The 55,214-nt window shown below is 42.7% G+C and carries 63 protein-coding genes and 7 pseudogenes (1 of these 70 cut by a window edge); 44 read left to right on the top strand and 26 right to left on the bottom strand.

What is annotated here, in order from left to right; all coding sequences use genetic code 11:
- The 10 genes and pseudogenes from HDEF_RS06500 to pilN form a co-directional block, all read left to right on the top strand.
- On the top strand, positions 1-330 hold the 3' portion of the coding sequence (locus HDEF_RS06500; protein WP_015873843.1) for an HK97 family phage prohead protease. 270 nt of this gene lie to the left of the window's left edge; the window shows 330 of its 600 coding nt (coding positions 271-600); its start codon lies off the left edge, out of view; the stop codon is at positions 328-330.
- A gap of 10 nt (positions 331-340) precedes the next feature.
- Positions 341-1,198: pseudogene (locus HDEF_RS06495) on the top strand (phage major capsid protein); the annotation flags it as partial.
- A 56-nt stretch (positions 1,199-1,254) separates the two neighbouring features.
- A complete protein-coding gene (locus tag HDEF_RS06490) occupies positions 1,255-1,632 on the top strand; it encodes an IS630 transposase-related protein (RefSeq protein WP_012737971.1) in 378 nt (125 codons plus the stop codon).
- Positions 1,544-2,077 (top strand): IS630 family transposase, encoded by a 534-nt coding sequence (locus HDEF_RS06485; RefSeq protein ID WP_086934965.1) that lies wholly within the window; start codon positions 1,544-1,546, stop codon positions 2,075-2,077. Before HDEF_RS06490 ends, HDEF_RS06485 begins: the two co-directional genes overlap by 89 nt.
- Before the next feature lie 203 nt (positions 2,078-2,280).
- The gene (locus tag HDEF_RS06480; protein ID WP_015873841.1) at positions 2,281-2,505 is read left to right on the top strand and encodes a hypothetical protein; all 225 of its coding nucleotides are present in this window, start codon (positions 2,281-2,283) and stop codon (positions 2,503-2,505) included.
- Positions 2,506-2,657: 152 nt separating this feature from the next.
- Entirely contained in the window at positions 2,658-3,122 is a 465-nt protein-coding gene (locus HDEF_RS06475; RefSeq protein ID WP_015873840.1) for a transcription termination/antitermination NusG family protein, read from the top strand.
- Between the two features lie 290 nt (positions 3,123-3,412).
- Positions 3,413-3,712 carry a hypothetical protein gene (locus HDEF_RS13260; protein WP_234809366.1) on the top strand — a complete coding sequence of 100 codons (300 nt, stop codon included), beginning with the start codon at positions 3,413-3,415 and terminating at the stop codon, positions 3,710-3,712.
- 37 nt (positions 3,713-3,749) lie between these two features.
- On the top strand, positions 3,750-4,055 hold the full coding sequence (locus tag HDEF_RS13255) for a toxin co-regulated pilus biosynthesis Q family protein (RefSeq protein ID WP_015873838.1): 306 nt from the start codon (positions 3,750-3,752) through the stop codon (positions 4,053-4,055).
- On the top strand, positions 4,052-4,252 hold the full coding sequence (locus HDEF_RS13250) for a hypothetical protein (RefSeq protein WP_234809365.1): 201 nt from the start codon (positions 4,052-4,054) through the stop codon (positions 4,250-4,252). Before HDEF_RS13255 ends, HDEF_RS13250 begins: the two co-directional genes overlap by 4 nt.
- Positions 4,249-5,613, top strand: coding sequence for a PilN family type IVB pilus formation outer membrane protein (gene pilN / locus HDEF_RS06465; RefSeq protein WP_238526165.1), 1,365 nt, complete (start codon positions 4,249-4,251; stop codon positions 5,611-5,613). The genes HDEF_RS13250 and pilN overlap by 4 nt, the downstream gene beginning before the upstream one ends.
- Positions 5,614-5,624: 11 nt before the next feature.
- On the opposite strand, the gene HDEF_RS06460 is transcribed toward pilN, so the two are convergent.
- Positions 5,625-5,963 (bottom strand): helix-turn-helix domain-containing protein, encoded by a 339-nt coding sequence (locus HDEF_RS06460; protein WP_015873837.1) that lies wholly within the window; start codon positions 5,961-5,963, stop codon positions 5,625-5,627.
- Positions 5,944-6,270, bottom strand: a pseudogene (locus tag HDEF_RS06455) (type II toxin-antitoxin system RelE/ParE family toxin). The gene HDEF_RS06460 and the pseudogene HDEF_RS06455 overlap by 20 nt, the downstream one beginning before the upstream one ends.
- A gap of 117 nt (positions 6,271-6,387) precedes the next feature.
- On the opposite strand from HDEF_RS06455, the gene pilO2 reads away from it, so the two are divergent.
- From pilO2 to icmT, 14 genes are all read left to right on the top strand, one after another.
- On the top strand, positions 6,388-7,698 hold the full coding sequence (gene pilO2, locus HDEF_RS06450) for a type 4b pilus protein PilO2 (protein ID WP_015873836.1): 1,311 nt from the start codon (positions 6,388-6,390) through the stop codon (positions 7,696-7,698).
- Complete coding sequence (gene pilP, locus HDEF_RS06445) at positions 7,685-8,095, top strand: type IV pilus biogenesis protein PilP (RefSeq protein WP_015873835.1); 411 nt, start codon at positions 7,685-7,687, stop codon at positions 8,093-8,095. The genes pilO2 and pilP overlap by 14 nt, the downstream gene beginning before the upstream one ends.
- Complete coding sequence (locus HDEF_RS06440) at positions 8,092-9,639, top strand: GspE/PulE family protein (protein WP_015873834.1); 1,548 nt, start codon at positions 8,092-8,094, stop codon at positions 9,637-9,639. The genes pilP and HDEF_RS06440 overlap by 4 nt, the downstream gene beginning before the upstream one ends.
- Positions 9,626-10,378 carry a type II secretion system F family protein gene (locus HDEF_RS06435; protein WP_234809363.1) on the top strand — a complete coding sequence of 251 codons (753 nt, stop codon included), beginning with the start codon at positions 9,626-9,628 and terminating at the stop codon, positions 10,376-10,378. Before HDEF_RS06440 ends, HDEF_RS06435 begins: the two co-directional genes overlap by 14 nt.
- A 114-nt stretch (positions 10,379-10,492) precedes the next feature.
- Positions 10,493-10,690: a hypothetical protein gene (locus tag HDEF_RS13245; RefSeq protein ID WP_234809362.1), complete on the top strand. Its 198-nt coding sequence runs from the start codon at positions 10,493-10,495 to the stop codon at positions 10,688-10,690.
- A 10-nt stretch (positions 10,691-10,700) separates the two neighbouring features.
- A complete protein-coding gene (locus HDEF_RS06430; protein WP_015873833.1) occupies positions 10,701-11,210 on the top strand; it encodes a type 4 pilus major pilin in 510 nt (169 codons plus the stop codon).
- Between the two features lie 252 nt (positions 11,211-11,462).
- Complete coding sequence (gene pilV / locus HDEF_RS06425; RefSeq protein WP_015873832.1) at positions 11,463-12,827, top strand: shufflon system plasmid conjugative transfer pilus tip adhesin PilV; 1,365 nt, start codon at positions 11,463-11,465, stop codon at positions 12,825-12,827.
- A gap of 49 nt (positions 12,828-12,876) precedes the next feature.
- A complete protein-coding gene (gene pilM, locus HDEF_RS06420; RefSeq protein ID WP_015873831.1) occupies positions 12,877-13,308 on the top strand; it encodes a type IV pilus biogenesis protein PilM in 432 nt (143 codons plus the stop codon).
- A gap of 5 nt (positions 13,309-13,313) precedes the next feature.
- Positions 13,314-13,934: a prepilin peptidase gene (locus tag HDEF_RS06415; protein ID WP_015873830.1), complete on the top strand. Its 621-nt coding sequence runs from the start codon at positions 13,314-13,316 to the stop codon at positions 13,932-13,934.
- Between the two features lie 42 nt (positions 13,935-13,976).
- A complete protein-coding gene (locus HDEF_RS06410) occupies positions 13,977-14,447 on the top strand; it encodes a lytic transglycosylase domain-containing protein (protein WP_015873829.1) in 471 nt (156 codons plus the stop codon).
- A 53-nt stretch (positions 14,448-14,500) separates the two neighbouring features.
- Entirely contained in the window at positions 14,501-14,944 is a 444-nt protein-coding gene (locus HDEF_RS06405; protein WP_015873828.1) for a DotD/TraH family lipoprotein, read from the top strand.
- The gene (locus HDEF_RS06400; RefSeq protein WP_015873827.1) at positions 14,941-15,750 is read left to right on the top strand and encodes a type IV secretion system DotC family protein; all 810 of its coding nucleotides are present in this window, start codon (positions 14,941-14,943) and stop codon (positions 15,748-15,750) included. The genes HDEF_RS06405 and HDEF_RS06400 overlap by 4 nt, the downstream gene beginning before the upstream one ends.
- A complete protein-coding gene (traJ, locus tag HDEF_RS06395; RefSeq protein WP_015873826.1) occupies positions 15,737-16,888 on the top strand; it encodes a plasmid transfer ATPase TraJ in 1,152 nt (383 codons plus the stop codon). The genes HDEF_RS06400 and traJ overlap by 14 nt, the downstream gene beginning before the upstream one ends.
- A 61-nt stretch (positions 16,889-16,949) precedes the next feature.
- Positions 16,950-17,210, top strand: a complete 261-nt coding sequence (gene icmT / locus HDEF_RS06390; protein ID WP_015873087.1) for an IcmT/TraK family protein — start codon at positions 16,950-16,952, stop codon at positions 17,208-17,210.
- Between the two features lie 194 nt (positions 17,211-17,404).
- On the opposite strand, the gene ltrA (HDEF_RS06385) is transcribed toward icmT, so the two are convergent.
- Entirely contained in the window at positions 17,405-19,087 is a 1,683-nt protein-coding gene (gene ltrA, locus HDEF_RS06385; RefSeq protein ID WP_012738021.1) for a group II intron reverse transcriptase/maturase, read from the bottom strand.
- A 497-nt stretch (positions 19,088-19,584) separates the two neighbouring features.
- On the opposite strand from ltrA (HDEF_RS06385), the gene HDEF_RS06380 reads away from it, so the two are divergent.
- Positions 19,585-20,577 (top strand): type IV secretory system conjugative DNA transfer family protein, encoded by a 993-nt coding sequence (locus HDEF_RS06380; protein WP_193432917.1) that lies wholly within the window; start codon positions 19,585-19,587, stop codon positions 20,575-20,577.
- Between the two features lie 6 nt (positions 20,578-20,583).
- Here HDEF_RS06380 and HDEF_RS10975 read toward each other — a convergent pair whose 3' ends face one another.
- From HDEF_RS10975 to mobA, 9 genes and pseudogenes are all read right to left on the bottom strand, one after another.
- On the bottom strand, positions 20,584-21,135 hold the full coding sequence (locus HDEF_RS10975) for a ProQ/FINO family protein (RefSeq protein ID WP_015873281.1): 552 nt from the start codon (positions 21,133-21,135) through the stop codon (positions 20,584-20,586).
- A gap of 21 nt (positions 21,136-21,156) precedes the next feature.
- Positions 21,157-21,690 (bottom strand): Rpn family recombination-promoting nuclease/putative transposase, encoded by a 534-nt coding sequence (locus HDEF_RS06370; RefSeq protein ID WP_234809491.1) that lies wholly within the window; start codon positions 21,688-21,690, stop codon positions 21,157-21,159.
- On the bottom strand, positions 21,668-21,817 hold the full coding sequence (locus tag HDEF_RS13240; protein ID WP_234809490.1) for an Rpn family recombination-promoting nuclease/putative transposase: 150 nt from the start codon (positions 21,815-21,817) through the stop codon (positions 21,668-21,670). The genes HDEF_RS06370 and HDEF_RS13240 overlap by 23 nt, the downstream gene beginning before the upstream one ends.
- A gap of 183 nt (positions 21,818-22,000) precedes the next feature.
- A pseudogene (locus tag HDEF_RS11625) lies at positions 22,001-23,215 on the bottom strand (reverse transcriptase domain-containing protein); the annotation flags it as partial.
- Positions 23,188-23,598 carry a reverse transcriptase N-terminal domain-containing protein gene (locus tag HDEF_RS13235; protein WP_234809361.1) on the bottom strand — a complete coding sequence of 137 codons (411 nt, stop codon included), beginning with the start codon at positions 23,596-23,598 and terminating at the stop codon, positions 23,188-23,190. The gene HDEF_RS13235 and the pseudogene HDEF_RS11625, both read right to left, overlap by 28 nt.
- A 546-nt stretch (positions 23,599-24,144) precedes the next feature.
- Positions 24,145-24,423 (bottom strand): Rpn family recombination-promoting nuclease/putative transposase, encoded by a 279-nt coding sequence (locus tag HDEF_RS06360; RefSeq protein ID WP_044612263.1) that lies wholly within the window; start codon positions 24,421-24,423, stop codon positions 24,145-24,147.
- Positions 24,424-24,428: 5 nt separating this feature from the next.
- On the bottom strand, positions 24,429-24,788 hold the full coding sequence (locus tag HDEF_RS06355) for an HU family DNA-binding protein (RefSeq protein ID WP_015873283.1): 360 nt from the start codon (positions 24,786-24,788) through the stop codon (positions 24,429-24,431).
- Positions 24,789-24,918: 130 nt separating this feature from the next.
- The gene (gene traI / locus HDEF_RS06350) at positions 24,919-26,811 is read right to left on the bottom strand and encodes a TraI/MobA(P) family conjugative relaxase (protein ID WP_015873824.1); all 1,893 of its coding nucleotides are present in this window, start codon (positions 26,809-26,811) and stop codon (positions 24,919-24,921) included.
- Complete coding sequence (mobA, locus tag HDEF_RS06345) at positions 26,812-27,120, bottom strand: plasmid mobilization protein MobA (protein ID WP_015873823.1); 309 nt, start codon at positions 27,118-27,120, stop codon at positions 26,812-26,814.
- 891 nt (positions 27,121-28,011) lie between these two features.
- Between mobA and HDEF_RS06340 the strand changes: the two genes are divergently transcribed.
- From HDEF_RS06340 to HDEF_RS13225, 3 genes are read left to right on the top strand one after another with little or no spacing between them, the layout of a single operon-like run.
- Positions 28,012-31,875: a C80 family cysteine peptidase gene (locus HDEF_RS06340; protein WP_015873821.1), complete on the top strand. Its 3,864-nt coding sequence runs from the start codon at positions 28,012-28,014 to the stop codon at positions 31,873-31,875.
- Entirely contained in the window at positions 31,851-32,825 is a 975-nt protein-coding gene (locus HDEF_RS13230) for a calcium-binding protein (protein ID WP_015873820.1), read from the top strand. The genes HDEF_RS06340 and HDEF_RS13230 overlap by 25 nt, the downstream gene beginning before the upstream one ends.
- A complete protein-coding gene (locus HDEF_RS13225; RefSeq protein ID WP_015873819.1) occupies positions 32,782-33,378 on the top strand; it encodes a hypothetical protein in 597 nt (198 codons plus the stop codon). Before HDEF_RS13230 ends, HDEF_RS13225 begins: the two co-directional genes overlap by 44 nt.
- An 881-nt stretch (positions 33,379-34,259) precedes the next feature.
- On the opposite strand, the gene msrB is transcribed toward HDEF_RS13225, so the two are convergent.
- From msrB to HDEF_RS13795, 4 genes are all read right to left on the bottom strand, one after another.
- Complete coding sequence (gene msrB / locus HDEF_RS06330) at positions 34,260-34,649, bottom strand: peptide-methionine (R)-S-oxide reductase MsrB (RefSeq protein ID WP_044612343.1); 390 nt, start codon at positions 34,647-34,649, stop codon at positions 34,260-34,262.
- Between the two features lie 323 nt (positions 34,650-34,972).
- Positions 34,973-35,203 (bottom strand): plasmid partition protein ParG, encoded by a 231-nt coding sequence (locus tag HDEF_RS06325; protein ID WP_015873815.1) that lies wholly within the window; start codon positions 35,201-35,203, stop codon positions 34,973-34,975.
- 39 nt (positions 35,204-35,242) lie between these two features.
- Complete coding sequence (locus HDEF_RS06320; protein ID WP_015873814.1) at positions 35,243-35,872, bottom strand: ParA family protein; 630 nt, start codon at positions 35,870-35,872, stop codon at positions 35,243-35,245.
- Between the two features lie 253 nt (positions 35,873-36,125).
- Complete coding sequence (locus HDEF_RS13795; RefSeq protein ID WP_407078901.1) at positions 36,126-36,212, bottom strand: helix-turn-helix domain-containing protein; 87 nt, start codon at positions 36,210-36,212, stop codon at positions 36,126-36,128.
- A gap of 37 nt (positions 36,213-36,249) precedes the next feature.
- On the opposite strand from HDEF_RS13795, the gene HDEF_RS13900 reads away from it, so the two are divergent.
- From HDEF_RS13900 to HDEF_RS06305, 4 genes are all read left to right on the top strand, one after another.
- Positions 36,250-36,384 carry a hypothetical protein gene (locus HDEF_RS13900; protein ID WP_015873812.1) on the top strand — a complete coding sequence of 45 codons (135 nt, stop codon included), beginning with the start codon at positions 36,250-36,252 and terminating at the stop codon, positions 36,382-36,384.
- 123 nt (positions 36,385-36,507) lie between these two features.
- The gene (locus HDEF_RS06315) at positions 36,508-37,149 is read left to right on the top strand and encodes a recombinase family protein (protein WP_015873811.1); all 642 of its coding nucleotides are present in this window, start codon (positions 36,508-36,510) and stop codon (positions 37,147-37,149) included.
- A gap of 384 nt (positions 37,150-37,533) precedes the next feature.
- On the top strand, positions 37,534-37,785 hold the full coding sequence (locus HDEF_RS06310) for an AbrB/MazE/SpoVT family DNA-binding domain-containing protein (protein WP_015873810.1): 252 nt from the start codon (positions 37,534-37,536) through the stop codon (positions 37,783-37,785).
- Complete coding sequence (locus HDEF_RS06305) at positions 37,785-38,126, top strand: type II toxin-antitoxin system ChpB family toxin (protein WP_015873809.1); 342 nt, start codon at positions 37,785-37,787, stop codon at positions 38,124-38,126. The genes HDEF_RS06310 and HDEF_RS06305 overlap by 1 nt, the downstream gene beginning before the upstream one ends.
- Before the next feature lie 40 nt (positions 38,127-38,166).
- Here the strand turns inward: HDEF_RS06305 and HDEF_RS06300 are convergent.
- Positions 38,167-38,525: pseudogene (locus HDEF_RS06300) on the bottom strand (IS6 family transposase); the annotation flags it as partial.
- Between HDEF_RS06300 and HDEF_RS06295 the strand changes: the two are divergent.
- Positions 38,498-38,833 (top strand): HU family DNA-binding protein, encoded by a 336-nt coding sequence (locus HDEF_RS06295; protein WP_320408680.1) that lies wholly within the window; start codon positions 38,498-38,500, stop codon positions 38,831-38,833. The pseudogene HDEF_RS06300 and the gene HDEF_RS06295 sit on opposite strands and share 28 nt — an antisense overlap.
- An 86-nt stretch (positions 38,834-38,919) precedes the next feature.
- Here the strand turns inward: HDEF_RS06295 and HDEF_RS12830 are convergent, their stop codons facing one another.
- Positions 38,920-39,405: a hypothetical protein gene (locus HDEF_RS12830; RefSeq protein WP_015873808.1), complete on the bottom strand. Its 486-nt coding sequence runs from the start codon at positions 39,403-39,405 to the stop codon at positions 38,920-38,922.
- A gap of 826 nt (positions 39,406-40,231) precedes the next feature.
- Here HDEF_RS12830 and HDEF_RS06280 point away from each other — a divergent pair.
- Positions 40,232-40,411 carry a cupin domain-containing protein gene (locus HDEF_RS06280; RefSeq protein ID WP_044612341.1) on the top strand — a complete coding sequence of 60 codons (180 nt, stop codon included), beginning with the start codon at positions 40,232-40,234 and terminating at the stop codon, positions 40,409-40,411.
- 170 nt (positions 40,412-40,581) lie between these two features.
- On the opposite strand, the gene mutL is transcribed toward HDEF_RS06280, so the two are convergent.
- The gene (gene mutL, locus HDEF_RS06275) at positions 40,582-42,354 is read right to left on the bottom strand and encodes a DNA mismatch repair endonuclease MutL (RefSeq protein ID WP_015873804.1); all 1,773 of its coding nucleotides are present in this window, start codon (positions 42,352-42,354) and stop codon (positions 40,582-40,584) included.
- 44 nt (positions 42,355-42,398) lie between these two features.
- Here mutL and HDEF_RS12560 point away from each other — a divergent pair, with 44 nt between their 5' ends.
- Positions 42,399-42,536, top strand: coding sequence for a hypothetical protein (locus HDEF_RS12560; protein ID WP_158533955.1), 138 nt, complete (start codon positions 42,399-42,401; stop codon positions 42,534-42,536).
- A 59-nt stretch (positions 42,537-42,595) separates the two neighbouring features.
- On the opposite strand, the gene HDEF_RS13220 is transcribed toward HDEF_RS12560, so the two are convergent.
- The gene (locus HDEF_RS13220; RefSeq protein WP_238526163.1) at positions 42,596-42,955 is read right to left on the bottom strand and encodes a winged helix domain-containing protein; all 360 of its coding nucleotides are present in this window, start codon (positions 42,953-42,955) and stop codon (positions 42,596-42,598) included.
- 6 nt (positions 42,956-42,961) lie between these two features.
- Complete coding sequence (locus HDEF_RS06270) at positions 42,962-43,696, bottom strand: cupin domain-containing protein (protein WP_234809355.1); 735 nt, start codon at positions 43,694-43,696, stop codon at positions 42,962-42,964.
- A 527-nt stretch (positions 43,697-44,223) separates the two neighbouring features.
- On the opposite strand from HDEF_RS06270, the gene HDEF_RS06265 reads away from it, so the two are divergent.
- The 3 genes and pseudogenes from HDEF_RS06265 to HDEF_RS06255 form a co-directional block, all read left to right on the top strand.
- Positions 44,224-44,496, top strand: coding sequence for a type II toxin-antitoxin system TacA family antitoxin (locus tag HDEF_RS06265; protein ID WP_015873802.1), 273 nt, complete (start codon positions 44,224-44,226; stop codon positions 44,494-44,496).
- Positions 44,493-44,996, top strand: coding sequence for a GNAT family N-acetyltransferase (locus HDEF_RS06260; RefSeq protein ID WP_015873801.1), 504 nt, complete (start codon positions 44,493-44,495; stop codon positions 44,994-44,996). The genes HDEF_RS06265 and HDEF_RS06260 overlap by 4 nt, the downstream gene beginning before the upstream one ends.
- A 449-nt stretch (positions 44,997-45,445) precedes the next feature.
- Positions 45,446-45,730, top strand: a pseudogene (locus HDEF_RS06255) (Rpn family recombination-promoting nuclease/putative transposase); the annotation flags it as partial.
- Here HDEF_RS06255 and HDEF_RS12160 read toward each other — a convergent pair.
- Positions 45,700-45,882 carry a recombinase family protein gene (locus tag HDEF_RS12160; RefSeq protein WP_100103912.1) on the bottom strand — a complete coding sequence of 61 codons (183 nt, stop codon included), beginning with the start codon at positions 45,880-45,882 and terminating at the stop codon, positions 45,700-45,702. The pseudogene HDEF_RS06255 and the gene HDEF_RS12160 sit on opposite strands and share 31 nt — an antisense overlap.
- A 241-nt stretch (positions 45,883-46,123) precedes the next feature.
- On the opposite strand from HDEF_RS12160, the pseudogene HDEF_RS06250 reads away from it, so the two are divergent.
- Both HDEF_RS06250 and HDEF_RS06245 read left to right on the top strand, forming a co-directional pair.
- Positions 46,124-46,469 (top strand): annotated as a pseudogene (locus tag HDEF_RS06250) (type II toxin-antitoxin system RelE/ParE family toxin).
- Positions 46,470-46,474: 5 nt separating this feature from the next.
- A complete protein-coding gene (locus HDEF_RS06245; protein ID WP_015873798.1) occupies positions 46,475-46,777 on the top strand; it encodes a helix-turn-helix domain-containing protein in 303 nt (100 codons plus the stop codon).
- Positions 46,778-47,259: 482 nt separating this feature from the next.
- On the opposite strand, the gene traM is transcribed toward HDEF_RS06245, so the two are convergent.
- Both traM and ltrA (HDEF_RS06235) read right to left on the bottom strand, forming a co-directional pair.
- Positions 47,260-47,538, bottom strand: coding sequence for a conjugal transfer relaxosome DNA-binding protein TraM (gene traM / locus HDEF_RS06240; RefSeq protein WP_048901568.1), 279 nt, complete (start codon positions 47,536-47,538; stop codon positions 47,260-47,262).
- A gap of 731 nt (positions 47,539-48,269) precedes the next feature.
- Positions 48,270-49,952, bottom strand: a complete 1,683-nt coding sequence (ltrA, locus tag HDEF_RS06235) for a group II intron reverse transcriptase/maturase (protein ID WP_012738021.1) — start codon at positions 49,950-49,952, stop codon at positions 48,270-48,272.
- A 422-nt stretch (positions 49,953-50,374) separates the two neighbouring features.
- Between ltrA (HDEF_RS06235) and HDEF_RS13215 the strand changes: the two are divergent.
- Positions 50,375-50,734 (top strand): annotated as a pseudogene (locus HDEF_RS13215) (iron-containing alcohol dehydrogenase); the annotation flags it as partial.
- Between the two features lie 116 nt (positions 50,735-50,850).
- On the opposite strand, the gene HDEF_RS13980 reads toward HDEF_RS13215, so the two are convergent.
- Both HDEF_RS13980 and HDEF_RS13560 read right to left on the bottom strand, forming a co-directional pair.
- The gene (locus HDEF_RS13980; RefSeq protein ID WP_487249502.1) at positions 50,851-50,910 is read right to left on the bottom strand and encodes a hypothetical protein; all 60 of its coding nucleotides are present in this window, start codon (positions 50,908-50,910) and stop codon (positions 50,851-50,853) included.
- Between the two features lie 14 nt (positions 50,911-50,924).
- Positions 50,925-51,110 (bottom strand): hypothetical protein, encoded by a 186-nt coding sequence (locus tag HDEF_RS13560; protein WP_015873795.1) that lies wholly within the window; start codon positions 51,108-51,110, stop codon positions 50,925-50,927.
- Positions 51,111-51,241: 131 nt separating this feature from the next.
- Between HDEF_RS13560 and HDEF_RS06220 the strand changes: the two genes are divergently transcribed.
- The 3 genes from HDEF_RS06220 to HDEF_RS06210 all read left to right on the top strand — a co-directional run bounded on the left by HDEF_RS06220 (position 51,242) and on the right by HDEF_RS06210 (position 54,050).
- Positions 51,242-51,619, top strand: a complete 378-nt coding sequence (locus HDEF_RS06220) for an IS630 transposase-related protein (RefSeq protein ID WP_012737971.1) — start codon at positions 51,242-51,244, stop codon at positions 51,617-51,619.
- Positions 51,531-52,064 (top strand): IS630 family transposase, encoded by a 534-nt coding sequence (locus tag HDEF_RS06215; protein ID WP_086934965.1) that lies wholly within the window; start codon positions 51,531-51,533, stop codon positions 52,062-52,064. Before HDEF_RS06220 ends, HDEF_RS06215 begins: the two co-directional genes overlap by 89 nt.
- Positions 52,065-52,547: 483 nt before the next feature.
- The gene (locus HDEF_RS06210; protein ID WP_015873794.1) at positions 52,548-54,050 is read left to right on the top strand and encodes a hypothetical protein; all 1,503 of its coding nucleotides are present in this window, start codon (positions 52,548-52,550) and stop codon (positions 54,048-54,050) included.
- Positions 54,051-55,214 lie beyond the last annotated feature (1,164 nt).

Here is a 55,214-nt window from a genome sequence, read left to right as displayed (position 1 = left end):
GACATCTGTACACCCAATACCCAGACAATCCGCGATTTGGTGCTGGAGCCAATGCGACGAGGCGATATTGACCAATCATCCTTTGGATTTCGCGTTGCTCACGATGGTGAGCATTGGTATGAAGACGACGAAGGCATTGTAATACGTGAAATCCATCGTTTTTCTCGGCTTTTCGATGTCAGTCCCGTCACCTATCCCGCGTATCAGGATACGGAGTCTGCTGTCCGATCACTAAAAGCCTGGCAGGAAGCAAAAGAAACCGGTGTGCTGCAACACGCCATCAACCAACGAATGGCGCGCGAGCGGCTATTGACTTTATTAAATGTTTAAAGGATACAAGATGAAACTCCACGAGCTGCAACAAAAACGCCAGACTATTGCGACGGATATGCGGGCGCTCAATGAAAAAATTGGCGATAACGCCTGGACGGATGAACAACGTACAGAGTGGAATAAGGCCAAAACGTCATTACAAAGCCTCGATGAACAGATTGCCCGTGAAGAGGAATTGCGCCAACTGGATCAGGCTATTGTCGATGAACGGGCCGACGAACAGCGCAAAAGTTTGGACAAAAGCAACCCAGAACATGAAGGTGAACGGCGCACAGCGGCATTCGAAAAATTCTTGCGTTGCGGGCTGGGTGAGATGAGTTCAGAAGAACGTCAAGCATTGCGAGAGCTTCGCGCACAGGGTACAACACCCGACGACAAGGGCGGCTATACCGTTCCTAAAGTGATGTTAAACAAAATCGTCGATTCAATGAAAGCGTATGGTGGGATCGCCAGTGTCGCACAAATTCTCATGACCTCTGACGGCCAGCCGATTACGTGGAGTACATCAGATGGCACGGCCGAAGAGGGGGAACTACTAGCAGAAAATACAGCGGTCAGTGAAGGGGATGTTACCTTTGGCACGGCAAGCCTGGGCGCAAAAAAGTTATCATCAAAAATGATTAAAGTTTCCAATGAATTATTGCAAGACAGTGGCGTTGATATTGAAGGCTACTTGGCTGCGCGTATTGCCCAACGGCTGGGACGCGGCGAAGCAAAATATCTGGTGCAAGGCAGTGGTGCGGGTACTCCCCTGGAACCCAAAGGACTCGAAGCTTCGGTGACTGGGACAACGAATACGGCAGCAGTAGACAAGTTCACGTGGCAAGAAATATTGGCATTAAAACACAGCATTGATCCGGCTTATAGCTAAGCGATTTAATTTTAGTTACAATATAAAGAACTAATTAGCATGAGGTCACTATGAGTTATTCAGTGGATTTTCGTCAAAAAGTCCTGAGTATTCGAGAGAAAGAAGGACTGAGCATCAGAGCAACGGCGAAGCGTTTTCACGTAGGTACAGATACTCTCAGGCGTTGGCTCAAGCGAATAGAACCGAAACCCTCGGGTCCGCGTCGAGGCAAGATGGATAAAGAGGCGTTTATCAAAGATGTGGCAGAGTATCCAGATAGCTATCAACGGGAACGGGCGGCCCGTTTCGGGGTGTGCCCCAAAGCCATCTGGCAAGCATTGAAAAGATGGGGTCTGACCTATAAAAAAAACTCTGCGTCATCCCAAGGCAAACGAAGAGGCACGACAGGGGTTCCAGGAAAAAATCGCGGGGTATCAAAAGCAGGGTAAATCTCTGGTTTATCTCGATGAGAGCGGCTTTGCTCACGATATGCCCCGCCTCTACGGATACGCTACACGAGGTCAACGCTGTTTTGGGACTCACGATTGGCAGGCTAAGGGCCGCACTAACGTCATTGGTGCCTTATTAGGGGTCACTCTCATCGCGGTGGGCCTCTTTAACTGCTCCATTAACAGCGATGTTTTTTATGCCTGGGTCACTCAGCTGCTCCTACCCGCTCTTCCTCATCCGTGCGTGATGATGATGGATAACGCTTCTTTCCACAAGCGAAAAGATATTCAACACGCCATTCTCAACGCCGGTCATTCTATTGAATATTTGCCTCCTTATTCGCCCGAGTTCAACCCTATTGAGCACACATGGGCTCAAGCTAAAAGAAAAAGAAGAGAACTTCAATGCGACATCAATACCTTGTTTTCAGAACATATTATGTAACTATTCTTATGTCGTTTAGCTATAAACAACCTAACTGTTAGTTATATTCATATCAAGGGCTGATTTTTCAGCCCTTATTCTATTTTAAAAAAATTTAGATTTTTAAGCTAAAAATCATCATTTACACGATATTAATTTAAAAAAATATCAGTCATCATCATGTCTGACAAAAAATGATTTCATTTCCCTAAGGAAATTAATGCATGTTTAACCAAATTTCCCGTCGTGGAAAATCAGTCTATATCGGCGCAGAATTACGTGACCGTTTGGATAAAATGGTGCTTGATGTCGGGCATTATGCTGGAAGACCGGTCACGGTTTCTGAATTTGTTCGTTATCTGATTGAAAAATCAGGGAATGATGCACAAAAAAGACTGAAAAAAATTTTAGGTACAGAGAAAGAGAGAAAGCAGTTTTCAACAGAGTAGACGACGCAAAAATTAAATAATAAATAAAATTCAATTTTTTTTATTTTTCTAAAATAACTGTTTTTAATTTCATCACATTTAACCAGAAATCACTGGGTTTAAATTGGGCGGAGCCTGCGCCTTATAAAAAAGGGGTGATAAGATAAATAGATATGGAAAAAAAATGGTATCTCACCTGTCACAAATCAGGTTGCAGTAATCTTTATAAAGCGCAGCAAGCCTTGATACAAATTGAGGTTCATTCATTAAGTCCTTCTATTCAAACCTGGCGTCAACGTCTTGATAGAAAAAATAAGAGAGCTGTGATTGAACCCCTCTTTAAAGGGTATTTATTTACTTGTTTCGATCCTGAGAAGATCCCTACCAGAAAGATAGAGCATTGCGCTGGCATCAGTCATCTGGTGAGATTTGCCAATACCATTGTCCCGATTCGAGAAGCTGTGATGCAGGAAATCATGCGCTTCCCCCTTTGCATGAATGACGAAACCAGGACAAATCATAAAATCACGACTTCCCTTAAAGAAAGTCAAAAAGAACAAATTAAAAACATTGTTCAAAAAAAAGAGGCGCACGCGAGAACCGCCCTATTCCTGGCTTTTTTAGAGGCCATTCAATAAGGGGTTTTTAAGCCCATCAAACAAGACCCCATTTCTTTTTCACCAGCAAAATCCTTTTCACTTTATTAAAAATATTTTTTAGGCGTTAAGCGTCAGCCGGCTTTTTGCCTGAATTTCCCCAAAGCGGACCTGACCAGAAAAAAAGGACGATTTCCAGGGGCTTCCATAGTTAACGTAAGAAGAGGCGAAAAAAAGATGAAAAAACAAGACAGAGCGCAAGAACAAAAAAGACGGCGACGTTTGATTAGAAAAGCGCTTTCCAAGAAAACCCCCTCTTTTTTTCAAACCTTATGGGCTTTTCTCAAGAAAAAAGGCTGTCTCAACAAAGGAGACTCAAGGCCTCTCTCTCCATGAAACTCATCCTGATTCTGTTTTTTTTACTCTGTTTGGCGGGTTGTAGCGGCTCTCGCTCTCACCATGAGAACACAGCGCCTGTGACATTGATTGAGTCGCAAATACACCTCCACAGCAAAAAGATAGCCTTGGCACAACAGAGACTCCAGCAAGCCAGCGGAATCAGGGATTTCGCTCCTGGAAATCAGGTCAAACCGGACAGGAATCCCCACGGCAGCGCAAGGCGGCTTCTTTAATAAGACAGTAAAACTGACAGTTCAAAAAAGGGACTCCATGCCTAAAACGCCCATTCAAACAGAGAAAAACTGGCGAGCGCAAAAGGGCTCGACGCTCAAAGAGACTTTATATTTATGGGTTGAGCAGGAAAAGTGCCTCCCTGACAAAAAGAGAACATGGAGCCTCATTTGGGACACAGACACCAATTACAGAATAGATGCGCCTTTATCCTTTTCTGGCACTTTCCGTGACGCCTTGAATGGAATATTTCGTTTATATGCCAAGGCCACGGTGCCTCTATTTGCAGGGATCAATACGACACAATGTCTGCTCAAAGTCGATGACCAGGAGAGACACTCATGAACAGGCCATTTTGGGGGGGTTGCCTGAGCATTGCGCTCTTTCTTTCTGGCTGTGCAGTGCATCGTCGCATTGATAACGTGATGAAGGCCGCTCAAACAGATTCGGATAAGGTCAGTGCTCTACTGAAAGACGCCTCAACGGCGCGTCCCGTGGTGAAATTTTATCAAGAGCAATGGATTAATCCGGTTCCCGGGTGAAAATTTCCCCAGATGCCGCGGCATTGCTCAGCAGAGGGACTTCCAGTAGAGGTGGACAGGATCACATTCAGAATAGGGATAGGGGGCCTTCGCCCGTTCCTCCGCTGGATAACAACGGCATGATGCCTTTGCCGTCGGTGGACATTCAGACGAGTCGCTTGAATTCAGAAACAGCCTCGATGAACAGTACGATCACTGATGTCGCTTACTCTGGCAAGGTGGCGGGTTTGCTGGATATGGTGACCGCCCGTTTAGGCATTTCATGGCGGGTCAAAAATGAAGAAATCACGCTTTTTTATCTGGAAACCCGTCGTTTTAACATCGATCCGACCAATGCGAAATATTCGCTCAAGAATCATCAAAAGAGTGGTTTATCCACTCAAAGTAGCACAGGCGGCGGCGGATCGAGTAGCGGCTCAAGTACCTCCCAACAAACCGAAATGGCCAATGACCTCTACGGCGATATCCAAAAAACCGCGGAAAGCATGTTAACCCCGGGCGTGGGGCGGCTCAGTCTCAATCAAACCTCAGGGGTGGTGGTGGTGACAGATGTTCCCGAAGTGGTCAACCGCATTGGGGAGTACCTGCGAGATGAAAATATCAAGCTGTCGAAACAGGTCTTGCTTAAAGTGGTGGTGTACACCGTGCACACGGAGACGGCTGACCAGTTAAGCATTGACTGGAATGTGATTTTTAAATCCCTGTCAGGAAAATACGGGATTCATGTGGCGAATGACTTTAATGCGGGATCGAATTTGGCCAATGGGGGGTTTGAAATTTTGCAAACGGCCACGGGGAGAGCGTCGCAATGGGCGGGGTCACAATTTTTATTGCAGGCCTTATCTGAGCAGGTCAAGGTATCGGATGTGAAAACGCTGTCTATCATGACCACGAACTTAGCCACTGCTGGGATGCAAATTGGAAAGCAAACCACTTATTTGCGCAAAACGTCGGTCACTACGGGCAACACAACGACGGGCGCTGAACCCGTTCAATCACTGGAGCCGGGTGAAATTACGACCGGTACCAACATCAATATCATGCCAAAAATATTGGCGGATAATGAAAAAATGATGCTGACGATGATGATGGACATCTCATCGCTCAATCGGCTGAGAAGAATAGAGAACAGGAACAAAACTGAAAGCATCGAAGCCCCCGATACCGCCTCCCGCTCTATTCCACAACGGGTATGGCTCAAGCCAGGCGAGACGGTTCTCATGAGTGGTTTTGAACAAAATATTCAAGATGGGAGTCAACGAGGGGTCGGTTCCTCCCGCCATTTTTTATTCGGGGGAGGGATGTCAGGGAAAAGCAAAAAAGAATCTTTTGTGATCACCATTACCCCTTTATTGCGTTAGTAAAAAATTCTTTAAGAAGCAACGCAAAAGAGTAAATGCCCGAGAGATTCAGAAGTAGGTTTTACCTTAATTTCGATATCGTAACAGAGACGATTTAAACAATCCATCAGCTTGCGTTCAGATAGATTGGAAAAATCTCCTTTTAACATACCGGAGACTTTAGCTTGTGTAATGCACATACGGTGAGCAGCCTGACTCTGCGTCAGACCCAGCTTACGTAGAGCCTTCGTGATTTCAATCACTAAACCCGATTTTATTTTTAGTTTATCGGGATTGGGTAAACCAAGATCGGAAAAGATATTGTTGGAACAAATTTCGACTTCGATGCCGTCAATGATTTCTTTTGTCATGATTTTTTAACCTCTTCGCAAAAGCCTCAGCTACTTTTAGCCTGGCGTGAATGATCTTCATCTCCTCTTTTGGAGTAGCAATGCCACTTTTACTCTTTTTTTGAAAACAATGTAAAACGAACATCGCTTCTTCAAATTTGACTGTCTAAAACGCTCTATAAGTACCAGCCATATCGTTTTTAACGATTTCCAGAACACGGGTTCCCCCGAAACCTTTCATTACTTTTGCTGAGTCATGCTGCTCCCCTCGTTGAGAGAAATCCAAGGCATGCCCGAAGAATTTGCGCACATCTTTAGGAAGAGCCATCAAATCTTTTTTGCTGCTTCCAATCCAGAAAAGGCGTTTTTCTTTTGTGATCATAAGTTAAATATACCTGAAATGGTATAAATCACCCTATTTTTTTAGCATAATAAAGAGTCATTTATGTCCCACGAAAAAAAACCAATCCATATTGTGACTTACAACAAAAAGTCCTTCGTCGTCGGCCTTGAATGGCGGGCGATTAAAGGGGACTTACATTTTATGAAAGAAGTGAAAGCCATTGGGAAAAGAGAACACCTGGATGTGGTCGCCATCCGGCAAAACGGATCTATTCAAGCAGGCTTCGCGCCCAAATTTTCTGTCCCACTCAAAGGAAAATATTCACTGGCGGTGTCATTGGTGTCCTTGATTTCAGGTAAATGGCTGGCCGTGATCCCAGTAGAGTCAATGGAGGATCATTATATTGTGATTGCTTCTACAGGTGGGTTGGTCATGCCCTGGACCGATAAAATCGTGCATGCAGAGGCCTTGGAGCAAGAGGTGGTGGATATGACGGCCCGTTTATCCCAAGGCGAGGGGGAAGTGAAGGTGTTTGGAGACAAACGGTTTTTATGGGTGACCGATGAGATGGCTTTGTCGGACGTACTGGCCGTTAAAAATCTGAAAAAAGAATTCAGGCTTAAACCCTTGACCTGGGGACTGACCCAAAAGGAAAAGATTTTTTGGGCGTCTTTTTTTATTTTTATCCTGAGTGTGCTCTATTTTTTGAATGAATATTGGGATCATCAAGAAAATAAAGCCCGTTTAATGGCAGTAGAAAAACAAAAATTAGCCGACGACATCAATAGAGCCGCTCGCTATCAATCGGCCCTTCTCAGCTTAAAGCCCCCTTGGGTAGATAAACCGTCTGTTCAACATTTTATTGAAGGATGCGACAAAAAAATACAGGACATCCCTTTGTCATTAGGCGGGTGGATCCCCGCTCAGATCACGTGTTTTCATGATAAGGCGGAACTGCTTTTTGCTCGGCTTGAGGGCTCTGCTGTGGGCGCGATGGATTTTAAATGGAGTGTGGAAAAACGTTATTCGGTGACCCCCCGCTTTAACGGAAAACAAACCGGGGCCGCCGTTTTCTTTCTTCCCATCCATGCCATACCCGAAGGCGATGACCCGTTACTGCCACTGTCACATCAGTTAGACAAGCTCATGACATTATTGCAACGCAATAATCTCAGGTTCACGTTAACGGAGGTGCCTTTTGCGGAAAAGACAACAGACGAACAGGGCATCGACTTTCCCTTGCCGAACTGGCGGGAAATGAATTTCAGCTATGAGAGCGCGATTCCTCCGAGAATGATCTTTAAAGAGAGTGAACTGCCAGGGATGAGAATAAAAAAAATCGCCTTGCTGATCAATCAGGATAACGCCGCCATCCAATATCAGGTACAAGGGGTGATGTATGGAAAGCCATAAAGTATTTCTCTTTTTGTTGACCCTTTTTCCCTCATTACTGAGCGCCACCCCTGACATCAACACCGTTGGTGAACTGGATGCCTTGCAAAGTCAAATCACCTGGTACAAGGCCTTGTCCGCACGCAATAAAGCGAAAGACGAGGTGGGATTGACGGGCTCGTTAGACAGGAGCCCCACGATGTCCATCAAACCGGATCCCATTCCGCGTATCACGAAAATGATTGGCCATGGAAAAAGCCTGTCTGTGCGTTTGCGTTTTCCTGATGGCACTGAAATGACCCGAAAAAAAGGGGACGCGATCCCAGGCGGTTTTACCCTCACCCAGGTTTCTCTCGATGAAGTCGTGATCACAGATTCTGAGGGCAAGAAAACCCTGCTAACAGAGGTTACCCCATGAAAGTCCTCCCTTTGTCAGGGCCCCATGCCGTACCCGATGACCGTTTACCGGAAAAATTAAAGGAAGCGATGTGTTTAGTGAAACTCAATGATGGTTCACTGACATTAAAAGTCGCTTCCCCTTTTATCAATTCCCTTGAAGTGATGGATTATGAGCGCCGATTGAAGGCTAGTCATGTTCCATTTAGCCTGGAGGCCTGTGCTTTATCTGACATTGTTGAATTCAATAAATCGGCAGAGTTGGACGTAAAGAATGAAGAGGACAAATCGACAAAAACCATACAAAAAAGAATCATTAAAATCCTCAGTGACGCGGTCACTCAAAGAGCCTCGGATGTGCATATCCGTTTGGAAAAAATTGTCTGCTCAGTCTATTTTCGTATCGACGGAAAGTTGGCTTATTACGAGGAATATTCCGCGAGTGAAGGCAGCCGTTGCATCAATACGCTGTACAACACCTTGTGTACGAACCAAAGTCATGCTTCTGTTTCTTACACAGATCCATCAGATGCAAAAATTCTGGAAAAATATGTGCAAGTCTTAGGTCTCACGGGAGGACGTTTTGCCAGCCGCCCTACTTCGGAGGGTCTATTGGTGGTGATCCGATTGATAGTTCGGCGTCATGGCGCCTTGTCACTCAATCAGCTGGGATTGACAGAGCAACAGGAAGCGGTTCTTGAACGCGCTATCTCCAGGCCCACGGGCATTATCTTTTTCACGGGGCCGATGGGATCGGGGAAAAGTACCCTGGTGCAGGTGATCAGTGAGCTCATTACCGCCAGAGACACAGGGATCCATTTAGCCACCGTCGAAAATCCGGTCGAGTCTCCGATTAAAGGAGCAGTGCAAACCGCGTTAGGCCCCAACGAGGAATGGTGGCAAGCCGTCAAAAGCCTGATGCGGCTCGATATTAATTGGATAGTGATGGGTGAAGTCCGCGATCACCTTTCAGCCACCGCCGCAATGGAAGTCGCTCAGACAGGCCATTACGTATTAACCACGCTGCATACCACGCATCCGATTGACACCATTGCACGCCTGAAAAGCTTAAAGGTCGAAAATGACTTCATCACGGATGCCTCATTGATCACTTGTTTGGTGGGACAACGCCTCGCCCCCAAACTCTGCCCTCATTGTAAAAAAAGATACCTCGAACACAAAAATGACATCTTACCGGTGTTTCAAGGGTTAATTGAGACATTTTGCCAAACTTCCAGGGTCTGCTTAAAAAATACGGGCGACTGCAAACACTGTGAAGGAAAAGGGGTGAAAGGACGGGTGGGGATTTTTGAAGTCATCGAAGTCGATGCCGAATGGATGCGCCGATATCACGAGCGGGGAAAAACCCATGCCTATGACTACTGGTATCAAAAAGGCGGACAGACCTTGTGCGAAAATACCCTTCGACTGATTAATGAAGGAAGGATCGATCCCGTCATGGCACATAAGGAGGTCTGTAACCTGGACCGGGATTTCATGGTGTTCACCGAAGACATCAGAGAAAAATCACAGCATCACAGGAGAGCATCAAATGAATCCATTTAACCGGATCCTGTGTCAGTGGACTTTTAACGCCGATGATCGCTCAGATATTTACGATAATTTCAGGCACTATTTGCTGGACGGCCAAAGCATTAAAAAAACTTTTGACAGGCTCATCATCAATTACACGCGCCGGGGAAAGAAGCCGAATAACGAAATCGCGCAGATCTTAAAAGAATGCGCGGCGCATTTTGAGGAAGGGACCCCTTTAGCAGAGGCATTAAAGGCGTGGTTTCCAGAGCAGGAAATCAGTGTCATAGAGGCGTGCCATATTGCCGGTCGTCCTGCGGATGGCTTCCATAAAGCCATCCACATCGCGCATTCCACTGAACAATTAAAAAAGGCGATTCGGGGCGCGCTGTTGACCAGTGCTTATCTCTTTTCGTTGTCTTTGACGATTTTAACCCTCGCCTGCGTGATGCTCGTTCCGTTGCTCCTGGAATCCGTGCCCCTGGTTCAATGGAGCCTGGCTCAAAAAGGCGTGTATTATTTTTATCTTTTTGTCATTACCTGGGGGGGTTGGCTCTTCATCGGATTTGTGCTGACCTGCATTCTCATTGTGTATTCTTTTCCGCGCTGGGTCGGGAAAAGGCGGTTTTATGCGGACAAATTTCCCCCGTATTCCTTTTATAAAGGAATACAGGGCTCGACTTTTGTCACCAGTGTCAGCGCCTTAATGTCCTCCAACATCCCGGTTAAAAATGCCCTGATAAAAATGCGAGACCTCTCCCAATCCCCCTGATTAATAGAAAAAATCAACGCGGCATTAGCGCGTCTCGCCGATGGGGAAGAAAATTTAGGCGCGGCGTTAGATACAGCGGGATATGAGTTCCCCAGCGAGGACGCGATCATCAAAATGCACAGTGTGTTTGAGACCTCGAATCAGGAAGGGGCGTTAGAGCGATTTGGAGAGCGATTGTTAGCAACCACCTTAATGCAGGTCGAACGGCAAGGGAATGTCATTAAATTAGTCAGTATGTTTGGGGGCACGGCTGCGACGGTCGGCATTGTGGGCATTATGTACAGCTTGATTGAAATCGCCTTCCACTTTTAAAGGAAAAAAAATGAACTCGTTAAAAAAAGGTATTTTTAATATCAGTGATGCCAGTATCGGTTGGGGTATGGCCTTTGTGGGGCTGGCGATGGTCGCGGCGGCGGGGATGGGGTTGTATGTCAAAGTCTATTCGACTTCAGCCGTCAGTAGTATCAACACCCTGCTCAACGAAACCAAATCCCTGCGCAGCTCTACGGATTATGGCACGGCCAGTTTGGTGCCCGCGCTTATTCGCTCAGGGGCGATCCCTAAAGGCATTTCGATTGTGGGAGACCGGCTTTTTAATGCCAGCGGCGGGGCCATCACCGTCACCGGCAGCGGAATCGGTTTTATTGTCTCAACAGCCGGCATGAATGAAAAAGATTGCATGAAACTCGCCACGACCTTAAGCAATGGAGATATCGCTTCGGTCCGAATCAACAGTGCGCCTGCGATGACGGGCGAGATATCACCGGCACAGGCCTCTGCCGCCTGTGTTGCTGGAAGAAACAATACGGTGACTTTTACTACGAATATGTAAGGCCCTTCATGTCTTGTCAATCACGGCTCAAAGAGACGGATTTTTTTCATTGATATCTCGACCATGATGACAGCAATATCAAAGGTCTCTGGGGATAAGGGTCTTTTTTTTCCTGCACCAGAACGGCTCTATGAAGATATGTCCAAATGAAAATCGGCTTGTTTTCAGTGTGATCACACTGAAAGATGATTTTAACAGTATTGATTAGCAGAGATTAAGACAACCTTCCGGCTCCCCATAGGAGAGAGAACAATGACATTTTTAAAAAAGGGCATCAGGCAGATCTCCGATGCCTCCATCGGCTTGGAGGTCGGGCTGTTTTGCTTTGCTCTGATCGTGGTGCCTTTGGTCTATGAGTTTAACAAAGACCAGCAGTACAGCACGGCGGCCAGCCATGCCCTGAGAGTAGAAAAAGCCACGCAAAAATACATGATGGATAACGCGTTGAGGATTGGAAGCCGTGCCACGGCGACGGCTCCTTATATCCTGGACGTGCCTCAACTGATTAATGCGGGGTATTTACCGGCCGGCTTTTCAGAGACCAATCTTTTTTCACAGCGTTATCACACCCGCATTGTTCAACCGGCCCCGTTAAAATTTCATCATATGATTTTTTTGACAGGCGGGGCTCCGCTGAGTTTGAGTGCCGCCCGGAAAATGGCGATGAGAATCGGAGGCAGCGGCGGTTACATCGAGGGCGGGTTAGCCAAAGGCGTGATGGGGAGCTGGACTGAACCCCTCTCGGCGTTTGGGGGCTATAACCCCGGAGAGGGTCATGTGGTCATCGCCGGATTTTTTTCTCAAGCGTCAGGCAAAAATGATTATTTGTATCGCCATTCGGTCCCCGGTCAGACGGAACTCAATACGATGAAAACGGCCCTCGATATGGATAAGAACGACATTAACGCGGTCAATACAGTCAATGCGAATAAAGTCAAAACCAATACCTTTCACGCCACAGGCTCAGCGCAAATTGAAGGTGCCCTTCGTTCTGGCGGCGACATGACCACAGACGGCTGGTTCATCACCCAGGGAGCCAAAGGGTGGTATTCCTCTGAGGGAGAAGGCGGATGGCATATGACCGATAAAACGTGGATTAAGGCCTATAACGGGAAATCGATTTATACCTCAGGCACCGTGCGGGGCGGCACGGTTCAGCTCGATCACATATCGATTTCGGGTCATAGATGTACTCCGAATGGGTTATTGAGCCGTGATGCGAGCGGGGCCATACTGTCCTGTCAATCAGGGGTATGGAAGGGAGCAGGGGGAAGCCACCTGTCACGCGCCGGAATGAATGCATTATCGGTAAAGTCCACAGGCGATTTTCATTTTGTTCTGGTCTCCATTTCATCCAGATTTTTTGCGGTCGACGGCTCACACACCGCCATGGCGAACTTTACCCTGTCGCTCAATGGCAGAGTGAGGGAACAGATCACGAACCGATTAAATGTCAGAAAAACCAGAGGGGGTGGCCACTACTGGGGCTACGAAACCGTGGGCGTCGTACAAAAACAATATCGCTTAAAAATAGCCCAGGGCGATCACCTCCGCGTGGCACTGAGCTCAGCCCATTACCACCTGAGCAGTGATATCAGAATCGATCTGTCGAATTAACGTCCCCCTCTACACTCTTGTTTCATTGAAATCACCCTGGAAGGACATCATGCTGAATCTCAATCGCGTGTTAGTGGTTTTTTTCATTTTTCTGGGTACGCATTTATTCAATACCCTGAAGGAAAAAGACGCCGAGGTCACATCACAGGTGACAGACAGTCTGTTCACCACGACCTTTCTACTGTATGCAGACAGGTTGTCGACCTTTAAAAAAAATCATCCTGCGTATACCGGTACGGTCAATGCTGATGGCTTACTTCCCCCTTGGTTAGGCAAAAAACCGGAGATAAGAATGCATATTGAAAATGGCATCGGTTATGTTGATATGCCCAATCAAGCGGGCCTGTATGCCGGGTTAATGAGCGCCACGGACCATTCCTCCCTGATGGGGGTCACCGATGAGCATCATCTCATCACGCTGTCCGGCCAAATCCCAAAGCCGCCGTTTATCCCTGAAAACCACCTTGTCTACATGAGATAACGACGATGATGCTGTTATTTTTATTGTCCTCGCTCAGCGCCCTGGTGATGGCCGTTTCCCTCCCTAAAATCATTGTCAGAGTGGAACAAAGCGTGATGGCTCAATGTGACGACCTCAAACCATCCCGTGAAACGACCCCGCCGATGTATCCGCTGGCCGCCGTCGCCCTATTGAATATTGCCCCGGTCTTTTATTGGTTTAATCCTGAACAGGGGTATTTATCGAGTTTTCTTTTTTTATTATCGGTTTCAAGCTACATCGATATCGTCCGGCGTTGGGTGCCGGACAGTGTGATTTTTTTGTTGAGTGGCTACAGCGTCTATTGTGTCTCCTCAGGCAGAATAGGCCCTTCACCCGAAGAAGCGTTCATGGCCACGGGCCTGTTTGTTTTTCCTTTTATCGTCATCAATGGATTCAGCTGGCTCAAAAAAAAAGTCTGGGTGTTTGCCTCAGGAGATATCTATATCGCCCTGTCCATCGGCTTATGGTTAGATAAAACAACGGCGGTCATGGTCGCCGGTCTGTCTATTTTACTGGCGTTGTTATACGGGTCAGTTTTTCGACAACCTCATTTCCCCTTTATTCCCTTTCTGCTTTTTTCTTTCTTGATGAATGGTTTTATCTGATTTTTTGAAAGGTGAAAGTGGGCTCTCTTTCAAGTCATCGTCATGAAAAAAACAGGATTGTTCTTTTTTCTGCTCACACTCTCTGGCCCTGCTGCCGCGCTTTGTTTTCAAGCCGCGGGGCTCCGTTACCAGTTAGATCCTGTGTTGCTGGAGGCGATGGCAATACAGGAAAGTGGTCTCAATCCCAGAGCGAGCGATCACAATAAAAATAAAGCGGGAAAGGTATTGAGTACCGATTTTGGATTGATGCAAATCAACTCCCTTCACATTCCCGCCTTAAAGACACTGGGCGTCATCAGGTCAAAAGAAGACCTGCTGAGCAACGCCTGTCTGAATGTTCAGATAGGTGCCTGGATTTTGGCCAGACATCTCAACATTTGCGGGCATCACTGGTCGTGCTTAGGCTCCTACAACGCGGGTTTTGCAAACAATAACCAACACCGCCGGATAAAATATGCCAGACAGGTGTATCGGCGTTATCAGCAATTGCGGAGTCAGCGCCAACACCCATAAAGCCCGCGCAAAAACAGACTTTTTCTCTTATTTTTTGATCGGAACCTCACCCCATGAAAAAAACCGGCGCTTTTTTGACAGGTTTGCTGCTGTCTGGCTGTCAAACGCCCAAAATAGAAAAACCGGCAAATCCCGCTTTTGAGAAGGCCGCGCGTTCTATTTCAATGAAGCAGGTAAAGCTCCATCAATCGGGGGCTTTACACCAAAAACGATCGCAGTTTGCTCAGCCCATTATGAGTGAAAACAACAGAGTGAACGTGGACTGGCAGGGAGATGCGCTGGCGTTATTGGCTCAATTAGCGCGTCAAAGAGGGCTCACCTTTGCCTGCAGTGGCCACCGGCTCCCTCTTCCGGTCAATGTCAGCGTGCAGGAGATGAGATTTGACGCGCTCCTTCGCCAGATTGAAACCCAAATCAGCTGTCGGGCGACACTCAAAAGACACCCACATAGTCTGCATCTGTTTTTTTCTCTCCCAGAAAAGGCAGGACACAGATGAAAAAATCAGGGCTGATGCTGTGGCTACTCATCCTCACTGGGTCGGCCTGGGCTCAAGAGCCAGAAAAAAAGCCCCCGCCGGATATCACCGCTTACCTTAATCCCTCAAACCCACACAAAGGCATGAGTGAGACGGTGCATCAAATGCTGACAGAAGCAGGGCACACCTTAGGATTTAGAGGCGGAAAAGCGCAGCGGGCATGGGAACTGCAAGGGGCTTTGAGACACAAAGAAAACATCCTCAGTACCCTCTATGATTTTCGAACCTTAATCAGCCCCCAAGGGTGGTTGCCCCCGGTCATCGTCTCGGCTCAAGACATCGCTCATATCACAGACGATCACATCCGCTCTGCCAGCCGAATCTACCACATCCTGTCTCCAGAACGATTTGTGAGCCATCCGCCCAGCTGGCGTCCGTATCTGATGGCAGGGTTAAGCACAACCACCACGGCGCTGCCTGACAACGCGGTACGACCGAAAAATGGCGAACAACGCACCGTTTGGCGAAAAGCGATAGAAAAAGGCTGGTCAGAAGGACGGGAAAGCGCAGACCGGATTTTAGAAGCCAATTTTCATCGTTTAACCCGGGATTATACGGGCATGCTGCAATATTCGACCCTGTTGCAACAAGGCATGATCACGCCCCCGAGGGTCACAGAGCAGCAACAAACGGTCGTGGGTACCCCAGATCAACTGATTTTAGGCGATAAAATAAAGCGCTTAAAACAACGCGCTCAATTCAACATCGATCACCTCGATTGGCAGCCCATCATCACGACGGAGAAAAAATCCAATGACGGCCAATAGCCTGCCGCCCTTTGATTTCAGCGCGGGATTAACGGCAGACACCCTGCGGCGATTTTTCGCCTGGTGTGCGAGTCACCAGGTCACCGACATTCATCTCCAGGGCGGCGCGCCCATGATTGTCGGCCGTTACGGGCGATTGATCAAAGCCAGTGCCTTTCGCCTGGAAGAGGCCAGATTAACCCAGTTAGTCGATGAGATATTTACGCCAGAAATCAAGGCGATGGTGAAATCAGGGCAGGGCGTTGATCGGGCACTCCAGCTCGAGGGCGATGCGAATGGACGCTACGGATTACCACGAGGAGAACGCCTGAGGTTTCGGGCCAATTTCATTCAAGCCACGGCGGGACGTCAGGAATTAACCATGGCCGTCACCTTAAGGCTCATTCCTTCCCACATCCCGACACTGGAGAGTTTGGTCATCGAGCCTGAGTTATTCAAAAATCTGTTGCCCCATAAGGGATTAATCTGGGTGTGTGGCGAAACCGGCTCGGGGAAATCAACGTTACTGGCGGCCATTTATCAATATTGTGGGCGTGTGTATCCCGATAGAAAAATCGTCACCTTCGAAGATCCCATTGAATATATTCTCGGCACGCCAGAAAATCGTTTGCCTCCGACCCAATCCCAAATTGGGCGTGACGTGAGCAGCTTTTCGGAAGGGCTGAGACTGGCGCTACGCCAGGCGCCTGATGTCATTGGGGTGGGAGAAATTCGAGATGGGGAGACCTTGATGGGGGCCATTGCCTGCGGCCAGTCAGGGCATCTGTGTTTGTCTACCTTGCACACCCATTCCCCCGCTGAAACCATTCCCCGAGCGGTCTTGATGTTTCCCCCAGACATGCGGGAAGCCGTCGCGCACGATTTGCTGGGAATATTACAGGTCATTGTCGTGCAGCAGTTATTACGCACCACAGACGGCCAACGCCAGGCCATTCGTGAATATCTGATTTTTGATGAAGCAGTGCGACAAGCGCTCTCTGAGTTGAATTACACCCAATGGAGCGCATGGATTAACCGACGTTTAAAAACGCAAAAAGCCCGTTTGGCTGACAAGGCATGGCAACTGTATCAAGAAGACCGGATTGCTGACGAAGAGCTCCTCAACGAAATGGAAGAGAGAAAGAAAAATACCCGCTGAACACTCAAAGATGTCTGATTTTTAATCCTCCTTATTTTTTACTCTCACAAAAGGAAATGCGATGACGTTATCCCCCTGGAGAGACGCTTCACGGCCTCTCACGATTTTGGGTATTCCAGCGCTGCTGTTACCGATTTATTTTGCCTGGTTTCGTTGGCCTACCTTGCTGACGCTCGCCATTTGTACCGCCCTGATTTTATTTTTTAAAGGGCTCTCCCTTTTTGGCGTCACGCTCACTGTGTTAACCCAAAGAGGGCTGCATCTGATGCGAGGTAATCCCGTCTTGGGGCGTCCCTGGTGGATTCGAAAATTTGTTGAATAACGGGAGACAGGCCTATGATGGCAACTGAAAAGACGTGGCTGGTCATTCCTTATGACGAGCTCTCGCTCGCCAAAGAGGCGGCCAAAAAGTTACCGCAGGGCGAAAATGCCCTGATTAGGTAAGCAGGCCGCAAGTGCCCACTCCCTCAAGAACCGTACGTGCGAGTTACCCCGCATACGGCTCACGCAACTTACTCACTTCAACATTTTTCCTTTTTTGCTATGTAATTGTCTGTGGCAATTAGCATGTAACAATCTTAGATTAGCCAGCTTGTTGTCACCCCCTTCAGCTTTAGGCTGAATATGATGAACATGCAATTGTTCACCATTGTCCAACTCTTGATCACAGAGAGGACAATAACCTTTCTGTCGCTTATAGAGGTTAACTTTGACACCGTAAATAAAAGGCTGTTTACGTGCCTGCCTATTACGCCAATAGTCACGCAATTCCGGATTGTCGGGGGAAGCATTTTTTGGAACTAGCCAATGACGCTGTATTTTTGTCCATGCATGCTTCCAAAGAAATCCACCGGTTGATTTATCCATAAATACTGAATAGTCTTCTCTACCTGGTATCTTGCCTAAGTAGTGTTTTCTTCGCCACCACCAGTGTTTATTGGGATGACGTCGATACAAATATCTACGTTGGCGGATCCACATCCATTGGTCTAATGCACTGAATGTTCTTTTTGAAGCACCAATACGATAGTAATTACACCATCCTATTATCTTGGCATTCAGTTGTCTTATTCCTTCTTGTGTCGGCATACCGATAATACCTTTCCAGGTCATTCTCATTTGCTGTTTGTACCTTTTCATCGACTCCTTTGAGGGCTTCGTTAACAATATATATCCCCGTTTTCTGTGGCGATTGTCATAATGTCGTATATTAAATCCCAGGAAGTCGAATCCTTCCTTCAAGTGTTTGATACTGGTTTTTTCTTCAGAAAGAGCTAACCCTCTCTGAGCTAACCAAATTTGCAACTTTATTTTGGCAGTTTCGCACTCTTCACGGGATTTACCGAATACGACAAAATCATCCGCATAACGAACTACTGCATAAGGTTGCCCTTGTTTTGGCGTGCCGTTTTTCCAGTATTGAATACCCAGTAAGGTCTCCATTCCGTGGAGTGCAATATTGGCCAGTAGTGGACTGATAATCCCGCCTTGCGGAGTACCTGCAACATTGGGTATATAGTTGCCATGTTCCAGCACACCGGCTTGTAACCATTGTTTAATCATGTTTCTTTCGGGGAATCCCCCGATTTTTTTTATGAGAAAATTATGGTCAATGTTGTCAAATGCGCCTTTAATATCTGCATCTAGTACCCAGTGCCGTGTCCCTCGTGCTCTGGCAATACAGAAAATTTTTTGTATTGCGTCATGGGCACTTCGCCCCGGTCTAAATCCGTAGCTGACTGGTTCAAATTTTGCTTCCCAATAAGGTTCCAGCGCCGATTTAACTATCGCTTGTCTACAGCGGTCGAGAATGGTTGGGATCCCAAGAGGGCGTTTTTTTCCATTCTTTTTTGCTATGTAAACTCGTTTTACTGGATAAACCTTTTCTGAAGTTGTTTGGCTTAATAACTTATAAAGATGTTCTCGTCCTTTATGGTCATTAATTACCTGATTATCTACTCCAGCCGTGTGTTTTCCCCGATTGACCTGAGTGACTTTCCTGATAGCCAGAAGATGGTTAGCTCTTGATTTCATCATGAGTTTTTGCAGATTTCTGACTTTCTTTAAGTCACCTGTTGCTGAAGCCCTATATATTCTTTGCCTTAGATTATTAATCATGGCTGTCACAACACGCCAGTTAATAGCATGCCATTCCAGTTGTTGTTCATAGTTTTGATTTATTACGTTTGCCATAGGCATCTAACTCTTCTAAATCAATTCATAACCTTGGTAAAGGATTATATGGGTAAGTCACCCGTTCCACGTCAGCCTCTTTTCAGAGTAAAGTAATTACCTCTATCAATCCTGTTATGATTTCCAGTTGCCTTTCGGCTGATTGCCTTCGCTTTTTGGAACGTCTTATGCCCACTGTCTCTTAGTATTTACATCAACACTAAAAGATTAATGGGGTTACCGTGTTTCACACCATGAAGATACATTGAGTGGGCTGCCTCCTCTATGCCGGGGAACGGGATCCGTCGTAAAGAACGAACACTCTTCTTTACCCGTTTCTAACTGTCGTTAAACTTCCCCATAACACGTCACATCTGATTTCGTGTTTTACTTGCTTACGACATTTTAATAACGGAGATTCACTTTATTCAACCCATTTCAGTTTTGCCTTGCCCCTATTTCTTATTCAGCTTAATACTTTAGTTAGGCTTTCATTCTCGCTTAGCACAAGAGAATTACTCCTCTTGCACCGAGTAAGTGGCAATAAGGTTTCGGATCAACCTTACCCTTTTTCAAGGGACTTCTGTGGTGCAACTTTCACGTCGCACACGCTCAGTCAAGATTTAGGCGGACAGTTAGAAGGAAAAAGAGAGGACGTGCTACTCAGCCAAAAATTTGCTCAAAAATTTCCTTACCCGATTATTTTTGACGAATTGGGCGCTTATTTTGCCTCAGGTCTTGACAAAACAGCCGCTCAAATGCGCTCTTTGCAATACATGCTCATGATAGCCGCACAGGATGTGCAATCCATGATGGACAAATCGATGCGCGAATTTTTGACGGTGAGCGCCAATCAGCGGACCAAATGGTTTATGGCCTTAGAGGATGCCCAGGACACCTTTAATCTGATTCGTTCTGCCGCAGGAAAAGGGTATTACAGCGAGCTGTCTTCCGTTAAGCGTAAAGGCAGTCTCAGTGGCAGTCGGTATGAAGACGCCGATACCCATCACATTCGTGAACGCGATAACATTGAACTCACGGAACTCAAAGCCCTCAACAAGGGGGAGGGCGTCATCGTATTTCAGGATGCCGTGGTACGAAGTGCCGCGATTTTTATTCCAGATGAGGAAAAATTGTCCTCAAAGCTTCCTATGCGGATTAACCGGTTTATAGAGCTCAAACGCCCTGATTTCGACGCATTATGTGAGGTTGTTCCAGAGCTCAGGCACAAAGGAGCCGCTTTTAAACAAGAGGTACAGGGAATTTTACAACGCTTAAAAACAGCTGACACTCAAGAGAATAAAGGCACTTTGAACGTCAAGCTGTTCGATAAAACACTCCATCATCTCTGTGAAATAACACAGAATTTGGACCACCGTAACGACCTGTCTTACACCCACGAGGAGCGAGGAATAATCCTGTTCGAAGCGGCGCGTCATTCCTTAAAAATAACCGAAGGGCAATACAGAGCAGACAAAGAGCCTAAAGAGATTACACTCGAACACTCAACACCCTGACGAATCTCACGGGTCAGGCCCCCTCAAATCTTCAGAAAAACAGCTTTTCTTGAGGCATTTTTGGGCAAACTGAGATTGCTCCTCGGTCACCTGCCCACAGGGCTGACCGTGCTTATCATACCGTTGAGCCCCCAGAACCCCTTGTTCAAGATAATCACGAGAGCGCGCTATCGCTCTAATGCAGCGGCGGAGCCCTTTTTTTGAAAGCGGTAACTCCTGTGTGTTGATGTCCTCATACAAATCCTCAAGGAGGTCTATTTTCATTAATTTGAGCCCATGACCAAACAAGGCGGGCCAATAAGCAGAAAGGGTCTCTACTGCATGCTCAAAAGAGACATTAGGCTGCTTGTGCGGTTTTTTTTTGACTTTAGGGGAAACTAACGGAAGACGTTTGGTCTCAGCCACTTTCTCTGGCTCTTTTTGCTTCGGTTTCTTTTTTAAGGCAATAAGGGGTGCACAGGGAGAAGCGCCCCTACGTGGATTCATCAAACAGGGGGTTTTGCTTTCTGACCTTCTGGGGCCTAAGGTCAGCGTTTTTTCAAAGGGGATGGAGTTCATGCGCTTTTTTATGAAGCCTCATCAATGAAATAACCGAGCGATGTCTTCCACAGGTAGCCCCGTATATTTTTGGATTTTTTCTGGACTTTCTCCATCGGCCATCAGCTTTTTGGCGATGGTCAGGGTAGCCTGTTTCAGGCCCTCTTCTTTACCCTGCTGTATCCCCTGCTGTATCCCCTGTTTTAAACCTTCTTCTAAGCCTTCCTTTCTCAGCTCTTCTGCTATCGTCATCACATTCTCCCGTTGAGTGGTCGAAGAAAGGGCCTCAAAAAATAACGGGCGAGAGGCCGTTTCTCCCTCTTGAAAGAGATAATACAACAAACTTTTAAACAGGTCATCGTTTAACGGGAAACGCTTATCCAGACGAATAAGATAAGGCGCGATGTCCATCATGTCACGAACTCGGACCAGTTTCTGGACCAGTTCAAGCCAGGCAATCATCCCATGCTTCAGAATGTCTTCTTCGGGAATAACCGTCACATCTACCAAAGTAAAAGGCTCAGAATCTAATCTCCGCGCGGCTTCTTTGTCATCAAAATAATCGAACCAATCCAGACTGTACGGGTAAGGACTCGTTTCTCCATGGTAGAATAACTGGCACGACCACCGGCAAGGTGTCGTTGCCCTGCTCCAGGTGCCGTTGCATGGCTGCCACCGCATACCTCAAAAGCCTAAACGCCATCAGTTTTTCAGGTTTGCTCTGATTAGGTAAGCAGGCCGAAAGTGCCCACTCCCTCAAGAACCGTACGTGCGAGTTACCCCGCATACGGCTCACGCAACTTACTGACTTCAACATTTTTCCTTTTTTGCTATGTAATTGTCTGTGGCAATTAGCATGTAACAATCTTAAATTAGCTAGCTTGTTATCACCCCCTTCAGCTTTGGGCTGAATATTATGAACATGTAATTGTTCACCATTGTCCAGCTCTTGATCACAGAGAGGACAATAACCTTTCTGTCGCTTATAGAGGTTAACTTTGACACCGTAAATAAAAGGCTGCTTACGTGCCTGCCTATGACGCCAATAATCACGCAATTCAGGATTATCGGGGGAAGCATTCTTGGTAACTAGCCAATGACGCTGTATTTTTGTCCATGCATGCTTCCAGAGAAATCCACCGTTTGATTTATCCATAAATACTGAATAGTCTTCTCTACCTGGTATCTTGCCTAAATAGTGTTTTCTTCGCCACCACCAATGTTTATTGGGATGACGTCGATACAGATATCTACATTGGCGAATCCACATCCATTGGTCTATTGCACTGAATGTCTGTTTTGACGCACCAATACGATAGTAATTACACCATCCTATTATTTTTTCATTCAGCTGCATTATGCCTTCTTTTGTCGGCATGCCAATGATCCTTTTCCAGGTCATTCTCATTTGCTGTCTGTACCTTTTAATCGACTCCTTTGACGGTTTCATTAACAACACATATCCCCGCTTTCTGTGGCGATTTTCATAATGTCGTATATTAAATCCCAAGAAGTCGAATCCTTCCTTCAGGTGTTTGATACTGGTTTTTTCTTCCGAAAGGGCTAACCCTCTCTGTGCTAACCAACTTCGCAACTTTATTTTAGCTGTTTCGCATTCTTCACGGGATTTACCTAATACAACAAAATCATCCGCATAGCGCACTACTGCATAAGGTTGGCCTTGTTTTGGCTTGCCATTTTTCCAGTATTGAATACCCAGCAAGGTTTCCATTCCGTGGAGTGCAATATTGGCCAGTAGTGGACTGATAATCCCTCCTTATGGAGTACCTGCAACACTGGGTATATAGTTGCCATGTTCCAGCACACCGGCTTGTAGCCATTTTTTAATCATGTTTCTTTCGGGAAATCCCCCGATTGTTTTTATGAGAAAATTATGGTCAATGTTGTCAAATGCGCTTTTAATATCTGCATCCAGTACCCAATGCCTTGTCCCCCGTGCCCTGGCAATACAGAAAATTTTTTGTATTGCGTCATGAGCACTTCGTCCTGGTCTAAATCCGTAACTGACTGGTTCAAATTTTGCTTCCCAATAAGGTTCCAGCGCTGATTTAACTATCGCTTGTTTACATCGTTCGAGAATAGTTGGGATCCCAAGAGGGCGCTTTTTCCTATTCTTTTTGCTATGTAGACCCGTTTTACTGGATAAATCTTTTCTGAAGTTGTTTGGCTTAATAACTTATAAAGGTGTTCTCGTCCTTTATGGTCATCAATGACCTGATTATCTACTCCAGCTGTGTGTTTTCCCCGATTGATCTGTGTGACTTTCCTGATAGCCAGAAGATGATTAGCTCTTGATTTCATCATGAGTTTTTGCAAATTTCTGACTTTCTTTAAGTCACCTGTTGCTGAAGCCCTATATATCCTTTGTCTTAGATTATTAATCATGGTTGTCACAACACGCCAGTTGATGGCGTGCCATTCCAGTTGTTCATGGTTTTGATTTATTACGTTTGTCATTGACATCTAACTCTTCTAAATCAATTCATAATCTTAATAAAGGATCCTATGGGTAAGTCACCCGTTCCACGTCAGCCTCTTTTCAGAGTGAGGTAGTTACCTCTATCAATCCTGTTATGATTTCCCGTTCCCTTTCGGATGATAGCCTTCGCTTCTTGGAACGTCTTATGCCCACTGTCTCTTTCATATTTACATGAACATGAAGAGATTAATGGGGTTACCGTGTTTCACACCATGAAGATACATTGAATGGGTTGCCTCCTCTATGCCGGGGAACGGGATCCGTTGTAAAGAACGAACACTCTTCTTTACCCGTTTCTAACTGTCGTTAAATTTCCCCTTAACACGTCACATCTGATTTCGTGTTTTCGTTGCTGACGACATTTTAATCACGGAGATTCACTTTATTCAGCCCATTTCAATTTTGCCTAGCCCCTATTTCTTATTCAGCTTAATACTTTAGTTAGGCTTTCATTCTCGCTTAGAACAAGAGAATTACTCCTCTTGCACCGAGAAAGTGACAATAAGGTTTCGGATCAACCTTACCCTGATTCAAGGGACTTCTGTGGTGCAACTTTCACGTCGCACGTGCTCCAGCAAACAATATAAATACCCGTCCTTTCCCGTCGGGGTTTCAAACGAATACACCATATCGGAATGAGATTGCTTCAAAGTCGGCTCAACAAAAGAACCCGACACCCTTTTCAACGAAGACAGGCAGACTTGACTCAAAACATCCGCCGGAAGATGCACTTCAAAAAAATTGCGGGCGAGGGCAATATCTCCCAAAAACTGCTTAAACAAAGCGTCGTGCGGCAGAAACATTTTCATGGAAGTCACTTTTTCCTAGATGACAAGGACGATGACTTTTTCTTCGCTCCGCTTTTTGATTTTTTAGCCACTTTAGTTTGTTTGGGCGCTTGTAAATGAACGGAGTCTTTCAGACTTTTCCCCGCAGAAAACACAGCGACTTCACGAGCAGGGGTTTTGATTTTTTCACCCGTTTTGGGATTACGAGATATCCGCTCTTTGCGATGGCGGACTTTAAAAGTCCCAAATCTGATGATTTGCACCGGCTCTTTTTTCCCCAATGCTTCGATAATACTCGAAAAAACAGCGGTGACCGCCTCGGTTGATTGCGCCTTCGTCAGGCCAGACTTGTCTCGGACTTGCTCAATTAACTCAGTTTTATTCATCCTTTATCCTTTCAAATTGTTATCAAATATACCGCCCGATAAATACGCTATCTCTGCCCATTTTTAACGAAATATCAACAAACAACAACCCATTTCCAACAAATGATAAAAATAAAAAGGGGCGATGCGCTCAGGGAGTCAAATTCGGAGAATCAAATACAATGGGAGCGGGTTTATCTTGAGACCGCATTTCACAGACCCGTTTCTGCTGAATAGGGTCTGTTAACCTCAAGGCAGTCTGACCCATTTCATTGAAATCTCGAACCAACGAACACGCTTTCTCAACGTACTCCCGCGGACCCGAGAAAACCCGTTTCTCTCCACTTTTTTGCTCTGCCAAATGTAACCCCGCCACCATATTGTCCCCCTCGTTTTCAAACGGTCTGGCCATCTCAATGGTTTCCCCTCGGTCAATCATTTGGGTGATTCCTTCCTTTTTGTATACAATCGCCCCGTCACGGTGGATATGATGGGTATAGCCTTTGAGCTCAACCGGCGCAATATCATCTGAAACGGCACATTCAATGACCGTATCACTGAGGTAAGCCGTGCGCTCATCCCGCTTCGCTTGGTAAGCCCACCCTCTTAACTGGCTAATGGCCGCTTTATCCCCTTTTAACGCCTGCTGTTCCACCCAAACACGATAAGACAGTCGCCTATTTTCTGGAGAACGATACCAGTTCTCCCGCTCTTCCTTTAATTTTAAACGCAACTCGGCCATCGCTTTTTCTCGCTCAAAAGCCAACACATGATAGGCCAGTTTTCTCATTAAAGGATCGCGCACCGCAACACACACATGGGCTCTTCGGAAACGAAAGGTCATGGAAAGAGTTCTGAAACGATTTTTTGCGTCAAAAGAAGGGCATTTCGCTTCTTTTTTGTCATGTTGATAACGCAATTTTAACTCTTCTCGGGCCTCAGCACGTTCTAATCGGCGAGTCATTCGAGCTTGATGATCACGCAAATGAAGTCGATCATCATAATGTGAACTCACCATATAGTTTGTTAAGGTCACCTCCCCTTGTTCATTTTTAAATTCCATCACTCGGGGCGCACTTTCAAATTCGCCAAGGCGAGGCACTAATTTCGAAAGAGTGAGTTGAGGATGTAAACTGCTGGCCTTCAAAGGAGTCTGTTCAGGATGTACGCGATCATAAATAGCCAAACCTCGGTCCTTCTTTTTCAGTTCCAGTCCCGCCCTAATCAAAACAGCATGGAATCGCTCCCAATAGAGGTTTTTTTCTCCCAGAATCTTTGAAATCTCTTCACGACATTCACGCACCGCATAACCATAAAAGCTTTCCTTATCTGAATAATATTCCAGTTTCTTAGCCTCAATAGGCATGGGTTTTTGATGAGAGTACGAACGAACAACCTGATGATGGTCGTTAATCACATAGCACCCATGAGTTCTCGTCCAGCCATACTTTAATTCCATTTCTCTACTGGCTTTATGTAATTTAGAAATATCATAGGCATCATCGGCAACTTTATAAGTCACAGGATGGATCCGATTCGCGGCAACATGACAATGCAGATGGTCTGTATCTCGATGAATCGCAGTCACGTATTGATGGTCAGACATCCCCAAGGCTTTAAGACTATGACGCGCGCTTTCAAAAATCTGTTCTACCGTCGGAGAGTCCGTCTCCGGCCAGGATAAAAAAAAGTGATAAACGGGATCTTTACAACGCGTATTTTTTAAAGCAACTGCTTGCATTTCTACCGCCGCTGTGGCCACGCTCAGTGTATTCGTTTCGCATAAAACCTGATCAAAAAGAACCTGATGCCGACCATCAGGAAATCTCTCAGTGATAAGGCTTTTATCCGCATCTCCGTGACGATGAATGTAACCCATTAAGCGTTCAAAAATGGCTTCTTTTGATTGAGATAAACGGGCTTTTTGGCTCTCTGGATCAATCACGTCATCATGATGATGGTCATCACGAGTCGTCGTATAGGCCAATAAAGTGAGAAAACTTGATTTTCCATCCCTCCGTTTTTTTGCCTTACCCACAATCATTTATTCTGCCCGCCCTAAGGTTAAAATAGCTTCCTGGATAGCCACGAAAACTTGTGCATATTCTTCGCTTAGAACGCCCTTCCCTTCATTAAAAAGACGTTTCTGTAGAGACCCTAATCGACTCAATTCCATCACTAATTCCGGATCAAAGTGAGTTTTTATTTTGCGATTTAACCCACAGCGAATGAGGTAAGTACTTAAATTCAAACCTGCCGATTGGGCTTTCTCTTTGAGATGCTCTTTTTCTTCTGGAAAGCAACGAATACTGGGAATAAGGGCCGTTCTTTTTCGTTTTTCACTTTGGCTCATGGCGTTATTTTCTATGGAGTAAATAAGAATTCTTTCTTAATTGGGGTGTCGGGGCGAAGCCCTGACCAAGAGTTTTGAAGGGCCGCTTGCTTGCAAGCGGTGCTTCAAAACATATCTAGTCCTCTTTGTTAAATAGCAATTTTGATATTATGGCTTAATTTCTTTGGGGTGTCATTATTGACGATAAAAATCTCTTCTGTACAGATAAAGTACTTTGAGATTTGAGTTAATTTTTTTACGCTAAATTTAAAATATTAAATTTTTTTTACAGATATAACTGTATTAAAAATTAAAAAAATCATAGTGAAGAGATTGAAATAATCATGCGGGAAGTGAGTAGGATTCGAAAGGTAAAAATAAGCGGGTAATATGGAATTTTTTATCCAGTTAAATTGTTTTCTTATTTAGCAGAAAAGATAAAACTCACTAAAACCAGAAAATATTTTTTGAAAATGGAAAAAGTAAAATGGCTTCTAAAAATATGACACAGTTGAAGAACTTGAAAAAGCAAAAGAAATGCTAGAAGAATGACCTGACCTCAAGACAATGAGACTCACTAAAAACGCGGTCTTGAATAATTTAAAAGCACAAATCATTAAATTAGCCTTAAATAAATGCTACGTTTCATAGGTATAAAAGTGACATTAAAAGATATTCAAAAATTCCTAATAAAAAGAAATTTCACGTAGATATCTTTCCATTTTCAATCGAACCCAATTATCTACCCTTGAAGAGACAAAAATTAATCTTCAGTTAAAAAATTACATAAAAATTTGAAAAAAACTCACAAAAATCTCTGTAAGTTTTTTTTAATTTTTAATTACTTCAGTAGTATTATGCACCAACGACCCTTATCAGTACTTTTATATTTTTTAAGGATGAAAAATATCTATGACTCAAAAGCCATCTCCCTCAGATTTTTTTATTACTCATCATCAATCTGATGTGCCCATTCGTCGTACTAAACGCACGCCGCCTGATTTTGTAACCGTTGATCAATGGGAGGGTCTATCTCAACCTGTCATGACAAGGTCTGACGGCGGTTCGACCCGATATGCAGGACAACTCATTATTCAGCTAGAAGACAAACCGGGGGTTCTCAAGTATGCCGTCAGACTCGCGGAAAAACACCCAGGCTCTGTCTTAGTCCAACTCGATAAAAAAAATCATTATCGCGTGTTATCCGGCTCTCCAAAAACTCTTCAAGGCAAATTGCGTTGGCAATTAGTAGGACACTCCAATCCATCTCCTGAAAAAACATCCCCTTATATTCGGACCATGTCTGGCATGACACCTGCTGATTTAGCCGACCTTTTAAAAGTTTTTAAACAACGTTTTAATAAAGAATATTCTATCAACAGTACTCCAAACCGGATCAGTTTAGTGTCATGTCGACTGATCGATCACCTCCCTGAAAATTTTGCCACTCAATTTGCTCATGCAATGAAACAACAGGGTATTCAGGCTGAAATATCGGCCAGAGTATCACTGGTGTCTGTTCCTTTACATGGTCATGGAAAAAAATTCACCCGTAAAATGACATCAGTAAATCAGGCTCAGACCGCAGGAGAAACCTTACTATTAGGCTGGAACCAAAAAAGAGAGCTGATACATAAAAAGCACAGCAGTGCTTTTCGGTTGTTGTATCCTGTATTAAAGGATTGGGCACCAAACAATTTTACAGATCCTAAAATAAAAAGTCAGAAATTTAAGTATCTCGTTTATCCTTCTTCAATTAAAAATTTAATACACCGCAAAGACATTTTTTCAAAAAACATTCAGGATAAAATCAGAAAGTGGGATTTGATGTCTGCCAGTATCCTCTCAGATGAGACCCTCAGAGGCTATACAGTCGGGGTGATATTGGAGGTCCCTGAACAAAATATTTTGGCCGCCGCTCCAGATGAAAGCATTTTTGAGCCCAATGTAGACGGTTTTGTAAAAAAATCCGGGGCGGACTTCCCTTCAATAAAAACAAATATTTTTCAAAAACTCAATGAGATTAGTCATCCCAAGAACACCATAGAAATTAATGGTCTGTTATCGAATCAATTATTTCACTACCGACAAAGAATCAGCGGACCTGATGATATTATCAAAAAAACATCGGGGCGAAATACAGTGCTGGTAACGGGACGACCTTATATCAATATTTATCCCGATTATCCTGTGACAAAAGACATTAAAATCACCGGGCTGTTTTTGATATATTCTGATCCCCCTAAAAACACAGGGGAGGCGCCCAGTTTTTCTTCTTCAGAGCCTGTTTCTTTGAAAGATTTAGGGGTATTACGTGAGGCGGCTCGAGATATTACCCAAGAATTAGGCATTGAATTAAAGGTCATCAAAATACATCGGGAGACTGATGATGCACAGGGTCATCATAAAAATATTCCCCCCAAAATCAATCAAAAGACATCAATCAGTCCCTCAGAAATGACCCATGGTCAAAAAAATCTCGGGTCTTCTTTAACCGAAAACTTAAAACGAGTTTGGACCTTGGTCAATGACCTCTGCTCTAACAAGTGGACATCCTTTAGCCCCAGTGATCTCAAAATATTAACGGATTTTTTTCATCTCCCCTCAGGAGGACTCGACTGGCAAAAATTATACCAGGTATTGTCCGATCGAATGTTTTATTCTCAATTTACGACTCAAATACAAAGCTTGATGCAATTAAGTGACACTCATGGTCAATTCATGAACTTAACAGGCCAAGAGGCTTTAAATCGCATCGCTCAATGGGACAACTTTGTTGTCGAAAATATGGTGCGTTGGAACGAACGGATAAAATTGTACAATAAAATCCCTGGATTTGGCCCTCAAATTCATCCTGGCATACAAGCGATGTATATTGATGATGGCAGTGACTTGGCGCAAAGAAAAGCGAGAAAAGTGAGTTTAGCTTATTTAAGCTTACTCAGGCTGGATGATAAGGCTTTACGTGTAAAATTACTCGATGCATTTCAATCTCATGCTGAGATAAACGAACAAAAAATATTTTCTCAAGGGGATGCTCAAGACCCCAAAAATTTTGGGCCGCTGATTGACCAGCTGGAAGAAAATTCTGCTTTTATTGCAAAAGGTCTCCAGAGCCTCGATCAATTTTTTAACACCCTGGATAATGAAAAGGCGGGATATTACCAGCTACGTATGGGGGAACATATTTTAGCGATAGCGAAACGTCAGGGAGAAGATGAAAAAATCCATTGGTACGTCTATGATGCGAATTTTGGTGAAATATCGATGACCAGTGATAAATTTCAAAACACCAGTGACCCTCTGAGATTAATGTTACAGGACTATTTCACGCACTTAAAGAATGTACGTCAAGAAAACGGGACAGGGGTATTTGATGTTTATCAGTTCAATTCTGATCACATGTTTAAAACCTCTTCTTTTAAACAATTAAAAGAATTTATCAGCAATACTGATGGCTTGTTGCACACTTTATCGACCCATAAATTTTTTAAAACACACAAAAACAGGGGTAACACACAACAAGTTGGCAAGCTATCTCGTACAGTCGATATGTTGGGAAAAGCACATCAAGGACTCTCCTGGATCCGATCTTTAACATTCCTATCTCATTACTGGCGGCGGCGTTATTCAGACCAATTAATGGAATCCCAAAAACAGGCCCTAGACTTCGAAGCTCAGCTTGCCATGGCGGGTCTTATGTACGATGTGGGGAGTACCTTTTTAGAATTGGGTTTTAGTAAACTGGGATTTCAACTGATTCAAAAGTTCTCTTCTCAGTCCGTTGGGGTGTTTGCTTCTAGAATCCAGCGGTTGCAGTTTAAAGCAGGACTCAAGCTGGCTCGATATGGCGGCCCTTTCTTAAATATCTTGGGGGCCGGTTTCGATATTTATCAAGCACAAAAAACTGCCACTGAACTTAAAACAGCGACTGAACCGGATATTCAACAAGACTTAAAGGTCAGTATAGCCCTTTCTTCTTTAGGCGCTTTTATCAGTCTCACCAGCGGCCTGACATTCTTAGCCCTAAGCGGAAAAATGGCATTAATGGGCGGCATGATGGGGATAGCCTTGGGAATGTTGACCGCTGTAGTGGGGGGGATTTATTTCTCAGTGCGTGAAGTTCAACAAATCGAGCGCTACGCCACCTTGACAGGATCACAAAAATTACGGACCGGATGGTTGAAATTTTTGGGCTCAGAAATTGACACAGAAGTCGCTAATCAGGTCACAAAAGGACAGGCAGAAAAACAGGCTAAAGAAAATATTCATCAACAGTTTAAAACACATTTTCAAGCATTATTGGATTCAGATAATGAAATAGAAGCGGTGTATTACACCACAGGACCCATCATTTTAAGCGGATGTCCTTATAAAAAATTAACAGGAAGAAAACGGGCTGACTTAGCTCTTACCGTTTCTAAACTAAATCGAAATATCTTCACAAAATACATCAAAGATAAAATACTGCCCTCACAAGCTGGGGCTATATTATTAGACCATAGAAGAAAAAAAGAGGGGCAATTTTCTCTTTATGTTGATCTCACTTTAGAAAACAGTGAGTACAAATTTTACGACTTCGAAGGACTTTCAGCTACTCATGACAAGATCTCTCTTGATACTGATGTGCTTTCAGAGGGCATTTTATCTGTCAAAAGACAGAGCCAACTTTCCAGTACCTCATCGCCCTCTGTTCCCCCTATAAAGGCGGATCCCCCTGATTCTACAAAACCGGCTAAAATTTATTTTTTTTGGGCGCGGGAAACGATGAGGTAGTCGGTTATAAAGAAAAAAGGAATATCTTTGATATCGGTGACGGTACCAAAAATTTCAAAGGGGGCGGTCAATCAGATACTTTTATCTTTAGGGGGAATACTCCTCCCCCTAAACCCAGCGTATTAGATGGAGTGAGGGGTTCTAATCTTCTAATAGCCAACAAAAAACCATCACAAGGGGGATACCGTGTCGATCTTCAGGCAGGGTATTTTTCTTTCACCGAGGGAGATGACTCTAAAAAAATAGCCACATTAAAAAACATTCATCACATAGAGACCTGTCCAGAAACAGACGATGTGATTTGGGGTAACGATCAAACAAATATCCTCAATGGAAAGGGAGGGGAGGATAAACTGATTGGATTTGATGGCAATGATATTTTAGTGGCGCAGGCCGGCAAGATGGAGGGAGGAAAGGGCACAGATTGTTATCGTGTTTTACAAAATACCCACGGCGAACCCGCGACATTAATCATCAAAGAAGAAGATGATCCAGAAGAATTCAGCCATGTTTTTTTGGATTATTCCGTGGAGCAAATTATCAGTATTAGAAGGCTCAAGCAGAATGTACTCATTGAATTACGCAATAACAATGACAGTATCACCACCTTAACATTATCTTATCTCTATTTTCTCTCAGTTGAGAGACCACAAAGAAGGTTAACCACCCAATATATTTTTTATACCCAAGAGGGCGTCATCTTCTCGGGCCTCCCTTCTGAAATTGCATTCAATTTCAACGAAGAAGAACCGGAGCCGCTGACTTTAATAGCACAATATGCTCAAAAATTTGATCAAAAGTTTACTCCGCCTGAATACGAAAGCGAAAAATATCCCTTAATCATTCAAAAAATGGCCTATCAGAAAAACAGGGGGGGTTATCGATATCAGGGGCGAAAAAAAAATATTGCCGGATTTTTTGAGATTAGTTCCGCAAGAAACGGGTTTTGATGATGACTTACAGGGAAATGAGCTCAACAACACCTTACACAGCAAAACAGGGGAAGATATTTTAGAAGGCAAAGAAGGACGAGATATGTACATCATCGAAGACAGACCCACGGGAACACAGGTGAGCATTTATAATTATGATGAACCTGAAACAGGCGAGCCTGAGCAAGACATTGTCCTAGTGCCTTTTTTACTCGATGATATTGAAATAAAACAAGAAAAAGACCATGTGATTTTGAGTCATCTCGATTCTCCCACAGAACATGTCACTATTCGTTTGATGAATTTTATGCGCGATGAAAGCGATAGGCATCTTTCCATCATGGATAAAGAGGGACGTGTGCACACAGTGAAACTCAACTCTAACCATGAACCAGACCTCGTTGTAGATCAACTGTTCCCAGATATGACAGTGAACAATGGCGATAATATCTTAAGCCAATTGAGGCAAAACATGACTGAATTGTCAGAGGTAGAAAAAGTATTCCATGTTTCTAGCGACCAAATTTCTCAGACAATTTCGCAGACAATGATACCTTCGGTTTCATCTTAAAGCATCTACGATCACGCTGTATCTTTTGGTTGGTTAGACTAAATTTTTCGAGGCGGGGTTTGGGGAAAAAAAGAAAAGTAAACCCCGTTAATCGGGCATTTTAAGTGGCCAAAAATCAGGGGTATAATTTTTTCACCCGTTTTGTCGACCATGCCCCTTTCCTGTAAACAAAAAAGCGTACTGTCAAAAATGTGACTGTCTTCAGGCGTTTCTTCTTCCGGCCAAGGCAAAATGAAATGTGTTTCATAAGACATTAAATTTGCACTTAAAAGCACAGGAGTAAAAGTAGCATTAAGAGATATTCAAAAAATGATTTCTTCTAAAAAATAGAAAAATAATCATTAAAATTTTCATCAAATTCTCTGATATAAATCAGATCAACTCGTATAAAAACTTATCGATAGCGGGTTCTAATCTAAATATGAATCATTTTTTATGAGATCTGATTTAGAAACAGAATAAGAACAAGTTTCAAATCTATTTTTAGATTTTTTAGGAGAAAATAAAAATACCTCATCAGCCGTCAAAACCCATATAAAAATAAGATTTATTGGTAAAAATTTTCCGGGGAGTTTTGAAATTCACCGTAATTTTTATGTGAGTTATTTGCTTAATAATGATTAATTCTGTTGAATCTATTAGAATTTAATGTCAGACATATTGTCATCACCGAAAACACAGAATCTAAGCGGCATTGAGGCGAATATTCGCATTTTTACTGTCAACTTGGCTGCGGTTTTTTACCAATGAGGAAAAATAACAAACCGTACTCGAAGCGAAAGCATTAGTGCGGTGCCCGAGAATTCAGTACAACACGGCAAACTCCATTCTCAGAGTAACATCGGCAAATCAGGAACCTGCTGTTTAATAATATTCTTTATTTAACCTTCTATGATTTCTCCTGACTTTTTATCAGTAAAACTCAATGCAGCAGAATTAATACAGTAACGCTGTCCTGTTGGCTTTTGGCCATCTGGAAAAACGTGACCTAAATGAGCATCACAATGGGCGCAACGAACTTCAATACGTTTCATACCATGAGAAAAATCATGATTGTATTTTATGACTTGATCATGAATCGTTTGATTAAAACTCGGCCAACCACATTCAGAATCAAATTTATTGTCTGAAGAAAAAAGAGGTGTACTGCAACATAGACAACTATAAATCCCCTCTTTTTTGTTATTTAATAACTTTGCTGAAAAGGGGGGTTCTGTTCCAGATTGTTGAGTGACATCATTTTGTATCTTGTTTAACTTTTTTATTTTCATCTCTACTCTTAATGAATGTAATGAATACAAAATTTCTTTTTTTACATGATAAAATTTGTAGATAACTGTTTAATATTAAATGTATAAATAAACCCTAAATCTAGATTTAATAATATGAGACTAAAATACTCATTTACACATTAAAACACATTTACTCATTTATGTTTTTGTGTATAATATGGTACATATAAATAAACACACAAATGAGTATATGAGGATTTATGATGAAAATCACCGCTTTTCTAAACCCTAAGGGAGCTCCAGTAGAACAACTTCAACGACGCTCACTCATAAAAGTTTACTTATAAACTCATTTGAGTATTTCAACAGGCATTTTCTTTCAGCCAGTTATCAACCAAGTCCTTTATTACTTCGGTAATAGATGTACTGTGCTTTGCACAGGCTGTTTTAAAGAGGATATGTATCTCTTCATCAAAGTTAACGTTGACTCTCTTTTGTTTTCTCGGTGGTGTGTTTTTATTGACTACTTTTTCAATATCCCTATGCTCACCAAAGCTCATTGTTTTTGACTTATGCTGCCTAGTTAATACCATCAGTAACCTCGTAATATAACAATGTGAGTATATGAGTATTTACACAAGTATTTCAAGTATTTCAAGTATTTCCCGAGTAAGAATGGCTATCTCCCCCTTCGCAGCTCCATCATTGGTATCAAAGATGCTTTCACCTTCTAAAACAGATTTAACGTAACTTTGACGCTGGGTGATGGATGTTTTAAATGCCTTAATTTCCGTCTGCGCTATGCTCTCTTTCAAAACTTTAAGCATGGTAGTTTGTTCAATTTTTCTTGTAATAAGGAATCGGGTTTCAACTCGACGATTATAAGCCTGAGCTTGCAGTACTGTGATAACAGAGCCCGCCGCTGAAAAATCTAGGGGGCTGGGGGTAACTGGTATTATAATCAGATCGCTGACCATGACCGCTGCTGAAGTAATAACTGATAGAGAACCGGCACCATCAATAATCACAAAGTCATACCCAGCGAGATCTTTTCTTACCTGATAAACATCTTTTTCTGATGCTGCCGTATAAACATCAAATGCGGCTTTTTTTGCTTTATTCCAGTTTGTTAGACTCATTTGCGGGTCTGTGTCTACAACTGCAATTTTGTTACCAGAACTAGCAAGACAACTACTGATGTTGATTGTTGCAGTCGTTTTACCGGAGCCCCCCTTAGGGTTTAGAAAAGCGGTGATTTTCATCATAAACCCTCATATACTCATTTGTGTGTTTATTTATATGTACTAATTATACACAAAAACATAAATGAGTAAATGTGTTTTAATGTGTAAATGAGTATTTTAATCTCATAAGACTAGAGAGAGACACCTGAATAATAAATTTCAGTTATGACTTGTTAGCTACTTTATCAGGTAATTATTTTAAAAAAAGATCTGCCCAATTTTTTGGCAATGACATTATAAAACATAGCGCGATTGACTTGTGTTAGATAAACTACTGCTCTTTTTCCGCATCAAATTTGGGTGAAACACCGACCGGCTTTTTGTATGCAAACTTTTTACAGTGAAGCCATTTATTCATACCTGGGCTGTATAGCTTATTCCATCCCTACCTTCACATGAGCGATGATACAGTCAGTATTAGCGAGCGTATTTTCCGTAAGGAAACTGCTTTATCTCCTCATTCTATTCAACATAAAAATGTACCTGAGACCCGTCTTTTCATGAATGAATTGAGATTGAGCAATCCTTAGAGGTTATGTCATCAGGGTATACCCTGATGACATAAGTAAAAACGTGACTAAATCTTATTAATGACATAACCTATATGCGATATAGTTTATGACATAACTTAAATGCGATAGTATGATAAAAAAATGTTCATCAGAGCTTATTTAAGAGCATCAACGGAAGATCAGTTTGCTGATCGAGCAAAAGGGATGCTGGAGCAATTTATCCAGGAACGCGGCCATAAAATCGCCAGCTACTACAGGGAAAATATCAGCGGTACAAAACTCGACAGACCAGAGCTAGGACGATTACTAAGAGACAGTCACCGGAATGATATTTTACTGGTAGAGCAGATAGACCGATTGACTCGACTGAGCAACACGGACTGGATGACACTGAAAAAGCAGATTGAGCAACATGAGCTGCGAATTGTCAGCCTGGATGTCCCCACTTCATGGCAAGCCTTGTCTGATCTAGAAGCATCACGGAACGATCCGATCACCCGCGCCGTGATTGCTGCTATCAACAATATGCTGATAGATCTGATGGCCGCAATGTCACATAAAGACTGGCTGAGCCGAAGGCTGCGCCAAAAACAGGGGATTGAAAGAGCGCAATCACAGGGAAAGTACAGAGGAAAACAGGCCGATCATCAGCGACATCAGAAAGTCTTGTACTACCGGAAGACGAAAAAACTCAGTATCCAGGAAACCGCTGAGGCTACAGGTTACAGTTGCTCTCAGATATGCCGGATACAAAACCTCTATCAAAAAAACAGTCTAGATTAGCTTGCGTCTGTTAAATTAAGTTTGAACTACTACAACGATTGAAGGTTTCTGGTCACTGCTACACTCTTGGCTCAGACGCCATCGTGGCATTTCACAAGAAAAACTTCCACTTTATATTAGGTTTTTTGAGTTCGTTCACAATATTAAAAAACGCGGAAAAAAACAGATTTCCTCACTTGTTGGAGTATTTCTGAATGAAAGACCCTAAAACGCATAAAGAGCCAATGTTTTTTAAAAAATTGAAAAAATCAGATTTTTCAAAAAACAGATCTCTAGTTTTTATTCCTTTCAACATTTCCATGAGTGTCATTAAAAAATAACAGGCTTGTTAACTTTTTAAGTTTACGATAAAGTTATAACAAAGTTAATACAGTGGAGATTGTTATGGAAATTGTCATCAGAAAAATAGGCAACTCTAAAGGAGCGGTGATCCCTGCTGCGCTTTTAGGGGAACTTAACCTGGCTGTCGGAGATAAAGCAGAAGCCAGAAATGAAAATGGGACCCTCATTATCGTTCCCAAGAAAAGAAAAAAGTATTGTCTTGAAATGCTTATAGCAAAATGTGACTCAAATACGTCTATTCCAAAAGAATTAAAAGATTGGGATCAAGTGCAACCAGAAGGAAATGAAATTTAATGGCAGTATTTGAGCGAGGCGATATTGTACTATGCTGTCTTAACCCGACTTCTGGCAAAGAACTTCAGGGTGACTTTAGGCCCTGCCTAGTTTTATCGCCCATAAACTTTAATAAGTTAGGACTCACTTTGATCGCTCCTATTACTCAAGGCGGGGATTTTGCGAGATTTAGAGGATTTTCAGTGCCGCTCATGGGTACAGGCACTGAAACACAAGGAGTCATATTAACAAACGGTATTCGCATGGTTGATCTCATCGCAAGAAAAGCTAAAAAAATTGAAAAAGTCCCTGAATATATTGTTAATGAAGTATTAGCTATATTAGGAGCTATTCTTGACTGACTTGTGACATCCCTGAAGGTAGTATGGCTGGCACTGTTGCAAATATTGGGATCTGACAGCGTTTCACCTTGTTTAAAATCTTACCCAGAAACCGCCATGCGGCTTTGCTGTTACGACGGGAGGAAAGATAAAAATCGAGGGTACGTCCTCCGCTGTCGACGGCACGATACAAATAAGCCCACCGGCCATTCACCTTCACGTAGGTCTCGTCAATGTGCCACTGGCTAAGATCGGAAAGATTGAGCCAGACCACCGCAGCCTCTTTTCCATTTTCGGAGCATAGCGCTGAACCCAGCGGTAGAGCGTCGTATGGTCGACACTGACACCGAGTTTAGCCAACATTTCCTGGAGTTCGCGATAGCTGATGCCATATTTGCTGTACCAGCGTACAGCCCACAGTAAGAATCAACTGTGATGAAGTAGCAGAAAAGGCGGATATGAGCAAAACTAAAGCTAAAATCGCCTTAAATGCTTTCTTAAATGGAATGAGTGACTCTTTGAAAAAACAAGCCACCTTAAAATTCGGGGTTTTGGTACTTTTAAGGTCAACTATACGTCCAGCACGTGTCGGACGTAACCCTATAACGGGTAAAAAAAAGCACATTACTGAATGCTATGTCCCTAATTTTCGTTTTGGAAAAGCCTTAAAAGACTCAGTTAAAAAGTCCTTTAATGTCAAACGCCCAGAACAATACTTGTCTGAATGAAGTCTTTCTATGTTGTAAAACAAGAGACCTTATGGAATTAAAAACTGTCAAAAATATTTGATTATATCTTACAACTGGTTTCGGGTTTACCCACTGAAGATTTCGATAAAATATCGGGAGGCGCCGATCATGGTAAATTGAGGATCCCGCCGCCAAAATTGAAATTTTTTTGATGATTGTGAGCGGATTTTGGCCAACGGTTGGCATAGAAGGAGCTCGGTGTCTCCCACCGAGGAAAATCCATTGTCTGTTTTTTTGATAAGTCTACTGACAACATGCCTGAGATTGATGAGGGTATAGGCGAGCGTTTTAAATGCATAGTGTACAGAGCTCATACGCTCAAAGCGCAGAAATAAACGCCAGAATTTATCTTCCCAAGCAAAGACCCGCTCAATCGTTCTAAAACATTCACTAAAAATGGTGGAGTTAAAAATTGGGTGGCGTCCCCGTTTTGTCGTTTTTCGGTTCCGCTGATTTTCGTTGATGTTCGGCGTAATAACCTGATTAAAGATGATTTTACAGTTCTTTCGGCAATCGTAGGCCCCGAATGCTGCCTTTAAAAGAAAGGCCAATACTCTTTATCATGCCTGATAATATCGATACTGCCTGACTCAGTAGCGGACATTCATTTTAATTGCCCTGCGCAGAAATAAATGGGGCGAGCACAGAAGGCGACCACTTTGTTACCTTTGACCTTCTTGTGGCCGTTATAACCCATGTTATCACCGCCTTTTTTCGCTACAGTGGTTGTCCCCATCACCGGAGTTCACAGAGGTATCTAGTAAATGATCTTGGTGCAATTTAAGCACGGATTATTTGAAGACCTGAGCGATAGAGCCCTCCTTGGCGACCTATGCTCAGGTGCGGTAAGACAAATGGGTTGAACTGCTCAAGAGTCAAATTCGTTGGGATCTGTTGATAGCAAGGAGTTTTTGCATTGATTAAGTCCATAAATCTTCAATTTTAACTCAATGTATCATCTTTCAGAAACTCATTGCTGCCATTGACTTAAAAATAAATTCCATTCCTTTAAAAAACCCGCAACCAGTTGACAACAAGCTGAAATTAACCTTCATTGATGAGTTTACATCATAAAATTAACCATTAATATTCCTTAAAGCGACATTGATTAATTTTTATTGACATTCACACATCACAAGGAAGTGACCCATGCCTCAGAAGTATTCAACGACTTTCGTTTCCCCCTCTCATTTTTTTACATTTAATCAATACGATTATTTTGGCATTAAAACAAAAGAAAAACGTCAATATAATAAGAAATGCCAATCAATGTTTTATTTGATATCATTATTTTAAATGAAATACGATGCCGTTGAAAAATCTTTGAAGGTAGAGGTGTTTTATTGATTTTTATAATCGACAGGGAGATTGTAGTACATGCATCTCATCATCAACTGGGAAGATTTTTTACACCACCACTGGCAAAAGCGGCCTGTTTTGTTAAAACAATCGATTTCTGATTTTGTGAACCCGATTTCGCCTGAAGAGCTGGAAACACTGGTGATAAAAAAAGCGCTCGAAATTTATTTTTATTCATTGAGTAATGACTCAAACTAGAAAAAAAACACCTCTGAACAATGCCTTTCAAAGGGTGACCAGAAATATCTTCCTACAGGAAACTTAAAGTAACACAAAAAAAGAGTCAACCATTCTGGCCTGAGTGATGTCTTTTTGAATCTCTTGGAGTGAATAAGCCACTTTACGCCGAAATATCATTTTAAGTATTTTTAATGAGCTAGCCTCGCTAATGCGGGCTGAATATCTATACATTGTAATAGTTTTTCAGAGGGCTCCTTAATATATCTAGGGCAATAACGTTCAAAATCCGTTAATAATTGTACCGCCTGCGAGACAGTCCATTCATGAGGCAAAGATTGAAGTTGAGCAGCCACCCAATCAGCAAGATTTTCTGGCAACAGGGGGGCATGCTCTGACAAATAGACCAATAACTTGGGAATGAGCTTTTGCATATTGTGAGCCCGTAATGCTAAAGAAATCCCCCTGAGGACGGTCGTATCTTTTTCTATGACTAACTCAATGCCGATTAAAGTGAGTAAATGTTGATGCCGTTCACAAGCCATCATTTCCGCTTTTTCTAATGTAAATTTGACAGGAATAAGCAGAGGCTGTATTCGTGATTTTTCCGATGGGGGCGTCAACCCGACTTTTTTGAGCAAGCGATCTGCTTCAGGTAATGATAATAAAGCAATGTTGTTGCCATATTCTATCAGGGCATAGCAAGACGAAACAATACTGAGGACTCGCCAAAAATAATGCTCATTGACTTCTCCTAAAATATCTTTTTTTAAAGATGTCTCCTTGTGCTCTGTTCGACTGGTGTCATGAAAAGACAAAGAAGCTTCATCAGTTTGTTTTGTGATAATATCAGGTTCAACATAGGTGTTTCTCCCTGCAGAGGCACGATTTTCTTTACGTATTTTGGGGCTTTCTTTAACAACCGAGTCATTTTGCTCTATATCAGCAGAAGAGTCAGAAGAGGAACAGGCTGAATGACTTAAAGCGTTTGTAATGGCGTGATAAATAAAATCATGCACTAACCTCGTCTGATGAAAACGGACTTCTTGTTTGGTGGGATGCACATTCACATCGATTTGACGCGGATCGATATCTAAATAAAGAACGTAGCTCGGGTTTTTAGGCCCTGTTGAAATGGCTTCATAGGCTTGGCGAACGGCATGATTGATTACCCTATCACGAATAATCCGACGGTTAATAAAAAAATACTGGATCTCGTTCATTTTAGGCCCATTCGCCTCTGCTATCCAACCCTTTAGACTTAAGCCAGAGTGATCGAAAGACAGTGCGAGCGCCTGTTTTAAAAATGGGGCGCCACATAATCGAAGAAGACGCCGTTCCCTTTGTGATCCCGACTGGACCCTGACGTATTGACGTAATAATTTCCCGTTATGCGACAGCGAAATGGACACATCAAACCGAGAGAGGGCAAGACGCCTGACCACCTCATCAATATATTGCCATTCTGTTTTCTCTGTTCGCAGAAATTTTCTTCGAGCGGGCGTATTATAAAATAAATTTAACACCTCAATCGTACTGCCCACAGGATGTGAGGCCGGCTTTATCGTGACATTCATGTCACGCCCCTCTGTGTAGGCTTGCCAAGCGTCTTCTTGTTCAGCTGGGCGGGAAGTTAACTGTAATCGGGAAACAGAGCTGATGCTGGCCAGCGCTTCTCCACGAAATCCCATACTGAGAATGCTCTGTAAATCTTCCAGAGAAGCAATTTTATCGGTGGCATGACGTGCCAGTGCCAAGGGTAAATCTTCTTTACTGATCCCACAGCCGTTATCACAGATCTGGATCTGCTCTATGCCTCCCCGATGAATGTCAATCTCCATTTTTGTGGCCCCGGCATCCAGACTGTTTTCAACCAATTCTTTGACGACAGAAGCAGGCCTTTCTACTACTTCCCCTGCGGCAATTTGATTCGCCAATTCAGTCGGTAAAATTTTAATAGGCATAGACAATTCTCTGTTTGGCACTGTCAGCGTTGAAAGAGGTTTAAATGGTGACAGAGGCACTTTGCAAAATCACGGTGAATGTTTTTAGCAGCGGAGGCAAGCGCTGTCCTGAAGTGTATGAAAGTTCGGTCGCTCGGTTACGCTCACATCTGGGCGAGCCTCTATTAATCTTGCATTCTTAAATAGAAAAATTCCTTTGAAAGAAGGCCATTCATCCATGGCATCATTACTTTTTTTATGGTTAAAAATACCAATACCCTTTATTGATAATCAAGGTTAACTCTGCCAAAAAATCGGCCTCGTTGATGAATTTTATGAGCATGGGGCCCTCAATCGTTCTGTGTCGTGCCAGCACATTCCATGCGTCGGCATGATCTGATAACAGGGATTCGCCGTTGACAAAATAGCGGTTCCCGATGTGCAACATACGTAGCCCCATTAATCGGCGCAATGGATGTCCCTGTTGCAATAAAGTCTGAACCTGTGAAGGGGAGTACACCTCTGCTTCCGGCGCCTTCGGTAACTCATAGGCGGTTTGAGACATCTTTTGAACAAACCAGATGTCCAGATGGGCTCTTTTCTGGAGTAAGAATTGACTCATCATGTCCTAGAGGGCCGTGAGGTCTTGTGGCAGAATTTCGGTGGGATCTTCTCGCAGAAGTAAATCGGGTGAGGGGGAATACTCAATGCCTCGATGGTTTTCATCTGAAAGCGACTCAGTCCAGTTCCTTATCATGCGAAGGCTGTTGTCTGTCCAAAACTGAAGGCAGTAACTCATGGCCACTTCGGACGAAATGGCTTCATGGGGAAATTCCTTTGGGATATACAACAGATCCCCGGAAATCAACTCTTCATTAATGATGGGCACAGAAAAGTCGTTCTTTTTATAGTGCTCAAGCAATAACAATTGATGCCATACACGCCATCGGCTACGTCCCATTCCTTGTATCACCAATACGTCAGCCGGTTCAGTCTGTGGGCCAATCCCCCCGCCGGGTACTGAAAAAAATGTCGTCAATTCTTCTGTGTACCAATCGGGAAAAATACGAAACAGAGACAGGAATTCTTCAGCAGCTCTGTGACAATGGTGGAGTGCTTCCACCCATAGTGACCAGTTCCTTTGGCCTAATGACCCATACCCATTAAAAGCTTGATACCCTAATTGACATTTTCCGTGACTTCTTTGAATGAGTTGGCATTCGAGCGCTTTTTTTATCACCAGTGTTTCCAGCTCTTCAGGCGAAATCGGGTTCACAAAATCAGAAATCGATTGTTTTAACAAAACAGGCCGCTTTTGCCAGTGGTGGTGTAAAAAATCTTCCCAGTTGATGATGAGATGCATGTACTACAATCTCCCTGTCGATTATAAAAATGAATAAAACACCTCTACCTTCAAAGGTTTTTCAACGGCATCGTATTTCATTTAAAATAATGATATCAAATAAAACATTGATTGGCATTTCTTATTATATTGACGTTTTTATGATTTCTGGTTTAGTCATTCATTTTATCAACCCGATCGCTCTAACATTGTCAAACTGAACTATGCCCTATCCTGATGTCAGGTGCCCTATGTAAAGTAGGTCAGAATACTTAACAGCACAGCCCACACCGAAAGAAAAAATTTGGCGGTTTAAAAAAGATCCTTTTGGAAAAGACAGTAAAAGAAAGGGGCATTTTTAAATCATTCACAATTTACCAAGAAGGATCATTCTTCTTACATATCATCTTATCCCCCGTAATTCTCCGAAAACCTATCTTAGGCTCCTCAAGGAATGAGTGATTTTTTGGATAACGTATTTACAATAGATATGCATTCATATAAATTAAGTTTGTGTATCCATTGTTAATACAGAAAAGGGAAAATCTATGCGTGATGCCGCTATTAACCTACGAGCCCTAAAAGAAGAGCGTGATTTGATTGACTATGCGGCTCGATTGATGGGCAAAAACCGTTCAGATTTCATGCTAGAAGTGGCTTGCGAAAGAGCGAAATCAATTATGCTCGATCAAGTATTTTCTAGACTGGATAAAAATAGGTTTCGGTTGTTCAAAAAATTGATTGATGAAGCACAAAGTGAAAATCAATCCCTTGAGAAATTAATGCTTGTTAAGGCTCCGTGGAAGACAAGCCAAGAATGAATAATCTATTTTTATCCCCACAACCCCTTACCGAGATACATAAACTCGATGGATTTAGTTGTGGTGAACCCTCATTAGACGATTGGCTTAAGCGGCGGGCGAGGGTCAATCATATCAACGGTGCCAGTCGAACCTTCGTCGTTGTTGATGCTAACCAATGTGCGATCGGGTATTACGCTTTAGCAGCAGGAGCTGTCACGCATCAAGATGCTCTCAGCGCCGTCCGTCGAAACATGCCAGATCCCATGCCTGTCATGGTGCTTGGGAGGCTCGCCGTTGATACACGTGCTCAAGGGATTAAGCTTGGTGCTGGATTGCTCCAAGATGCGGTCGTTCGTGTTAGAGCTGTCTCAGAGAATGTCGGTGTAAGAGCATTACTGGTCCATGCATTGAACGAAAGAGCTAAAAAATTTTACCAAAAGTACGGTTTTCAAGAATCCCCAATACATCCAATGACCTTGATGCTCGTATTAAAAAAAATTACTTTAAAAACAGAGTAAACAAGTTGTTCTTAATTTAAGAACGATCCCTAAAAATGTCTAAAAAACGCTTTTTTTATTAAGCAACTCGTTTAGTAAAAGAAAGGCCCCTTTTTTTACTGCTGATTCAGTATTAATTAAGTTCATCATTCATAATGGTGATGCGTTAATTCATGGACTTTTTCCAGAACTTGAGTTTTCCTGGTTCGACAAAAAAAGCCTTTAATGGGTTCCCATATTCCTATATTGGTCGCGTTTTTCTTAAACAGACTTTAATTGGGTGTTCGATATTTTTCTCGTTAAGCGCTTTCTGGCATAAGCGATAGCGATTATTTTGGCTTTGAATAGACAGTGACATGATATTTCTCCTCATGATTTGAAGGGTAGATATGTTTTATACTATAGCAAAAAGAGTAAAAAATACTTATTTTTATTTTTATTTTTGTTGAGTGTGAGGTGTGACATTAAGCATGAAGGCCTTGAATAAGCCTTCCGGGCTATTTTGTGATAGGCTTATCCATCACTTTGATATTGAATGTCTCACCATGACTAAAAAATTTACCCCGACTCCCCATGACGCCGTTTTTCGTCAATTTCTCCATGAAAAAGAGACGGCGCAAGACTTTTTTGAGATATGGCTCCCTGATGAGATGAAAGCCTTATGTGACTTTACGACGATGAAAGTGGAGTCAGGGTCTTTTGTCGATGAAGACATGAAGGCGTATCAAAGCGATATTCTGTATTTATTAAAGACGAAAAAGGGTGAAGCTTTGAGACCGGGCCGCGCTGCTTTTACACCACTGGGGACATCCGTGAAGATTTTGTTGCAACCGGCTTCTTTGAGTGCCTTGATTTGCAGATCCAAGCTTTGAGAGGGGGTTGAGACGTGAGCATAGCCAACTAGCACGAAGTCACTCTTGGAAATATGCCATAATCCGTTCTAAGAGAAGAATATTGGCACTTTGTTTTTGAGACCAGAATTGAAACACAAAAACAACCAGTTTCACAGAAAAATCGATAGGGCTCACGACCGTGCCAAAAACGTTCGTATTTGACACTAGACATATTAATTGTCGGCAGGCAGATTTTTCTTGATTGTAGTTTTTAATCTATATAGCATTAAATCTATATCAAGTTAAGGAGTAGTCATGTGGATCATCGAGACAACAGACACTTTTGATGAGGGGTTCGACTCTCCGGATGACCCCGGCCGTGCCAACGTCTTGGCTTCAATGATGGTGCTTCGAGAACGGGGGCCAATGTTATCCAGGCCATATGCAGACACTGTGAACGGTTCACATCAATAGGAAAGAGCCGAGAGTTCAAAGCAAAGGAGATCCAATCCGCGCATTCTTTGCGTTCGATCCCAAACGAAAAGGGATTTTTCTTTGTGCCGGCAACAAAACCGGAGATGAGAAAAGATTTTACGAAGTCATGCTCCCGATAGCAGCCCGTGAGTTTGCGGCGCATCTGGAGAAATTGAAGAAGGAGTAGATATTATGGCAAGAACTCTTGATCAAATGCGGGCGAATGAAAAACCCGAGGTTGTTGCCAAAGCACAAAAGGCGGCGACTGAGATGTTGCTTAATATTCACTTGGCCGAGCTCCGCGAACGCATGAATCTGACCCAGGAAGACATTGCTGCTTCCCTAGGCATCAAACAACCGACCGTCTCTGATATGGAGAAACCGGGGCGCGACTTGAAGCTGTCCTCGCTCAAACGCTACGTGGAAGCATCCGGTGGAAAGCTACGTCTTGACGTCGAGCTTCCCGACGGGACCCACTACGGATTTTCTGTGTAAGCGCCAAAAAGACCGGATACTGTTATAGCCAGAAAAAAGTTGGCGGTTATCGCAGCTACCCGGTCACTACCCCTAATTGCTTGTAGAAGCATATGATAGTATTGAATTTTTTATCCTATGGAGCTCGCCCATATTCTTCGGAGTTTGGGGTGTCTTTTTTCTGGTTTTGGCTCATTGATATTAATGAGTTTTTTTATTGAAAATGCGACTACAGGTGATCTCATTGTGAATTTAAAATATTTTAAAAATGCTCTTACTCAGTCTTTTTAGACTGCTTTCTTTATTATTTTTTCTCATTCTTTTCGCCTAATATTCAAATTGAGATAATTAGGTTTAATATCTATTTTTTTATATTAAAAAATAAAATGGCCATTTATTCTTTAATGTCTTTTTTAGGAAAAAACTTTTTAACTTCTTCTTTGGCGTCTTCTCTGATTTCATGAATCATTTTATGATATTCATAATTTTCCTTTCCTTCTAAATTAAGGCGAAAAAGACTGCATCCCTAAAATTAATGAGACCGCCTTTTTTGTTTTTATTACACTTTCGAGGACAACTTGATTAAAGGCGGTCTGATCAAAAGAATGATGTTCACTCTCTATTTGAGCTTCATACACCCTTAAGCCCAGTTCAAGTAGCATTGTACCGACACCAGACAAGCTCACTTGGGTTTCGTTAGCCCCGTCATTTTTTCTTTGATTCACAATGTCAACCATGCGATTAACCACTTCATTTGAAGTATAGATTTGTAATCTTGCCATGAGATTTCATCTTGACTGATAGACAACATTGAGATTAAAACTGAGCGGATAAAGACAAGTGGTTATACAACTCTTTATAGATAAAATAGCGAGTCTGTGACGACCCTTAAACAATTTTTTATACGACTGACAGTTCATAAATACAAGTCGCCACGCGAGTCTTTATAAGACTTGACTCTAGAGTCAACTCTATTTATCTCTATGAAAAACAACAATAACTTTAATACAACTCTAACTTTAAGTCGTCAACGACTCTATTGATGAAGAGTAAAAGAATAAAAAATTTTTATTTCAATATAAGACATTGATTTTAAATTTATTGATGACAAATTTTTAATTTGCGTGGGGTGTGGAAATCTTTAAGATAAAGAGTGGATGAGAATTTGTTTTTTGTTGGGACTGACCCGGGACTGTTTGTTTGTCGGAAGTGCGAGGTTTTGATAGAAACTTTAGACTTTTTGGGGATTCTTTTTCTGTCGGCACTGGGCAGCGAGGCGTTTCTTAATTGCAAATCACGCGGTGTGGACAATCGTTGAAGCCCGAGTCAAGTCGTCTCTGAAAAAGGCCGGAATCCATTACCTATCCATTACCTATATCAATGTTTTAAGGGTGAGTCATCTCAAAAAGAAATCGCTCGCTTGGCAGGCTTGATTAGGTAAGCAGGCCGCAAGTGCCCACTCCCTCAAGAACCGTACGTGCGAGTTACCCCGCATACGGCTCACGCAACTTACTCACTTCAACATTTTTCCTTTTTTGCTATGTAATTGTCTGTGGCAATTAGCATGTAACAATCTTAGATTAGCCAGCTTGTTGTCACCCCCTTCAGCTTTAGGCTGAATATGATGAACATGCAATTGTTCACCATTGTCCAACTCTTGATCACAGAGAGGACAATAACCTTTCTGTCGCTTATAGAGGTTAACTTTGACACCGTAAATAAAAGGCTGTTTACGTGCCTGCCTATTACGCCAATAGTCACGCAATTCCGGATTGTCGGGGGAAGCATTTTTTGGAACTAGCCAATGACGCTGTATTTTTGTCCATGCATGCTTCCAAAGAAATCCACCGGTTGATTTATCCATAAATACTGAATAGTCTTCTCTACCTGGTATCTTGCCTAAGTAGTGTTTTCTTCGCCACCACCAGTGTTTATTGGGATGACGTCGATACAAATATCTACGTTGGCGGATCCACATCCATTGGTCTAATGCACTGAATGTTCTTTTTGAAGCACCAATACGATAGTAATTACACCATCCTATTATCTTGGCATTCAGTTGTCTTATTCCTTCTTGTGTCGGCATACCGATAATACCTTTCCAGGTCATTCTCATTTGCTGTTTGTACCTTTTCATCGACTCCTTTGAGGGCTTCGTTAACAATATATATCCCCGTTTTCTGTGGCGATTGTCATAATGTCGTATATTAAATCCCAGGAAGTCGAATCCTTCCTTCAAGTGTTTGATACTGGTTTTTTCTTCAGAAAGAGCTAACCCTCTCTGAGCTAACCAAATTTGCAACTTTATTTTGGCAGTTTCGCACTCTTCACGGGATTTACCGAATACGACAAAATCATCCGCATAACGAACTACTGCATAAGGTTGCCCTTGTTTTGGCGTGCCGTTTTTCCAGTATTGAATACCCAGTAAGGTCTCCATTCCGTGGAGTGCAATATTGGCCAGTAGTGGACTGATAATCCCGCCTTGCGGAGTACCTGCAACATTGGGTATATAGTTGCCATGTTCCAGCACACCGGCTTGTAACCATTGTTTAATCATGTTTCTTTCGGGGAATCCCCCGATTTTTTTTATGAGAAAATTATGGTCAATGTTGTCAAATGCGCCTTTAATATCTGCATCTAGTACCCAGTGCCGTGTCCCTCGTGCTCTGGCAATACAGAAAATTTTTTGTATTGCGTCATGGGCACTTCGCCCCGGTCTAAATCCGTAGCTGACTGGTTCAAATTTTGCTTCCCAATAAGGTTCCAGCGCCGATTTAACTATCGCTTGTCTACAGCGGTCGAGAATGGTTGGGATCCCAAGAGGGCGTTTTTTTCCATTCTTTTTTGCTATGTAAACTCGTTTTACTGGATAAACCTTTTCTGAAGTTGTTTGGCTTAATAACTTATAAAGATGTTCTCGTCCTTTATGGTCATTAATTACCTGATTATCTACTCCAGCCGTGTGTTTTCCCCGATTGACCTGAGTGACTTTCCTGATAGCCAGAAGATGGTTAGCTCTTGATTTCATCATGAGTTTTTGCAGATTTCTGACTTTCTTTAAGTCACCTGTTGCTGAAGCCCTATATATTCTTTGCCTTAGATTATTAATCATGGCTGTCACAACACGCCAGTTAATAGCATGCCATTCCAGTTGTTGTTCATAGTTTTGATTTATTACGTTTGCCATAGGCATCTAACTCTTCTAAATCAATTCATAACCTTGGTAAAGGATTATATGGGTAAGTCACCCGTTCCACGTCAGCCTCTTTTCAGAGTAAAGTAATTACCTCTATCAATCCTGTTATGATTTCCAGTTGCCTTTCGGCTGATTGCCTTCGCTTTTTGGAACGTCTTATGCCCACTGTCTCTTAGTATTTACATCAACACTAAAAGATTAATGGGGTTACCGTGTTTCACACCATGAAGATACATTGAGTGGGCTGCCTCCTCTATGCCGGGGAACGGGATCCGTCGTAAAGAACGAACACTCTTCTTTACCCGTTTCTAACTGTCGTTAAACTTCCCCATAACACGTCACATCTGATTTCGTGTTTTACTTGCTTACGACATTTTAATAACGGAGATTCACTTTATTCAACCCATTTCAGTTTTGCCTTGCCCCTATTTCTTATTCAGCTTAATACTTTAGTTAGGCTTTCATTCTCGCTTAGCACAAGAGAATTACTCCTCTTGCACCGAGTAAGTGGCAATAAGGTTTCGGATCAACCTTACCCTTTTTCAAGGGACTTCTGTGGTGCAACTTTCACGTCGCACGCATTCAACGAGCAAACCTCTGTCGTGGTAGGAGCAGGAGGGGGTAAAACGCTAGATACCGCAAAAGCGGTGGCAGACAAGCTGAAACTCAGTGTCGCCATTGTGCCGATAGTGGCGTCTAGCGATGTACCTTGCAACACGTTCTTGGTGATTGATACAGACGAAGGGGTGTTCGACAGCTACCGTGTTTATGGCAAACACTCTTGAGGTTTCGCTTTTTTAGGCACAGTATTCACACAGACCTTATGAAGGTACACCGCAGTAATTTCGGGACAGCAGATAGAGCGTCCTCTCTAGGGCGATGCAACCTTAATTTCTTAAGTTTCGTCATTCTTGAGGTGGCCTATTTCAGACTCCGTCAGACCGGTAAATCTCATCACCGATTGCCTGTCTATGCCACTTTTAGCATCTGGCGCGCTATCTTCATGGAAGCCTGTTTTTCGCCTTTCTTTTCACCAATTTGTATGCCTTCCTGGATCCCTTCAAATTTTCCTTCTTGCCTTAATACTTGAGCCATCGTCATCAGAGTCCCCTCGTGTTTTTCTGATTGTTTCGTTATCTCAGTGATAAACTGCATGGGGTTTTTTGCGTTCCCCTCTTGGATGAATAATTCATCATCATGATGACTTGATTCTCCGTATACTCATTATATAGCTAAGCGATTTAATTTTAGTTACAATATAAAGAACTAATTAGCATGAGGTCACTATGAGTTATTCAGTGGATTTTCGTCAAAAAGTCCTGAGTATTCGAGAGAAAGAAGGACTGAGCATCAGAGCAACGGCGAAGCGTTTTCACGTAGGTACAGATACTCTCAGGCGTTGGCTCAAGCGAATAGAACCGAAACCCTCGGGTCCGCGTCGAGGCAAGATGGATAAAGAGGCGTTTATCAAAGATGTGGCAGAGTATCCAGATAGCTATCAACGGGAACGGGCGGCCCGTTTCGGGGTGTGCCCCAAAGCCATCTGGCAAGCATTGAAAAGATGGGGTCTGACCTATAAAAAAAACTCTGCGTCATCCCAAGGCAAACGAAGAGGCACGACAGGGGTTCCAGGAAAAAATCGCGGGGTATCAAAAGCAGGGTAAATCTCTGGTTTATCTCGATGAGAGCGGCTTTGCTCACGATATGCCCCGCCTCTACGGATACGCTACACGAGGTCAACGCTGTTTTGGGACTCACGATTGGCAGGCTAAGGGCCGCACTAACGTCATTGGTGCCTTATTAGGGGTCACTCTCATCGCGGTGGGCCTCTTTAACTGCTCCATTAACAGCGATGTTTTTTATGCCTGGGTCACTCAGCTGCTCCTACCCGCTCTTCCTCATCCGTGCGTGATGATGATGGATAACGCTTCTTTCCACAAGCGAAAAGATATTCAACACGCCATTCTCAACGCCGGTCATTCTATTGAATATTTGCCTCCTTATTCGCCCGAGTTCAACCCTATTGAGCACACATGGGCTCAAGCTAAAAGAAAAAGAAGAGAACTTCAATGCGACATCAATACCTTGTTTTCAGAACATATTATGTAACTATTCTTATGTCGTTTAGCTATATCTGATTGGCAAAAATACTGACAAACCACTTCTATCATGACTGTCATTTATCAAATTAACTCTTGTAAGGCATAACCAAATGAAGTTCACAGCCCTGCCTGATATCCCCAAAACACTTTGATTTTTAAACACTCAATTTTTCATGCGTAGCCCTTGACTTCCTTAACTTTTCTTATTAAAAATTTCATTTCATTTAAAAAACTTAAAAGTTTTTGCTTATTTATAGTAGTTTTTACATGGATTTAGAATTTAAAATGATTTTTAATTAAAAAAGAGAAATGACTCCAGCCATCTTCTTTTTTTTCGATTATGTCGAACTCTTTTGGGTTGTTGTCATAATACGGAGTGATAGAACTAACACAACTTTTGAATAACGTGATTTCGGGTTTGAAGGATGTGATAGATACCTAATCCTTTTAAGTCAAGGAGGATGTAAATAATTATGGTAATAGTCAGATTTTGGGTAAAACAGCTTTAAATAAAAAAGAAGGGAGTAATATTATGTCTAATCTTTACCTTTCACCTCATAGAGCGATTAGAAACAAATACATTCAGAACGCGATTAAAAGCTCTTCAAAAGAAGAGGCGACTCGTATTGAGATATGGGAAAAAATTAAAGATTGGTTTTGCGGAACTAACACAATTGAAGCGCTGGGTAAACTGTATGATTTAACACACCACAATGATAAATCTGATACTGAATCGGCATTCAAAAAAGTGTCTGCTTTTTACCAGCTCAAAAAAATGGCTTGCCCTGGTCATCAAGATAAATTTTGGGCTGATATTGCCGATAACGAAGACGGAACTTATACTTTTTCTTTTTCAATTGAAGATGTGATAGATGAATTTAAAGTAGTCTATGGAAACACTGAAGATGATATTTCTGCTATCAAAAAAAGAGAACTCACCAATGATAGTGAGATTTTAGAAAAAAATACTGTTATAGGTAAAGTAAAATATGATCGCGAGCAAAATAAATTAGAAGGTATTTCTTCAGCAAATCAACGGAGAGTCGGTCTGCATTTATTGGATGAGTCAGTCAAACAAAAAATGGCGATTTATCAGGGTTTGGCACAAGAATGGACTTCATTTCAAATGAAGTGTTTCGATTATTATGCCCAACAACGTTCTTCGTTAGATTCAATTAATGGGCTTAATATGACAAGCGTAATAGGAACGGCAGATGAGTGGGTCTATCAGTTTTCTCAATCAATTAACGAAATAAGAACCCGCACACAGAAAATCCATGCAAAACAGTTTCATGATACGATTAATAATTTTAAAATTAATGCTGCTCCTAAATTACTCGAAGAAATAGATAATTATATATTAGAAAATAATAAAAAATATCCATTAGCTTATGAACATGTTAAGAAATACCCTTCTGATAAGGACATGATGAGTAATTTAAAAGTTATCAGAGAACTGGCTTTAAATTTCAAAATAACGGGCCTGATGAGTGATACTCCAGATGCCGGTTTATTCCTTGAACACCTTCGTCTTATTAAAGACGAAGTTGATATTGTATGGTCATCAATCCATAAAAATGATCCGAAACAGCAGCTTGATCAAGGAGCCTACCGAGATTGTGCTCGTGGCGTATTAAGCCAGCTTTGGAGTTTTCTATCAGCTGGTGATAAAGAAAAAATGCTTGAAAATATGGAGGGGCAATTTGGGCAACGTTTACGAGGTGTCGTTGAGCTGGCAGCAGAAGAAGTAGGTCAAAACGAAGAAGACCGAATATTGATTTCTACAATCTATAAGTACAGCTTTCTCATGGAGGACGTGGTTGTTACATTAAGAAATGATTTAGGAAAAGAAGAATTCGTGGTTGGCAATCCCGAAAACATCAAGCAATTGAGTGAACTGATAAACTCAGAAATTCAGGCATTATTACAGGTCGGAATAGACTTAAGCCATTATCCGTCGGGGGGTGTAGATAAAACGGTTTTGTCATATTAAGAAAAATTCAGCTTAACCAATCACATTATGCGGTGTTATCTTAGAGATAAAACCACAATATAATGTGGTTATAGCAATTTAAAAATCCTTAATGCGATAGAACCAAAATTATCCCCTGCAGAAAAATTTTATTTTCTGACTGCCTAAAAAATAAGCCACATCCCTTTCGGTTTATATTTTCCCATTAATGCGACACAACCGAAAAATGACATCTCTACCGATTGTGAATGAAAATGAATATTCGCATTAGTTCCTGCTGTCATTGATTTTTATCCGAGTCTTAAATTCGTTTTGGTATTCTTCGTTGGTTAATTGGTGAAGATTATCAAATCGCAACGCCACTTTACAATCCGTCGGGTATTTGAATGTTTGAAAATCTGGCCATGATATTTGCTCATACAATTTTAAAATTGTTTCGCGTTTTGAGGGTTACGAAAGAAGCGATCAAATAATTTATCTATAAGGCTCATAAATTCAGTTTTTTCCAACGAATTCGATTTTAATATTCGGTTTAGTTGTTTATCACTTATATGAGTAAAAATCCGGTTTTGACTAAAAACTGTATTAACAACAGTAGACATACTGTCTTTCTCCGATTATTTATTTTTTACTATATATTAATTATTGCAGCAATACGTTGAAAAAACAGATTCTGTCGAGGAAAAAGACGGCATCAAATGGTTGCATCAGGGCATGACAAGAAGTGAGTTTTCCTTAAGTTTTTAGCCCGGAACATCGGATAAATATCCAGAAAGCGCATCTGGACAAAGGGCTACTAAGTCTGCAATTTACCTACGATATTCCAGAACAGGAAAAACCCCAGAAAATTGCTATCGGCGGACACAATGAATCAAAACATGTTCTTGAGCACCGAAGTGATTAACCCAAAAGAAATGCATTATTTGGCATGATCCTATAGATTTGATCGGCCCAGTGTGTGCCCGTTGGACTTTGGCGTATTTCAGGGGGAATCTGAGAGTGAAGCCCCACGTGATTTGGTTTTACCAAAGTAATTGGAGCCGCGAAATTTGAGGAAGATCAATTCTTCCTCGACAGGGAATGGACCGGCCGAAATGCCGAGCCAATGAATGTCAGTGTTAACGCAATATACCTGCCCCGTTCTTCTCTCGATTCTGCTTTGATGATGACGGAAAGCAAATTAAG

It is taken from the genome of Candidatus Hamiltonella defensa 5AT (Acyrthosiphon pisum), from assembly GCF_000021705.1.
GTDB lineage: Bacteria > Pseudomonadota > Gammaproteobacteria > Enterobacterales > Enterobacteriaceae > Hamiltonella > Hamiltonella defendens.
This window is presented reverse-complemented; position numbering and strand designations above follow the sequence as displayed.

What these genes read in the sequence shown, in the direction of transcription:
- HDEF_RS06475 (WP_015873840.1), top strand. Translation starts at nt 2,658, where the DNA reads ATGGAAAAAAAATGGTATCTCACCTGTCACAAATCAGGTTGCAGTAAT.
- HDEF_RS13900 (WP_015873812.1), top strand. Translation starts at nt 36,250, where the DNA reads ATGAGCGATGATACAGTCAGTATTAGCGAGCGTATTTTCCGTAAGGAA.
- HDEF_RS06245 (WP_015873798.1), top strand. Translation starts at nt 46,475, where the DNA reads ATGGCAAGAACTCTTGATCAAATGCGGGCGAATGAAAAACCCGAGGTT.
- HDEF_RS06490 (WP_012737971.1), top strand. Translation starts at nt 1,255, where the DNA reads ATGAGTTATTCAGTGGATTTTCGTCAAAAAGTCCTGAGTATTCGAGAG.
- HDEF_RS13220 (WP_238526163.1), bottom strand. Translation starts at nt 42,955, where the DNA reads ATGAGTCAATTCTTACTCCAGAAAAGAGCCCATCTGGACATCTGGTTT.
- HDEF_RS06270 (WP_234809355.1), bottom strand. Translation starts at nt 43,696, where the DNA reads ATGCATCTCATCATCAACTGGGAAGATTTTTTACACCACCACTGGCAA.
- HDEF_RS06400 (WP_015873827.1), top strand. Translation starts at nt 14,941, where the DNA reads ATGAAAAAATCAGGGCTGATGCTGTGGCTACTCATCCTCACTGGGTCG.
- traI (WP_015873824.1), bottom strand. Translation starts at nt 26,811, where the DNA reads ATGATTGTGGGTAAGGCAAAAAAACGGAGGGATGGAAAATCAAGTTTT.
- HDEF_RS13240 (WP_234809490.1), bottom strand. Translation starts at nt 21,817, where the DNA reads ATGGCGTTTAGGCTTTTGAGGTATGCGGTGGCAGCCATGCAACGGCAC.
- pilV (WP_015873832.1), top strand. Translation starts at nt 11,463, where the DNA reads ATGACATTTTTAAAAAAGGGCATCAGGCAGATCTCCGATGCCTCCATC.
- HDEF_RS06310 (WP_015873810.1), top strand. Translation starts at nt 37,534, where the DNA reads ATGGAAATTGTCATCAGAAAAATAGGCAACTCTAAAGGAGCGGTGATC.
- HDEF_RS06460 (WP_015873837.1), bottom strand. Translation starts at nt 5,963, where the DNA reads ATGACAAAAGAAATCATTGACGGCATCGAAGTCGAAATTTGTTCCAAC.
- msrB (WP_044612343.1), bottom strand. Translation starts at nt 34,649, where the DNA reads ATGAAAATAAAAAAGTTAAACAAGATACAAAATGATGTCACTCAACAA.
- ltrA (WP_012738021.1), bottom strand. Translation starts at nt 19,087, where the DNA reads ATGCCTATGGCAAACGTAATAAATCAAAACTATGAACAACAACTGGAA.
- HDEF_RS13560 (WP_015873795.1), bottom strand. Translation starts at nt 51,110, where the DNA reads ATGCAGTTTATCACTGAGATAACGAAACAATCAGAAAAACACGAGGGG.
- HDEF_RS06430 (WP_015873833.1), top strand. Translation starts at nt 10,701, where the DNA reads ATGAACTCGTTAAAAAAAGGTATTTTTAATATCAGTGATGCCAGTATC.
- pilO2 (WP_015873836.1), top strand. Translation starts at nt 6,388, where the DNA reads ATGTCCCACGAAAAAAAACCAATCCATATTGTGACTTACAACAAAAAG.
- traM (WP_048901568.1), bottom strand. Translation starts at nt 47,538, where the DNA reads ATGGCAAGATTACAAATCTATACTTCAAATGAAGTGGTTAATCGCATG.
- mutL (WP_015873804.1), bottom strand. Translation starts at nt 42,354, where the DNA reads ATGCCTATTAAAATTTTACCGACTGAATTGGCGAATCAAATTGCCGCA.
- pilM (WP_015873831.1), top strand. Translation starts at nt 12,877, where the DNA reads ATGCTGAATCTCAATCGCGTGTTAGTGGTTTTTTTCATTTTTCTGGGT.
- HDEF_RS06260 (WP_015873801.1), top strand. Translation starts at nt 44,493, where the DNA reads ATGAATAATCTATTTTTATCCCCACAACCCCTTACCGAGATACATAAA.
- HDEF_RS06325 (WP_015873815.1), bottom strand. Translation starts at nt 35,203, where the DNA reads ATGGTATTAACTAGGCAGCATAAGTCAAAAACAATGAGCTTTGGTGAG.
- traJ (WP_015873826.1), top strand. Translation starts at nt 15,737, where the DNA reads ATGACGGCCAATAGCCTGCCGCCCTTTGATTTCAGCGCGGGATTAACG.
- HDEF_RS06405 (WP_015873828.1), top strand. Translation starts at nt 14,501, where the DNA reads ATGAAAAAAACCGGCGCTTTTTTGACAGGTTTGCTGCTGTCTGGCTGT.
- pilP (WP_015873835.1), top strand. Translation starts at nt 7,685, where the DNA reads ATGGAAAGCCATAAAGTATTTCTCTTTTTGTTGACCCTTTTTCCCTCA.
- HDEF_RS06220 (WP_012737971.1), top strand. Translation starts at nt 51,242, where the DNA reads ATGAGTTATTCAGTGGATTTTCGTCAAAAAGTCCTGAGTATTCGAGAG.
- HDEF_RS13255 (WP_015873838.1), top strand. Translation starts at nt 3,750, where the DNA reads ATGCCTAAAACGCCCATTCAAACAGAGAAAAACTGGCGAGCGCAAAAG.
- ltrA (WP_012738021.1), bottom strand. Translation starts at nt 49,952, where the DNA reads ATGCCTATGGCAAACGTAATAAATCAAAACTATGAACAACAACTGGAA.
- HDEF_RS06360 (WP_044612263.1), bottom strand. Translation starts at nt 24,423, where the DNA reads ATGAAAATGTTTCTGCCGCACGACGCTTTGTTTAAGCAGTTTTTGGGA.
- HDEF_RS06410 (WP_015873829.1), top strand. Translation starts at nt 13,977, where the DNA reads ATGAAAAAAACAGGATTGTTCTTTTTTCTGCTCACACTCTCTGGCCCT.
- HDEF_RS06265 (WP_015873802.1), top strand. Translation starts at nt 44,224, where the DNA reads ATGCGTGATGCCGCTATTAACCTACGAGCCCTAAAAGAAGAGCGTGAT.
- HDEF_RS10975 (WP_015873281.1), bottom strand. Translation starts at nt 21,135, where the DNA reads ATGAACTCCATCCCCTTTGAAAAAACGCTGACCTTAGGCCCCAGAAGG.
- HDEF_RS06280 (WP_044612341.1), top strand. Translation starts at nt 40,232, where the DNA reads ATGCATCTCATCATCAACTGGGAAGATTTTTTACACCACCACTGGCAA.
- HDEF_RS06355 (WP_015873283.1), bottom strand. Translation starts at nt 24,788, where the DNA reads ATGAATAAAACTGAGTTAATTGAGCAAGTCCGAGACAAGTCTGGCCTG.
- HDEF_RS13235 (WP_234809361.1), bottom strand. Translation starts at nt 23,598, where the DNA reads ATGTCAATGACAAACGTAATAAATCAAAACCATGAACAACTGGAATGG.
- HDEF_RS13250 (WP_234809365.1), top strand. Translation starts at nt 4,052, where the DNA reads ATGAACAGGCCATTTTGGGGGGGTTGCCTGAGCATTGCGCTCTTTCTT.
- HDEF_RS13245 (WP_234809362.1), top strand. Translation starts at nt 10,493, where the DNA reads ATGCACAGTGTGTTTGAGACCTCGAATCAGGAAGGGGCGTTAGAGCGA.
- HDEF_RS13260 (WP_234809366.1), top strand. Translation starts at nt 3,413, where the DNA reads ATGGGCTTTTCTCAAGAAAAAAGGCTGTCTCAACAAAGGAGACTCAAG.
- HDEF_RS13795 (WP_407078901.1), bottom strand. Translation starts at nt 36,212, where the DNA reads ATGAATAAATGGCTTCACTGTAAAAAGTTTGCATACAAAAAGCCGGTC.
- HDEF_RS06315 (WP_015873811.1), top strand. Translation starts at nt 36,508, where the DNA reads ATGTTCATCAGAGCTTATTTAAGAGCATCAACGGAAGATCAGTTTGCT.
- mobA (WP_015873823.1), bottom strand. Translation starts at nt 27,120, where the DNA reads ATGAGCCAAAGTGAAAAACGAAAAAGAACGGCCCTTATTCCCAGTATT.
- HDEF_RS06435 (WP_234809363.1), top strand. Translation starts at nt 9,626, where the DNA reads ATGAATCCATTTAACCGGATCCTGTGTCAGTGGACTTTTAACGCCGAT.
- HDEF_RS06320 (WP_015873814.1), bottom strand. Translation starts at nt 35,872, where the DNA reads ATGAAAATCACCGCTTTTCTAAACCCTAAGGGGGGCTCCGGTAAAACG.
- HDEF_RS06340 (WP_015873821.1), top strand. Translation starts at nt 28,012, where the DNA reads ATGACTCAAAAGCCATCTCCCTCAGATTTTTTTATTACTCATCATCAA.
- icmT (WP_015873087.1), top strand. Translation starts at nt 16,950, where the DNA reads ATGACGTTATCCCCCTGGAGAGACGCTTCACGGCCTCTCACGATTTTG.
- HDEF_RS12560 (WP_158533955.1), top strand. Translation starts at nt 42,399, where the DNA reads ATGGTGACAGAGGCACTTTGCAAAATCACGGTGAATGTTTTTAGCAGC.
- HDEF_RS06305 (WP_015873809.1), top strand. Translation starts at nt 37,785, where the DNA reads ATGGCAGTATTTGAGCGAGGCGATATTGTACTATGCTGTCTTAACCCG.
- HDEF_RS06440 (WP_015873834.1), top strand. Translation starts at nt 8,092, where the DNA reads ATGAAAGTCCTCCCTTTGTCAGGGCCCCATGCCGTACCCGATGACCGT.
- HDEF_RS06480 (WP_015873841.1), top strand. Translation starts at nt 2,281, where the DNA reads ATGTTTAACCAAATTTCCCGTCGTGGAAAATCAGTCTATATCGGCGCA.
- HDEF_RS06415 (WP_015873830.1), top strand. Translation starts at nt 13,314, where the DNA reads ATGATGCTGTTATTTTTATTGTCCTCGCTCAGCGCCCTGGTGATGGCC.